Here is a 57230-nt window from a genome sequence, read left to right on the forward strand (position 1 = left end):
GTCAAAAAGGGGTACAACAGCTTGAAAACAAGCTGTCCAACCAAATTTCAAAAACCTATACCGGAGTCATCTTTGATAAGATTGGTGAAATGGGAGACGGGTTTAAGAAGGCTTCGGATGGAGCTGGAAAACTGGCAAAAGGCTCTTCAAAAGCCTCCACGGGTTCGCACGATTTGGCGAAAGGCACGGAAACCCTGTCCAATAAAACAAAAGACCTTGAAAGCGGACTTGGAGAATTGGAGGGAGGTTCTTCCCAGCTGTCATCAGGGTTGAAGGCTTCCAAGAACGGCACAGACATGCTGTATGCAGGAATGAAGCAGAAAACCTCCGATATCAACAAGTTGAATAGCGGAGCTGAGAAGCTTACTCAGGGCACTAACAGCCTTGCTGCTGGCTTGGGTGAGTTAAACGAAAAAGGAAGTCAAATCACATCAGGCCAGAAGCAATCCTTCCAAGGGGCAAATGAGCTGAAATCTGGTGCAGATGCGGCTTACGCTGGTTCCGCGACGCTTGATGAAAAAGGAGAAGATTTGCTAGCTGGTGCAGAACGTTTAAAAAAAGGTGCCGGTGAACTTTCAGCAGGTGCGTCTTCACTTAAAGACGGTGCCGATCAAACAGCCGCAGGAGCAGCAAAAGTCAGCGATGGCCTTTCTGCGTTAAAGGCCGATTTGGAAAAGAACCCGGATATGCCAAAAGCAGAAATCCTGGCAAGGGTTGCGGCTCTTGAAGCAGGCAGCCAGCAGGTGAGCCAGGGAACCCAAAAAGTTGCCGAAGGGGCTCTTCCACTTAAAGAAGGAGCAAATGAGCTGTCTACAGGCGCAAGTCAGCTTCAACAAGGACAGTCATTGTTTCAGCAAGGTGTAAGAACCCTTCATACCGGTCAGAAAAAATTGGTGGAGGGCATTGATCAGCTCGCAGCAGGCCAGCAAAAACTGTTGGATGGCACAAAAACCTTCATGTCCAAAATTGGTGAAGCAAAGAATGGAGCCGATCAATTAGCGGCCGGTTCTGCACAAGTAAGTGAAGGAACAGGCAGCCTGGCCAAAAGTTGGCCATCACTTGTTGAGAATGTAGGCAAACTGAATGAAGGCCAATCCAAATTGGCCCAAGGAAGCATCGATTTAACCCAAGGTATTCAAAGTGCCAAGGACGGTTCAGGGAAACTAAGTGCAGGAGCCCAGGAGTTGAATAAAGGCGCCGGAGACTTGGCTTCCGGAGTGGATTCCATCCATTCGGGCAATAAGGAGCTTGCCGGAGAACTTCACAAGGCAGCGGACAAAGCCGGAAAAGCGAAAGCCACTGACGATGAGATTAAAATGATATCCAATCCGGTCAAAGCCCTTAATGCAAGTACTGTAAAGGATATGACCTATGGTACAGGGCTTGCCCCTTACTTCCTTTCCCTTGGTCTTTTTGTGGGTGCACTCATGCTTACCATTGTCTTTCCGCTGGTCGAACCTGCGGTTAAGCCTAAAAACGCCTTCAGTTGGTTCTTCAGCAAATATGCTTTTATGGCGGTAACAGGAATTATTCAAGCATTAATTGCAGATTTCATCCTGCTCAAGGGACTGGATTTGGAAGTACAGAGCACAGGAAGGTTTATCGTTTTCAGTATCATCATCAGTTTAACGTTCATGGCGATCATACAGTTTCTGGTATCATCCATGGGAAATCCGGGAAGATTTATCGTTATCCTGATGCTGATTTTCCAATTGACGTCGAGCGGAGGTACATTCCCGACTGAAATGATTCCTTCTTCTTTACAGACGGTTCATTCCTTTATGCCGATGTCCTATTCCATCGCAGGGTTAAGAGCAGTCATCACCACCGGAGATTACAGCCTGATGTGGCAAAATGCCATTATACTGGGCTACTTTATGGTGCCGATGCTTGCAGCTTCTCTTCTATTCTTTGCCTTTAAAATGAAAAAGTTCAAAAATGACGAGAACACAGCGAATACTAATTAATAGTAAAGCGGTCCTTTCGGAAGCGAAAGGGCTGCTTTTTTTATTGCTGATGGTTTGCTTGCTAACTTGGTTTCTAGCTTGATCAATTAGGGAAACATACATAGGACAAAAGATATATAAAGAAAGAAGGGGTGGAATATGATTACGTTTAAAAATGTGGAAAAAACATATCCGGATGGATTTCAAGCTCTAAAAAACATAGAGTTCCATATTGAAAAGGGTGAACTCGTTGCTCTGATCGGGCCCAGTGGGTGCGGGAAAACCACGACGATGAAAATGATCAACCGTCTGATTGAACCAACCGGCGGATCCATCATGATCAACGGAGAAGATATATCTGAAAAGGACCCGGTACAGCTTCGAAGGAACATAGGCTATGTTATCCAGCAAATCGGTTTGCTGCCGCATATGACCATCGGTGAAAATATATCGCTCGTACCCAGGTTGAAGGGATGGAAAAAAGAAGAGTACGAGGGGAAGGTGGATGAGCTTTTGAACCTGGTGGGGCTCGACCCCGAGACGTTCCGAGACAGATTTCCCGCAGAGTTAAGCGGCGGACAGCAACAAAGGATCGGGGTCATCAGGGCGCTTGCGGCCGAACCACCGGTCATTTTAATGGACGAACCATTCAGTGCACTTGATCCCATCAGTAGAGAGCAGCTTCAGGATGAATTGATAAAGCTGCAGGATACCATTCAAAAGACCATTGTGTTTGTAACCCATGATATGGATGAGGCACTGAAGATTGCTGACCGGATTGCAATCATGAGAGAAGGAAGAATCATTCAGTTTGACACCCCTGAAAAAATCCTGCGTCATCCTGCCGATGATTTTGTGAAAGGATTTATTGGCGAGCAAAGACTTGAGGAAGCGTCCAACGAGCAACCCACAGCCACGGACCTGATGATCGAAAAAGTAGTAACAGCCAAACCCACGAGGGGACTGGCCGAAGCATTAAAAATGATGAAACGATACAGAGTCGACAGCCTGCTGGTCACCAATTCAGCCAACCATTTACTCGGAATTGCGACGGTTGATGCGGTTGAGCGCCATTACAACGAAGAAGACAAAACGCTGGCAGACATTATGGAAGCAGACTTTGATTCGGTTTCTGTAGAAACACCGTATATGGATGTGGCAGAGATCTTTGCCACAAAAAAATCCCCATTTATACCTGTGCTGGACGGAAAAATACTGGCTGGCCTGATCACTCGTTCTACGATGATGCGCGGCCTTGCGGGCTTGAAGATCACCGGTAGACAGGAAGGAGCAACGGCCGATGAACAATAAAAATTTCCTTTCAACACTTGCTGATACGTTCCAGACACGCTGGCCGGATATATGGGAAGGCCTTCAGCAGCATTTGTTTTTATCACTGGTTTCCATTATCATCGCTGCTGTTATCGCCATTCCCCTTGGCATCTTTATTTCAAGAAGAGCAAGAGTAGCCGAACCGGTGATCGGAGTCACAGCGATTTTTCAGACCATTCCGAGTCTCGCGCTGTTCGGTTTCTTATTGCCTTTGTTTGGCATCGGAAGCACAACCGCGATTATCGCCCTGACGGTTTATGCCTTGCTGCCCATCTTAAGAAATACATATGCTGGTATTACAGGAGTCGATCAATCCGCCGTGGAAGCCGGACGGGGGATGGGAATGACCAAAAACCAGATCTTGAGAATGATCGAACTTCCACTGGCAATGCCGATTATTATGGCCGGCCTTCGTACAGCGACGGTATTGACTATAGGTGTGGCTACACTTGCCGCCTTTATCGGAGCAGGAGGGCTCGGTGACCTCATATACAGGGGTCTTTCCACCACAAGAAACGAATTGGTGCTTGCTGGAGCGATTCCCGCAGCGCTTCTTGCTCTTGTCATCGATTATTTGCTGAAACGAATTGAGATTGCTTCCAACCCGGTAGGACGCAAAAAGTTTTCATGGAAGAAGGCCGGGATCATCCTTATTCCGGTGGCCGCGTTGCTTTTGTTCTTTGCCCTCAGAGGTGGAACGTCTGACGATGCGATCAAAATTTCAGGAAAAAAATGGACAGAACAATATATCCTTCCATATATCATCGCAGAATACGTTGAAGATAAAACCGACTATAAAGTGGATGTTGGAGAAGGACTGGGAGAGACCCCGATTTTGACGCAGGCAATTAAAAAGGGAGATATCGACATGTACGTTGAATACACAGGTACAGCCCTTTTGACCATTTTAAAAGAGAAATATTCTCCAAGTACGTCTGCGAACGAAACCTATGAGCGTGTAAAAGAAGGCTACAATAAGAAATACAAGCTGGACTGGCTGGAGCCGCTTGGTTTCCAGAATACCTATGCTCTTGCTGTAAGACCAAAAAAGTATAAGGAACTTGGGATAAAGACAATATCAGAGCTTGCAGAAGGATCTTCTGAGGTTACATTTGGAGCCCCGACGGAATTTTATGAGCGGGAGGATGGATACCCAGGTTTTCAAAAAGTCTATAAATTCAACTTTAAAGATAAAAAAAGCCTGGATCCAAACTTAATGTACGCGGCGGTAAAGAATGGAAAAGTGGATACGATCGCTGCATTTACAACCGACGGACGTATTCCACGCTATAATCTGAAGCTGTTAAAGGATGACAAAAAGTTCTTTCCTCCTTATTATGCAGCGCCTATTGTCCGTGAAGAGGCACTGAAGAAGTATCCGAAACTCAAAAGCACTGTCAATGAGCTGGCAGGAAAAATTAGTGAAGAAGACATGGCAGAGATGAATGCCAAGGTGGATATCGATAAAAAAGAGCCCAGAGATGTGGCAAGAGACTTTTTGAAAAAGAAAAAGTTAATCAAGTAATCGAACAAAAAAACAGCCCGGCATGGTATGTGCCGGGCTGTTTTGGGTTGTCTTAAAGAACCTTGCTCAAGAACGATTTTGTACGTTCGTGCTGCGGATTGCCAAATAGCTCCGAAGGAATATTTTCTTCCACAATGTAGCCGCCATCCATAAAAATGACACGGTCACCAACTTCACGGGCAAAGCCCATTTCGTGTGTGACAACGACCATGGTCATTCCTTCTTTTGCAAGCTGTTTCATGACTTCAAGCACTTCACCAACCATCTCGGGGTCCAGAGCGGATGTGGGCTCATCAAAAAGCATGATTTTCGGATCCATTGCAAGTGCGCGCGCAATTGCGACACGCTGCTTTTGTCCGCCTGAAAGCTGGCCGGGATAGCTGGATGCTTTATCTTTCAATCCAACCTTGGCCAGAAGCTCAAGTGCTTTTTCCTTCGCTTGGGCAGGAGCCATTCCCCGCACTTTAATCGGTCCAAGAGTTACATTTTCGAGTACCGATTTATGCGGAAAAAGATTAAACTGCTGGAACACCATGCCGACATCCTGTCTGACAAGATTGATATTTACTTTTGGATCAACCAGGTTGTAGCCATTGACGATGACTTCCCCGCCGGTGATATCTTCAAGCTTATTCAAACAACGGAGGAACGTGCTTTTTCCCGATCCTGATGGACCGATCACACAGACCACTTCCTGTTCCTTGATTTCGGAATTAATATCTTTTAGCACTTCGAGATCGCCAAACGATTTTTTTAAATTGCGTACGTTTATCATAAAGAGTGCGTTCCCCCTTTTTTCTCTTTTCTTATCCTCTCTATAACCTTTGTCAGATGATAGTTTGATTATACCTGTTAGAAGGCAAGAATGCGATGAATTAACAACAGCAGCAAAAACATTATAATAATTTTCTGAAAAGTCGTTGACCTAATAGGTGATATCACCTATACTCTATCTATGAAAACGGTTTCATGATTTCGATTTCATAGTTAAATTGAAGGAGAAACGCAATGGCAACTATCCAAGATGTAGCAAAGCTGGCCGGACTGTCGAGAACGACCGTCTCCAGAGTAATCAATCGCCATCCGTATGTGACGGATGAAAAAAAGAGATTGGTTATGAACGCGATGGAAGAGTTAAATTATGTTCCAAATTCTTCTGCCCGGAGGCTCAGAAAGCAGCAGACAGAAACCATTGCTGTATATGTTCCCAGAATTACAAATCCGTTCTTCAGCCAAATGGTCGAAGTGATGGGAAACTATGCTTCAGACAGAGGCTATCAGCTTATACTCTGCCAAACGAGCTACAGCCGCAATCAGGAGATCAATTATCTGGAATTGTTAAAAACAAAGCAGGTAGACGGTTTGATTCTCACATCGATTGAAAACGAATGGAGCAGTATTGAGCCTTATATGAACTACGGGCCCATCATGTTATGCAACGAGTACAACGACCAGGCACAGGTACCGACTGTTTATCTTGATCAAATTGAGGGGGCATACATCGGGACCCGCCATCTTATTGAGCAGGGCCATACCCGGATCGCTTATTGTTCAGGAGACAACCATGCGTCACGGGTTGCTTCCGACCGGTACACGGGATATAAAAAGGCTTTGGAAGAGGCGGGCATTGTTCCGAGGGAGGATTGGTTTCTCACAAATGCTTACAGTATTGACGATGGGAAGCGGGTCTTTAACGACATCGCGAAAATGAATGACCGGCCGACAGCGGTTTTTACCGGAAGTGATGAAGTAGCGGCAGGGATCTGGAAGGAAGCTCTTAATCACAAATGGGATGTACCAAACCATCTGGCCATCATCGGCTTTGATGATCAGCCGGTTGCAGATTTGATTGGTTTAACCACGATCAGGCAGCCGATTGAGAACATGGGACAGCAGGCAATGGAGCTAATGATTGATAGCATTCAACATAAACTGCCAAGCAAAAAAAAGGAAATTAAGCTGGATTTTGAGCTCGTTAAACGGCGGTCTACCTGATCTGTAAAAGTCAGCAGCCCGCATACCATATTAAAGGAGGAGTATCTACATGAACATCAAAAAAATCTCAAAGGTCATTACCACTTCGCTTGCTCTTTCACTCGTTTTGTCTGCGTGCAGTGACAATAAGGCAAGCACGGACGAGAAGAAGGATTCCGCAGACAAAGGAAAAAAGGTTGAGCTGATTTATGCACGTGGTAAGGATGATACAAATGCCACTCAAAAAATGGTAGCTGCATTTGAGAAGAAATATCCAAATATCGATGTGAAATTCCGTGAAATGCCAGCTGATACAGGGAAACAGCATAATGCATATGTGACTGCTTTTAACGCGAAGTCTGACGAGATTGATGTTTTTGATATGGATGTGGTTTGGCCGGCAGAGTTCGCTCAAGCAGGCTATGTTATGCCGTTGGACCGCTTCATCCAAAAGGATGGAATTGACCTCGATGAATACAACCAAGGGGCATTGAGCGCTTCAAAGTTCAAAGGAAAACAGTGGGCCCTTCCAAAGTTTATTGATGCCGGGATGCTGTTCTACCGTACAGATCTCGTGAAAAATCCGCCTAAAACCTGGGATGATCTTTTGAAACAAGCAAAAGAGGACAAAGGAAAAGGCGGAACCAAATTTGGGTACCTGATGCAGGCGAAGCAATATGAAGGCCTTGTCTGTAACACCGTTGAGTTCATCGCTTCCTATGGAGGGGAAATCATCAATGATAAAGGCGAAGTTGTGGTAGATTCTCCAGAAGCCATAAAAGGTCTGAAGAAACTCGTCGAAGTGGCCACTTCTGATGTAGTGCCGAAGAACGTGACCACATTTGCTGAGCCTGAGGGCCATACGGCATTCATTAACGGGCAATCCGCCTTTATCCGAAACTGGCCGTATCAATTTGCACTGGCAAATGACAAATCACAATCCAAAATTGTTGGTAAGGTCGGCGTTGCTCCGCTTCCTGCCGGTGACAAGGGACCTGCTGCTGCACTTGGCGGCTGGCAGGCAGGAATCAACAAAAACACGGACGTACCAAAAGAAGCATGGTTGTTCCTTAAGTTTATGGCCGGAGAAGAAGGACAGAAAATGGATGCAATCAACGGAGGGCATGCACCAACGATCAACAAGCTCTTTGATGATCCGGATGTTCAAAAAGCCAACCCATATTTTAAAGAGGAAGGCTTTGTAAATGCACTTAAATCCGCGGTTTCCCGTCCTGTAGCTCCAAACTATACGGAAATTTCGGACATTATCCAAATCCAGGTGTCCAAAGCAATCGCGAAAGAAATCACGCCGGAACAAGCGGCCAAAAACATGCAAAAAGAGATTTCTTCCAAAATGGAAAAGTAATGGTTTCTTGTTAAACGCATAAGCCTTCATATTTTATGGAGGCTTGTGCATAACAAATATTGGTATCGATTCCAGAATGGAATGGATGGACTGCTGCTTGGCCAGCCCATCGATTGCATCCGTAACACAAGGGAGTGGCAAATGTGGAAGTGAAATTAAATCCAAATCCAAGTCCTAAAAAGGATCCTGGACAGGCAAAAACATCTTCAAATAAAAAAAGAAAAGCGTCTGAAAAAAGGCTGGCCTACCTGCTTGTGGCCCCTTCTCTGCTCTTGATCCTCTTGATTGCCATCTGGCCAGTTCTCCAATCCTTTTATTACAGTTTGTTTGACTTGCGATTGAATAATCCAACAAAGTCGGAAGTTACCTTAAGCTATCATCTTGACCTGGAAAAGTATCTGAACAGCTATCCATTTCTTATCAATGTCCTGGAAGACGAAGCGGGTAAAGCAAAAGGCTCACCTGCAGAAACGTTAAATGGATTGATCTCGGAATTAAAAGAAGTGGATGCTGGAATTAAGGAAGATTCTGCAGTTAAAAAGCAGTATGAGCAAGTCGATGACAAGCTGACGAACATGGAACCGGTAAGTGAAGAATTAAGCTCAGTAAAAGTCGACAAAAGCGATGCACTGAAACTCGATAGAACCCTTCATAAGGTAACGTCTGAAGTCAAAGGATTAAAAGGCCTCAAAAATGAAGAGGATGCCCTTGGGCTTTCTTCCTCCCTTAATGAAGCCGTGATCAAGCCCAACTTTATTGGATTTGATCATTACAAAAACAATCTGACGGACAAGCGGATGTGGATGGCCATCTGGAATACAAGCGCCTTTACGATTGTTTCCGTTTTCCTTGAGCTTGTCATTGGGCTAGCGATTGCCGTACTGATCAATAAAGCCTTTTTTGGACGGGGCCTGGTGAGGGCTACCATTTTGATTCCCTGGGCGATTCCAACAGCGGTTTCCGCAAAAATGTGGCAGTTCCTGTACGACGGACAGAATGGAGTGGTTGCCCACATTTTTGAGAAAGTCGGACTTGTCGGCAGCGCCACCGATCTTTTGACCACCAACCTTGGTGCCATGTTTTCCATTATATTTACCGACGTCTGGAAAACCACACCATATATGGCGCTCCTTTTGCTAGCAGGGCTGCAGACGATTTCCTCTTCACTTTACGAGGCGGCCTCCATTGATGGAGCCTCTAAATGGAGGCAGTTTACAACAATCACTCTTCCATTATTGAAATCAAGTATTCTAGTCGCTTTATTGTTCAGAACCCTTGATGCCTTCCGCGTGTTTGACCTTGTGTTCGTACTTACAGGCGGGGGTCCTGCCAACTCCACGGAGACGATCTCCATCCTGGCTTACAAACGAATGTTTGAACAGACCAATTTTGGGGACGGGTCAGCTCTGTCGGTCATTGTATTTGTATGTGTGGCCGTCATTTCCATGATCTTTATTAGGTTTCTTGGCCGTGACCTGCTGACCGACAGATAAGAATCGTGTATAAAAGGAGTGAGAATTTGTGAATAAAAAAGCAGGGCCGTTGTTTTATCTCTTACTTGCTGTCTTTGTATTCCTTGTTATGTTTCCGTTTTTATGGATGCTTGTGAGTTCCATCAAACCAATCAATGAACTGTTCGGCGACAAAGCATTCACACCGTTTACCAGTCGTCCGACGTTTGATAATTATATTTCGGTCTTCACCAATTATCCATTTCTGAAATATTTATGGAACAGTTTTGTAGTGTCGGGCATCACGACGCTCTATACGGTTCTGATCGCATCCTTTACGTCCTATGCGATTGCACGGCTTAAATTCAAAGGGAAGACTGTCATTCTGGGATTGGTATTATCGGTCTCTATGTTTCCGCAGATTGCGACGATTTCACCCATCTACATCTTATTGAAAAATATCGGCCTGACCAACAGCTATCTCGGACTGATCATCCCTTATACCACCATTACACTGCCACTTTCGATCTGGATTCTGGTTACGTTTTTCAGAAAGATCCCGTTTGATCTTGAAGAGGCAGCCAAGATGGATGGAGCCACTTTGATGCAGACCTACTGGAAGGTAATCCTTCCGCTGGCCGTACCCGGTATCTTCACTACTGCCATACTGGTTTTCATTGCAGCCTGGAATGAATTTCTGTTTGCATTGACGATTAATACGGATGATAAATTCAAAACTGTGCCAGTGGGGATCGCCATGTTTGAAGGACAATTCACTGTACCATGGGGTGATATCACCGCGGCCACCGTTATCGTCACGGTTCCACTTGTCATCATGGTACTGCTTTTCCAGCGCAGAATCGTGTCAGGGCTTACCTCGGGTGCTGTAAAAGAATAAGAGTAAAGACCGGCAGTTCCACTGGCCGGTCTTTTTTTCGGTTAACAGAAGTTTTATTCAAACCCAATTTAAGGGTACACTGTTAGTAACTAAGGACGAAACAGGGAGTGAGAAGATGAAACTAACCGTTATCGGCTATTGGGGCGGCTATCCGGGAAAAGGGGAAGCCACCTCGGGCTATCTGCTGCAGCACCACGGGTTTAATCTATTAATCGATTGCGGAAGCGGAGTTCTCTCCGGGCTGCAATCCTATATTCGGCCAGAAGAATTGGATGCAGTTATCCTTTCTCATTATCATCATGATCATGTGGCTGATGTTGGTGTTCTCCAATACGCCAGGCTTGTCCAATCCTTTCTGCAGTCACGCGTTGAGACACTGCCGATCTACAGCCACCATGAGGACCAGCAAGGCTTTGCGAACCTGACTTATCGTGATGCAACCGAAGGAGTTGCCTATGTTCCAGAAGAAAGCCTGACTGTCGGACCGTTTTCCATCACCTTTCAAAAAACGAAGCATCCGGCTGTTTGTTATGGCATGAGAATAACAGCGGGAGACCAAACCATCGTTTATACAGCGGATTCTGCGTATCTTCCAGAGTTTATTCCGTTCAGTACCGGAGCAGACCTGCTCATATCAGAATGCAACTTTTACAGCGATCAGGATGGCAGCGGCCCGGGACATATGAATTCACATGATGCAGGAAATCTGGCGGAAGCGTCAGGTGTGCCGTTTCTTCTTCTGACTCACCTGCCTCATTTCGGTGACCGGAAGCAGCTGATTTCTCAAGCGAGAGAAAAATATGCAGGACGAATTGAAGCTGCATACGCAGGCTGGACATGGGGAAATTGAAAAGCATCCATAAATTGTTACCTTTACGAAAGTCAGACAGCTTGCTATTCTTTTAAAAGAGTTGTATAACGAAAAAGGAGAATTTTTTTCTAACTGAGCAGTGAAGGAGAATAGGTCTATGCTGTTTATCGATAATCGTAATATTACAGATCCAAGGGTGAATTTGGCTATTGAAGAATTCGCATTAAAGCATCTCGATATTAATCAAACCTACCTTTTATTCTATATTAATGAACCTTCCATTATCATTGGGAAAAACCAGAATACAGTAGAAGAAATCAATGCTAATTATGTGAGAGAGCATAACATTCATGTGGTCCGCCGGCTGTCAGGAGGGGGCGCCGTCTATCATGATACCGGCAATTTGAATTTCAGCTTTATTACCAAGGATGACGGAAATTCCTTTCATGATTTTAAAAAGTTTACTGATCCTGTCGTAAAAGCACTGAACAAATTGGGTGTGCATGCGGAACTGACTGGAAGAAACGATATTCAAGTAGACGGAAAGAAAATTTCCGGAAATGCCATGTTTACGACGAAAGGGCGAATGTTCAGCCATGGAACGCTGATGTTTGACTCGGAAATCGAAAACGTAGTTTCTGCCCTTAATGTAAAAATGGATAAAATCCAGTCCAAAGGCATTAAGTCCATCCGTAGCCGTGTAACCAATATCCGTGATCATCTGGATCAGGATATGACAATGGAAGAGTTCAAGCAAACGCTTCTCGCCTACTTATTTGAAGAGTTTGAAGAAGTGCCTCGTTATGAACTGACGGAAGTAGACTGGGAGAAAATCTATAAAATCTCAGAGCAGCGTTACGATAACTGGGATTGGAACTATGGAAAGTCTCCCAAATCAAACGTGGAACTCTCCAATCGGTTTGCTGGGGGCTCAGTAGAAGTGAAGCTGCAGATCGAAAGAGGCATCATGAGGGAATGCAAAATTTATGGAGACTTTTTCGGAGTCGGCGATGTGCACGATATTGAGGAGCGACTGATCGACAAACGCTATGACCGGGAAGAAATTGAGAAAGCGATAAAAGACATAAACATGCGCCATTACTTTGGCAACGTTACAAAAGAAGAATTTTTAGATTTACTTTATTAATATACAATCATGGAACACAGCGGACGGTGCAGGAATTAGAGCACACCCCCGCTGTGTTTTTTTGATTGTTTTTTAGAGTCAAAATCAACACTTGCAAGAACCTTACATGCTTAACGGAGATTTGACAGAATAATTGTAAAACGGTAAGCTTTAGAAAAACGTATTACATATAAAATGCAACCGAAAATAAAACGTCATATTATTCCGCTCGCTAATGTAAGGGCTTACAAATCTGTTCAAGAGGTGAATAGCTGTGATCTTTAATGTAGAAATGGAATGCATGGACCAGGAGGAAAAGCATAACCTTCAACTCTCAAGGCTGAAAGAAACCGTGGAGAAGGTGTATGAAAGGGTACCGTTTTACAGAAAAGCGTTTGCGGAAAAGGGAATCGCCCCTGAAGATCTTCGCTCTTTGGAAGATATAAAAAAGCTGCCGTTTACGGTAAAAAAAGATCTTAGGGATAATTATCCGTTTGGCCTGTTTGCGGAGGAAACGAAGAGTCTTGTCCGCGTACATGCTTCATCCGGTACAAGCGGCAAACCGACTGTTGTTGGATATACGGCTAAAGATATTGAAAACTGGAGTGAAATGGTGGCCAGGAGCATTGCCATCGGCGGGGGAGAACCCGGGAAGTTTTTGCATAATGCATACGGGTACGGCCTGTTTACCGGGGGACTCGGCCTTCATTATGGATCTGAGCGGCTCGGAATGGTTACGGTTCCTGTCTCAGGAGGGAACACGGAGCGTCAGATTCTGCTCATTGAAGATTTCAAGCCTGAGGTTATCTGCGGAACGCCTTCTTATGTACTGACCATTGCAGAAAAGATGGAGAAAATGGGCAAAGACCCGCGTTCAACGTCTTTAAAATACGGGATTTTCGGAGCGGAGCCATGGTCTGAGGAAATGAGGGCAGCACTTGAAGAGAAGCTTGATATTAAGGCAAATGACATTTATGGGCTGAGTGAAGTAATGGGTCCTGGCGTAGCGATGGAATGCCATGAGGCTCAAAATGGTCTGCATATCATGGATGATCATTTTTTTGTCGAAGTAATTGATCCAAAGACACTTAGGCCTCTTCCTGAAGGAGAGCCGGGAGAACTGGTGTTTACCAGTTTAACGAAGGAAGCCTTTCCGGTGATCCGTTACCGTACTGGGGATATTGCATCGCTTCATAAGGGTAAATGCGCGTGCGGCAGAACATCGGTCCGTATGTCCAGGGTAAAAGGACGCATTGATGATATGCTGATTATCCGCGGGGTAAATGTGTTTCCTTCAGAAATTGAGAACTGTCTTCTTAAGATGGACGAGCTTGTTCCTCATTATCAGCTTCATGTTCATGCCGATGGATTCAAGGAAAAAGTGGAGCTGCATGTTGAAATGACAGAATCGTACTTCACGTTAATCGGGCAAAATGCAGATCATGCCCAAATGGACAGCTTGAAACATCAAATCAAACAAGCGGTCAAAAGCAGTTGTCTTGTGAACCTGGACATTCATGTACTTACGCCTGGATCCATTCCGCGTTCGGAAGGAAAAGCTGTCCGGGTTGTGAGGCATAAAACCGCTCAACTGGGCGTTTAGGTGGTTGTTATTTATATGACGTTATTTTATAATAACGGTAAATAAACGTAATATAATTAGGAGGGACTATTGTGCAGGCAGGTCTCAGGTTTGAGCAGTTGACCAATGAAGAGAAGCACCAGCATTTTATGGAAAGAATCAACCGCGGTGAAAAGATAGAAGCAGATGACTGGATGCCGGATGATTACCGAACCAGCCTGATCCGTCTGATTTCCATGCACGGCATTTCAGAAATTATGGGAGCGCTTCCAGAAAAGGAATGGGTTCCAAAAGCGCCGTCTCTTCACCGTAAACTGGCCATCATGGCGAAGGTGCAGGATGAAATGGGCCACGGACAGCTCCTGTTGCGGGTGGCAGAGGATCTCATGGCGCCGCTTGGTAACACAAGAGAAGACATCATGCAGGATCTTTTTTCCGGAAAATTAAAGTTTCATAACGTGTTTCACATGGAAGCGCCAACCTGGGGAGATGCCGGAATGATTGCCTGGCTGGTGGATGGTGCGGCCATTATTTCACAAAGCATGATGCTTGATTCCTCCTATGGCCCTTACGCAAGGGCGTTAAAACGAATTTGTGCCGAAGAGGTCTTTCATGCGCAGCACGGAGAGAGCATCATTCTCGCTTTGGCGGAAGGAACACCGGAACAACGCGAGCTTCTGCAGGATGCCCTTAACCGCTGGTGGACATCGCTAATCATGTTCTTTGGTCCTAAATCGGCCAAAGAAACCGGCAATTCCAATGCAGACAGAAATATCATGTACAAAATCCGGACCAAGACCAATGAAGAACTGAGACAGGAATTCTTCACAAAATATATCCCAAGAATTTGGGCACTCGGTCTTACAATTCCTGATGAGACCATTCACTTTGATGAAGAAACACAGCTGTGGATTTACCAGGATGTAGATTGGAGCGAGTTTAAGCAAATTGTTTCCGGAAACGGCCCCCGTTCACAGGATCGCCTGGATCTAAGAAGAAGATCCTATGATAACAATGGCTGGGTTCGTGAGGCGCTTGCCGCCCAAAAGGCAATCTGAGGAGAGTGTAAACGGATGAGCGAGCAAGAAAATCAATTTTATAACGTGTATGAAGTGTTTAGCAAAAAGACGGATAAAGCTTCGTTTCAGCATCAGTTCAGCCTGCTGGCTCCGAATGCTGATATGGCCCTTGTAATGGCGAAAGAGAATTTCTTCCGAAGGGAAACGGTCGCAGACATTTGGGTAGTCAAACGGGAAAATATTCGCGGCCTGACACAGGGTGAGCGGGAAATGCTGAAGCGGATGGATAAAAACTACCGGGAAACAAAAGGATACGGCTATTTAAAGAAAAAGTGGCGCGACTACAACCAAGAACAGTTTACAGAGAAGCACATCATGGGCGGAAGGGAAGAGAGCCGGTGAACAAGGCAATGAACGAACAGGAGCAATCAGCGCTAATAGAACTGATCTACCAGCTGGGGGATGATGACTTCATTCTGGCCTACAGAGGTTCTGAGTGGCTCGGGTTGGCACCTCACATCGAAGAAGATGTGGCCTTCTCATCCATCAGCCAGGATATGATGGGCCATGCCACAATGTATTATCACCTTTTGGAGGAATTGGGGGAAGGCGATGCCGATGGCTTGGCGCACCTCAGAAAACCGGGAGCCTTCCGCAATGCCATTTTGCTTGAAAAAGTAAATGGCAGCGGTACCTATCTCGAGAAGCCGGATTATGACTGGGCGTTTACGGTTGTAAGAAACTACTTTTATGCGGTACACAAACAGATTCGTCTGGAATCTCTCAGACTGTCAACCTATGAGCCGCTTGGGGATGCGGCAAGAAAGATTATGACCGAGCAGTACTATCATTTAATGCACTGGGAGCTGTGGTTTAAGCAGCTTGTGACAAGTACCGATGTGGCCAAAAAGCGTATGCTTTCGGCAGTAGGGAAGGTGTGGAAGGATTTCGGCGGGGTGCTTACGCTCGGCCCTTCCTACAGTGAAATGGTAAAAGCCGGATTCATAGAGGATGAGAATCTGTTGAAAAAACGCTGGCTGAACCGAATCGATAGGATATTTGAGGAAACAGGGGTTCCGCCGCAAGGTGAGCCGCTGATCGAAAGCGGAAACGGAAGAAAGGGTGAGCATACGCAGGATCTCGCAGACGCACTTGCCACTCTATCAGAAGTCTATGCAACTAACCCGGCGTCCGGCTGGTAAAAAAGGAGAGAGAACATGGAGGCGGTGTTGCAGTCTATGAATCTCAAAGAAAAAGTCCTCTTGGCGTTAAAGGAAGTCAAGGATCCGGAAATTCCATCCGTTAGCATTCTTGACCTGGGTATGGTGGAGGATGTGCTGGAAACGGATGGCTCAGTTGTAATCAAGGCGCTTCCAACGTTTATCGGATGCCCGGCGCTTCATATCATTGAACGGGACATAAAAAAAGCAGCGAGTGAAGTAGCTGGTGCTAATGAGGTAAAGGTAGACTTCGTGTTCTCACCCTCCTGGACAACAGATCGTATTACGGAGGAAGGGAAAATCAGGCTTAAGGAATTTGGCATTGCCCCGCCTCCGGCAAATCACGTGATGGGTGAACCATGGAGCATTGACTGTCCATATTGCGGATCTTCCTATGTCACGATGGAAAACATCTTCGGACCCGCCGCCTGCCGCAGCATTCTTTATTGCAAGTCTTGCAAAAATCCGTTTGAAGCCATGAAGCCCGTAGCAGATATGAATTAAAAGAAAGACAGAACACCTAAAATCCATAACATGAGAGGAAGATACAAATGGTCAAATTAATCGCCCTTTACAAAACTCCGGAAAACAAGGAAAGCTTTGATGAGCACTATTATGGTACGCATACGGAAGTAACGAAAAAAATTCCGGGTCTTCGCAAGATGGAGGTCACCCGAATTACAGGCTCGCCAATGGGAGACAGCAAGTACTATTTGCTCTGCGAAATGTATTATGATGACCATGAATCCCTGCAGGCAGGCATGAAGTCTGCGGAAGGAAAAGCTTCCGGGAAAGATTTAATGTCATTTGCAGGGGACCTGGTCACATTGATGATCGGTGAGGAAGTAAATGGCTGATTTTCAAAGCATAAAAACAAAAGTGGAGGACGGAATAGCGCTCATTGAATTAAACCGTCCCAATGTGCTGAATGCGATCAGCAGAGGCATGGTCACTGAGATCCGCTCCGCCTTTGAAACGTTTGACAAAGAGGATGCGGTTAAGGTGATCGTTCTCACTGGAAACGAAAAAGCATTTGCCGCAGGTGCGGATATCGATGAGATGGCGGAGGATGATGCGGTCACGCTTGAACTGCTTAATCAGTTTAAGGACTGGGATCAACTGCATACTATCAAAAAGCCAGTGATCGGAGCGGTCAGCGGCTATTGCTTTGGAGGCGGATTTGAGCTCGCCTTATGCTGTGACATCCTGTTTGCCTCTGAAAAGGCTCAGTTTGGCTTTCCAGAAATTAAGCTCGGTGTTATGCCCGGTGCGGGAGGCACAGTCAAACTGACAAAACTGATGGGACCAAAAATTGCTCTCGAATGGCTGTGGCTCGGTGAACCGATGACAGCGAAGGAAGCGCAAAAACACGGGATCATTAACAGAACTGTCGCTCCAGAACTTGTGGTGGAAGAGGCCATGAAGTTTGCCCGTATCCTTGCCTGTAGAGCCCCGCTGTCTCTTCGGCTGATTAAAGAATCTGTTCAGTATGCGGCCGGTCATTCGGTGCATGACAGCATGCAGTTTGAAAGAAAGAACTTCTATCTGCTGTTTTCTTCTGAAGATCAAAAAGAAGGAATGAAAGCTTTTACTGAAAAACGGCACCCCCAATTCAAGGGAAAATAAGGAGGAGCGGTCCATGTTTGAAACGATTAACTATGAATCCAGAGCCGGGGTGGCCTGGATCACCCTGAACCGGCCGGAGAAGCTTAATGCCTTTACGGCAGTGATGCATAAGGAAATGCTGGCTGCTTTAAAGAATACAGGAAAAGACAAGGACATTCGCGCCATTGTCATTACAGGAGCCGGCAGGGCTTTTTGTTCCGGCCAGGATCTTGGCGGCAGCGATAATCCGGATTATGGCGAAGTGCTCCGTAAAGGGTATAACCCAATGATTCAGGAGTTGGTTTCGATCGAGAAGCCTGTCATTGCTGCTGTCAATGGTGTGGCTGCAGGAGCGGGGGTGAGTCTGGCCCTTGCTTGCGATTTCAGAATCGCTTCGGAAAAAGCAAGCTTTATTGAAGCTTTCATCCACGTGGGTCTCGTACCTGATTCGGGCAACCTATATTTTCTTCCACGGCTTGTCGGCCATGCGAAAGCGATGGAGCTTGCAGTGCTGGGTGAAAAGATTTCTGCAGACCAGGCGAAGGAATTGGGGCTCGTGACCAAAGTGGCAGAAGAGGAAGTCTTTATTCAGGAAGTGGAGACCTTTGCTGTCAAGCTTGCCAGCATGCCGACTAAAGCCATCGGGCTGATCAAACGATATATGAATAAAAGCTGGGAAAGTGATCTGAGCGAGGTTCTGGAATATGAAGCTCTTGCCCAGAAAACGGCAGGCAGCACCGAGGATCATAAAGAAGGGGTTTCGGCATTTATGGAAAAACGAAAGCCTGAGTTTACGGGAAGATAATAGACAAAAAAGCGGGCTGAACGGCTCGCTTTTACGATATTCTTAGGAAGTGGAGGAGATGGCGTTGATGGAATCCATCGTTGTTGTGGGGTCAGGTGTAATGGGAAGAGGCATTGCGTATGCCGCGGCGGCAGGAGGTTTTCATGTGCAGCTGGTGGATGTGCAGGAAGAAGCGCTGCAAAAGGCCCAAGGAGAAATAGAAACGATTTTTTCAAAAGGTGTTCAAAGAGGAAAGCTGACCGAGGAGCAGGCAGAAGATGCCAGACAAAGACTTTTTTACTCGAGCTCTCTTTCAGATGCTGTCAGCAGTGCTGATTTGGTCATTGAAGCAGTACCTGAGAATCTTGAGATAAAAAAAGCTGTGTTTACTGAGCTTGATCACGCTGCGCCGCCGCATTGTTATCTGGCCACCAATACATCGACGATGAGCCCGACAGAAATCGGGTCGTTTACCTCACGTCCGGATAAAGTGATTGCCATGCATTTCTTTAATCCGGTACATAAAATGCCTCTGGTTGAAATTGTCCGCGGCCACGAAACAAGTGACGAGACGGCACAGGCTGCCAAAGAAGCAGCTGAGCAGATGGGAAAAGAAACAGTGGTGGTCAATGAATTTCCGGGCTTTGTAACGAGCCGGATTTCGGCGATGGTCGGAAACGAAGCCTTCTATATGCTTCAGGAAGGTGTCGGTACACCGGAAGAAATCGATAAAGCGATCAAGCTCGGTCTGAATTATCCGATGGGACCGTTCGAGCTGGGTGATCTGGTGGGACTGGACACGCGCCTGAATAATTTAAATTATCTTCATCAAACGCTGGGAGAAAAATACCGTCCATGTCCGCTGCTTGTTAAGTATGTGAAAGCAGGACGGCTTGGCCGGAAGACAGGACGCGGGGTTTATGATTATACAGCGGTGAAGGGCGGCGTGACGAAATGAGAGAGGTCGTAATTGTAGATGCCGTCAGAACGCCAATCGGCAGGTATAAAGGCATTCTTAAATCTGTCAGGCCGGATGATCTGGCCTGCATCGCCATCAAGGCGTTGCTCGAACGAAATCCGGCTGTGCCAGTCTCACAGATTGAGGAAGTGATCCTTGGAAACGCCAATGGTGCCGGTGAGGATAACCGGAATGTGGCCCGCATGGCTGCTCTTCTAGCCGGTCTTCCCGTCGAGGTTGGCGGAACAACGATCAACCGTCTGTGCGGTTCGGGGCTGGATGCGGTCATTTATGGAGCCAGGGCGATAATGGCCAATGAGGGAGATATTTTTATTGTTGGCGGAACGGAGAGCATGACAAGAGCTCCTCTTGTGATGGCAAAACCGGATACAGAGTTTCCGCGCGGCGACATGAAAATGTTTGACACGACGATCGGGTGGCGGTTCATCAATCCACTGCTCAATGAACGGTATGGTACCGACTCCATGCCGCAGACGGCGGAGAATGTGGCGCAGCGTTACGGCATTACCCGTGAGGCGCAGGACCAGTTTGCTGCAGATAGCCAGCGCAAAGCCCAAAAAGCGATAGAAGAAGACCGGTTTAAGGACGAAATTATCCCGGTCAGGATTAAAGATAAAAAAGGTAATGTAAGCATTATTTTTGACCAAGACGAGCACCCCCGCCCGGGCACGACCATTGAAAAACTGTCCCAGTTGAAGCCTTTGTTCCCTGGCGGAACCATTACAGCAGGAAACGCCTCAGGAGTAAATGACGGTGCAGCAGCACTGCTTTTGATGAGTGCGGAAAAAGCGAAGGAGCTTGGTCTTACGCCGCTGGTTCGTTATAAGGCGTCGGCAGTTGCGGGACTCGAACCGGCAGTCATGGGTCTCGGACCGATCGAAGCGAGCAGAAAAGCCGTGCAGCGGGCAGGCCTCAACATGCGAGATGTGGAGCTGGTGGAATTGAACGAAGCCTTTGCATCCCAGTCGCTCGAATGCATGAATCAGCTTGAGCTAGATCCCCAAAAGGTGAATGTAAACGGTGGTGCCATCGCATTCGGCCATCCGCTCGGTGCGAGCGGGGCCAGAATCATGACCACCCTTATCCACGAAATGAAAAAACGAAAAGCCAAACACGGGCTGGCAACGATGTGCATTGGTGTTGGCCAGGGCATTGCTGCAGTTGTTGAAAACATAGAATAAAGGAGAGGACCACATGCCAGAAACCATTCTTTATGAAGTGAAAAATCATATTGCCTATGTCACGCTAAACCGTCCGGAGGTTCTTAACTGTTTCAACTTTCCCACTCTCCAGCGCCTCGCCGAAGTAGTTGAAGAAATTCATCACAATCAGGACGTGCGTGTTGTTATTTTTACCGGTGCGGGTGAAAAGGCCTTTAGCGCAGGTGCCGACCTGAAAGAGCGGCGCACCCTTTCTGAAGCAGATGTAAAGCGGAACGTGCGGAAAATTCGCGATGTTTTTTCCAGCATTGAGGCGCTTCCGCAGCCTACCATTGCAGCCATCAACGGCCATGCGTTCGGAGGTGGTTTTGAGCTGGCACTGGCTTGCGATATCAGAGTATCGTCGAAAGCAGCTTCCATGGGACTTACCGAGCTGAGCTGGGCAATTATTCCGGGTGCAGGGGGCACACAGCGGCTTCCGCGCCTGATCGGCCAGGCAAAAGCGCTTGAGCTGATCCTGACGGCAAAAAAACTCAGCGCTGTTGAAGCAGAGCAATGCGGCATTCTAAACCGGACTGCATCCAGAGCAGAGTTGATGGCAGTATGCGAGGAGTATGCAGCGGCTATATTAAAGAATGGCCCGGTTGCTGTACAGCAGGCGAAGTATGCCGTCAAACACGGAATGGAAACCGATCTGCAGACCGGACTGGCCATTGAAGCCAAAGCGTATGAATTGACGATTCCCACAAAAGACAGGGTGGAAGCGCTTGAAGCATTTGGTGAAAAAAGAGCGCCTGTTTTTAAGGGAGAATAGATCAGGGGACGCAGATGTCTTGTTCTGGCCCCCGGGTTTTGGTAGGATAAGAGTCATTAAAAATGGACAGCAAAGCAAATGAGGGAACATGATGCAAAACAGTTTAAATACACGATCAATGATTTTTACACTTTATGGGGATTATATCCGGCACTATGGAAATGAAATCTGGATCGGAAGCCTCATCCGGCTCCTCGAAGAATTCGGCCATAATGAGCAGGCGGTAAGAGCCGCTATTTCACGGATGAACAAACAGGGCTGGATTGTTTCCCGCAAACAGGGGAACAAAAGCTACTATTATTTAACCCCGCGCGGTGTCAGGCGGATGGATGAGGCGGCCAAACGGATCTTCAAGCTTCAGCCGGAAAAATGGGACGGATCCTGGTATATGTTCACGTACACCATTCCCGAGGAAAAGCGGAGCATCAGGGATGAGCTGAGAAAAGAGCTCGTCTGGAGCGGCTTTGGTCTGTTGGCCAACAGCTTTTGGATCTCTCCGAATAACCAGAGGGAACAGATTAAACAGATGATGGAGAAGTATGAAATACAGGATTTTGTCCATTATTTCACGGCAAAATACGAGGGCCCGCACAAGAACGCGGAGCTCGTCAATGAATGCTGGGATCTGGCGGAAACGAATAAAAAGTATGATGAATTCATTAAAACGTATTCCCAGAAATATGTGATTGATAAAAATAAAATTGAAAAAGGCGAAATGAGCGATGGAGAATGCTTTGTGGAGCGCACGAAGCTTGTCCATGAATACCGGAAATTTCTGTTTGTAGATCCCGGCCTTCCGCAGGAACTGCTGCCCTCCGACTGGCTCGGAGATTATGCGGCCTCACTTTTCGGCGATTACTACAGGACACTCGCAGTTCCTTCAAGCTCCTTTTTTGAAAAGATCTATCAGGAGGGGAATGAGCTGAAGAAGGATAAATCCTATAATGCGCTGAACCATCCGCTCATTCAGGAGCTTTAAGCCTTTTATCTCAAACAAAAAGCACTTCCGGCGCAAGGGAAAGTGCTTTTTTAAAACGTTATTTTAATTCTTGTTTACATTGCTGTCCTTTTTGCCGGTATGTTTCGATGGTTAACGAGATGAGCTCTAAATCCTTGTCAGTGAGCTCTCTGACCACCTTGCCTGGGGAGCCCATCACCATCGTCCGGGGAGGTATTTTCTTGCCGGATGGAACGAGAGTGTTCGCGCCAATAAATGCCTGCTCACCAATCTCGGCTCCATCTAGAATCGTCGCCCCCATTCCGATCAAGGCACCTTTTCGGACAGTACATCCATGCAGGATCACATTGTGTCCGACGGAGACCTCATCTTCAAGGACAAGGGGAAATTGTTCATAAAGGTGCAGCGTGCAATTGTCCTGTATGTTGCAGCGGTCACCGATGGTAATGGGTCCTTCGTCTCCGCGAAGAACGCTGTTGAACCAAATACTGGATTCCTTGCCGATGGTCACATCGCCAATAATATGTACGCCTGGCGCTGTAAAAGCGCTTTCATCAATTTGCGGAGTTTTTCCATTAAATGGATAGTTCATGTGCAACATCCTTCCTTTGTTTTACCTAAGTATAACAGATTCATAGAAAGGTGAGAGAAGATGAACAGAGTTTGCAAGCAATTGGGAATCAGCTATCCGGTTATTCAGGGAGGGATGGGAAATGCCAGCAATGCCCCTTTGACAGCCGCGATTTCAAATGCAGGAGCTCTCGGCACCATTGGAGTTGGCACCCGCTCTCCTTCAGAGGTGGAAACGCTTATTGCGGAGACCGCTTCAAAAACAGAAAAACCATTTGCGGTGAACGTCCCTCTCACCGTGGCATCCAACCTAAAAGAAATTTTTGAACACATTATTAAATACCGGGTACCGGTGGTTTCCCTATCAGCGGGAAATCCGGCCCCCTACATTTCCCGGCTGCGGGCGCACGGCACAAAAGTCATATGTGTCGTGGGATCGGTCTATCATGCCAAAAAAGCAGAAGATGCAGGAGCGGACGTAATTGTGGCGGAGGGATATGAAGCAGCCGGATTAAACTCTCCGTTTGAGACGACAACCATGACCCTGATCCCGCAAGTGGCAGATGCGATAAACATACCGCTGGTGGCTGCCGGCGGAATAGGGGACGAAAGAGGTATGGCGGCCGCCATGGTACTGGGAGCGGAAGGTGTCCAGCTCGGAACGCGGTTTATATCGGTAAAGGAAGCGCCGTTTCACCTTCGGTACAAAGAAGCTCTCATTAAAGCAGGAGACAGGGATACCCTGGTCGTGGGCCGGTCGGTCGGCCGAATAAGAAGAGTGATGCGTACGCCTTATTCGGAGAAATTGCTGTCTCGGGAAGAAAAGGGAATTACGCTTGCGGAATTTAATGAGGAGACAGCTGAAGACCGCCATTTGGCCGGTGCCATGGATGGCGATTTCGAAAAAGGGTATATCAACAGCGGCCAGGTCGCCGGCCTGATTAAAAACGTGCCCTCTGCAAGTGAACTGATCCAATCGATCATGGAAGGAGCATCTCTAACCCTCCAAGACCAGTCAGAGAAAACCGCCCAGTGGCAAAACGTGAAATAGCCTTTTAAAGGACTGGGATTTATAATATAATAAATTTTGTAAATAGTTCGACAAATTACAGGGACATGGCCGTTCAACAAGGACTGCAGCACGATAGGGAGATGTCTGACGGAGTAAAAAGGGGGAAAAAGAGAATGAAAAGGTGGAAAAGCTTGCTTGGCGTTTCTCTGGCAGGAGTGTTGCTGCTTGGCGGCTGCGGCACAAAGGATGGAAAAGAAGTGAATGGTGAAGCCAAGAATAAAGAGATCAAAATTGGAGTCACCCAGATTGTGGAGCATCCATCACTTGACGCTGCTTACAAGGGGTTCAAAAAGGCGATTTCAGCCAATGGACTGAAAAATGTGAAGTATGATGTTCAGCTTGCCCAGGGCGATCCGAACAATTCACAGACCATCGCAAAAAATCTGGTTGGGGACAATGTGGATTTGATTTTTGCCAACTCCACCCCGAGTGCGCAGCATGCTCTTAATGCGACAAAAGATATTCCTATTGTGTTTACATCCGTTACCGACCCGGTGGGAGCAAAGCTCGTGAAAAGCTTTGACGAGCCGGGAGACAACATTACGGGAACGACGGACACGCATCCTGATGCCATCCCAAAAACCATTGAATTTATTGATAAAGAAACCGACGCCAAAACCGTTGGCCTTATCTATAACAAAGGGGAACAAAATTCTGTCGCTCAGGTGGATCTTGTAAAAGATGCGATGAAAAAATCAGATCTCAAGCCGGTTGAAGTCAGTGTATCCACTTCAGCGGATGTGAAACAGGCAGCGGAGTCCCTTGTGGGTCGTGCGGATGTTTTCTACATTATCACCGATAACACGGTCGTTTCTGCTCTGGAGTCCGTCATCAGTGTAGCAGAGGATAAAGATATTCCAATGTTTGCCGGTGAACTGGATTCAGTAAAGCGAGGAGCCTTTGCCGCTTATGGATTTGATTATTATGACATTGGTTATGAAGCAGGAGAGATGGCGGCTAAAATCCTGAAGGGTGATAAAAAACCAAGCGAACTAAAAGTGCAATATCCTCAAAAGCTTAAACTTGTGATTAATAAAAAAGCAGCAGAATCGATGGGTGTCAAACTGAAGCCGGAATGGAAATCCAGAGCTGAATATACCGAGTAATTATAAAATAATTACCGAGTAATGCATATGTGTTGGGTTTGGCACAGAATGTCTTTGGGTCAAATCCGGCACGTTTTTTATGAGATTTTTGTAATTTTAAAGCTTTTGAGAATATATTAAATGCATTTTACAGGAGGTATAACATAATGTTTGCACTCTTTAGCGCCTTGGAGTCCGGGGTCATCTACGCCATTATGGCTCTCGGGGTATACCTGTCCTTCCGGATTCTGGACTTTCCCGATCTGACGGTAGATGGCAGCTTTGTTACAGGAGCAGCCATTTCAGCCACGCTGATTGTGCACGGTCAGAATCCATTTTTGGCCACCATAGCAGGCATGCTGGCGGGCTTTATAGCGGGCTGTATCACAGGGATTCTGCATACAAAAGGAAAGATCAATCCGCTTTTGTCAGGTATTCTTATGATGATTGCTCTTTATTCCATCAACCTTCGGATCATGGACCAGCGGTCGAATGTTCCGCTTCTCGGTGAAGATACTTCGTTTACACTCATCACGGGTTTTTGGCAGAAACTCGGAATTGACGGCACGGTCAATAACCTGCTTACAGCCATCGGATTGGGAGAAAGCCTGCCAAAAACGTGGGGGATATTTTTTGTCATGGCTATTGTTACGTTATTGATCAAGTTTGTCACCGACTGGTTTTTGAGAACGGAGGTCGGCCTGGCAATACGTGCAACAGGCGACAATAAGCGTATGATTCGGAGCTTTTCCGCAAACACGGACAGCCTGACCGTTTTAGGATTGGGTCTTTCCAACGCATTGGTCGCGTTTGCTGGAGCACTGATTGCTCAATATGGAGGATTTGCTGATGTAGGAATGGGAATCGGGATGATCATTATAGGACTGGCTTCCGTTATTATTGGTGAAGCACTGTTTGGTACAAAATCGATTGGCCGGGCAACACTTGCTGTCATCCTGGGAGCGGTTGTCTACCGCATTATCATTGCTTTCGCCCTGCAGATTGAATTTTTTGAAACCGGTGATCTGAAGCTGATTACAGCCCTCATTGTAGTTTGTTCACTTGTTCTGCCTAAATTGCTTGATGCACGAAAAGAGCAGGCAAGAAAAGCGAAGAGAAGACAGCTTCACCGTCAGGCTCTGGAAGGAAAGGGTGAAGAAATTGCTGCAACTAAAATCGGTTCATAAAATCTTCAACGAGGGTACACCAGATGAAAAAATTGGCCTGTCCAACATCCGGCTGGAACTTGAACCCGGTGACTTTGTTACCGTCATCGGCAGCAACGGAGCAGGAAAATCCACTCTCATGAACGTGATTTCGGGCGTTCTTTATCCGGATATGGGCGAACTGCTAATCAAAGGCAAAAGCGTCCTCAACCTTCCTGAGCATAAACGGTCAAGGTTTATTGGCCGAGTCTTTCAGGACCCCATGGCAGGTACAGCTCCGACCATGACCATCGAGGAAAACCTCGCCATGGCTTATGCGAGAAACAAGCGAAGATCGCTGAAGCGGGGCATTACAAAGAAATCAAAGGAGTTTTTCCAGGAAGCTGTAAAATCATTGCATTTGGGACTGGAAAACCGTTTTACGGCCAAAGTAGGCCTGTTATCCGGTGGTGAGCGCCAGGCGCTTTCCTTGCTGATGGCAACATTCACCGAACCGGATATCCTGTTGCTGGATGAGCACACAGCAGCACTGGATCCTTCCCGTGCCGCCCTGATCACGGATTTAACAAAAGAGATCGTTTCAAAGCACGGCTTAACCACGTTGATGGTCACTCACAATATGCAGCAGGCCATCGATCTTGGAAACCGCTTGATCATGATGGATAAAGGTCAGATCATTTTGGATGTGGATGAGGAAAGCAAGAAGCAGCTTACTGTGGAACGGCTGCTGGAAGAGTTTCAAAGAATCCGCGGAGAAAAAATGGCTAGCGACAGGGCGTTGCTTTCATAAACGCTCCTGTAACTCTTTATCAGAGGGGAGAACGCTGAGACGCCTTGATTTTTCTATCCAAAACAGGTAGACTTTGAGCTTGTATATACGGTAGGAATCAAAATCAAGTGGGAGGAAATTTTTATTGAAGCAGCATGAGCAATGGACGTCAAAATTGGCCTTTATCCTGGCAGCAGCAGGTTCTGCGATCGGGCTGGGGGCGATATGGAAATTTCCTTACGTTGTAGGAACAAGCGGTGGAGGTGCATTCTTTTTACTCTTTTTGCTCTTTACCTTTATTATTGGTTTTCCTCTCCTGATGGCCGAGTTTGTCATTGGCAGGGGAGCACAAAAGGAAGCCATTACAGCGTACCGGATTCTTGCACCAGGCTCCAAGTGGCCCTGGCTTGGAAGAATGGGAGTGGCTACAGCCTTCATTCTTTTATCATTTTATAGTGTAATCGGCGGATGGGTGACGCTTTATTTATATAAAAGTGTGACAGGTCAGGTGTTTGGCCAGGATTACAGCGCTTTGTTCGGAAGCTCCATTTCAAATTCAGCCGCTGTAGTGCTTGCACAGTTTGTATTTATGGCCATCACGATTTTTGTTGTGTCCAGAGGTGTAAAAAGTGGGATTGAAGTGGCGAACAACATCATGATGCCGGCTCTTTTCGTCATGTTTGTCGTTCTGATCCTCCGCTCTCTGACCCTGGATGGGGCAATGAAAGGCGTTGAATTTTTTCTGAAACCGGATTTTTCATCCATCACCGGGGAATCGGTTCTGTTTGCTCTCGGCCAGTCCTTCTTTTCACTGAGTGTAGGGATTTCCGTGATGGCCACCTACAGCTCTTATCTGTCAAAAGAGGAGAGTCTGCCGAAATCCGCTACGACAATTGTCAGCCTTAACGTTGTGATTTCATTACTTGCGGGATTGGCGATTTTTCCTGGTGTCTTCTCGCTTGGCTTAAAACCAACCGAAGGGCCGGGACTGCTGTTTGTCGTTCTGCCGGCGGTGTTTGAAAAAATCGTTTTTGGCCAGGTTTTCTTTGTGATTTTTCTCGCTTTGTTTTTATTTGCGACACTCACTTCGGCATTTTCCATGCTGGAAATTATAGTAGCTTCCATCATTAAGGACGACGTTTCAGAGCGGGCAAAGTGGTCCTGGATTATGGGAATCCTTATTTTCCTTGCAGGAGTTCCTTCAGCACTTTCAATGGGCGTATTGGGTGACATTACACTGTTTGGCAAGAATATATTCGATTCACTTGATTATCTTGTCAGCAACATTCTTCTTCCGCTCGGGGCGCTCTTTATTGCATTGTTTGTTGGTTTCCGCTATCCCAAAAACAAGCTGTACGATGAGTTTACAAGCGGGGCAACAGTGGGAAGAAAAAGTTTTGCGCTTTGGTTGTTATTGATCCGTTATGTTACGCCAATCGTTATCTTAATTGTTTTCTTAAATCAGATCGGGCTGTTTTAATACACTTCGATAACTTTTCAAGGAAAAGCCGGGCTTGCACATGGTCCGGCTTTTTTGCGCATTTGAGCATGACATAACTTGAAATCAAAGGGTACTCATTGACTGATCATTTAACAAAATGATATTATAACGTTAAGAAAACGTCATATAATTATTGAGTTGAATAGTATGGAGCAGTAGAGGGCATGGACCGGGAATTGGAAAATGTCCTTATTCTTTGCGGTTTAACAATTTCATAATGAGGTGAAAAGATGAAACCAGGGATGAAGATTGGGAATACGGCAACGATAACAGCCACAGTTACACCCGAAATGTTTGCACAGTTTGAGGGAAAGCTGGTTCATCCGGCCTATTCTACCGTTTCTATGGTTTACCATATGGAATGGGCGGCAAGGCAAATTATTCTTCCCTTTCTAGAAGAGGAAGAGGAAGGAATAGGCGGTGGCATAAAAGCAACTCATCTGGCTCCCACACCTGAAGGTATGACCCTATCCATCACCGCAACGCTGACGAAATTGAAAGGAAAGGCTGTGATTTGCGAGGTAGAGGTACGTAATGAAAAAGCGGTGGTGGGCCAGGGAGAAGTCACGCAATATATTTTGCCCAGGGAACATATCTCGAAAAAGCTGGAAGAGATGAAAGTTTTATAGATTGAAATGTAAGCGCTTACTTTAAAGCGACAAAGAGTCAAAGGATCATCAGGGGGGAGAAAGCATGTTTGAAAAAATATCGCAGCATGAACAAGTTGTATTCTGCAATGATCCGGCTAGCGGGTTAAAAGCAATCATCGCCATACATAATACCACGCTTGGGCCGGCTCTGGGGGGGTGCAGAATGCGGCCGTATAAATCCACAGATGAAGCACTTGAGGATGTACTCCGGCTGTCCCGTGGCATGACCTATAAATGCGCAGGAGCCGACGTCGATTTCGGCGGAGGAAAGTCGGTCATCATCGGAGATCCTACAACCGATAAATCTCCCGCCCTGTTCCGGGCGTTTGGCCAGTTCGTAGATTCATTGAATGGAAGGTTTTATACCGGCACAGATATGGGGACAACGCCGTCGGATTTTGTGCATGCATTAAAGGAAACCGAATGTATTGTCGGAGTGCCGGATGAATACGGGGGAAGCGGTGATTCTTCTGTTCCGACAGCCCAGGGTGTTATTTACGGATTAAGAGCCACCTTGCAGAGCCTTCTTGGAACCGAGGATCTCTCCGAAATGTCCTACAGTATCCAGGGACTGGGAAAGGTTGGATATAAAGTGGCTGAGCAGCTGATAGCGGCAGGCGCCCGGGTCTATGTAACCGACATTAATCCGCAGGCAGAAAAAAGCATTGTGGAGCGGGCCGAACTTCTTCCCGGAAGCGTGGTAGTGGTTGAGGGGAACGAAATCTACGGAGTGGATGCGGATATTTTTGTTCCCTGTGCGCTCGGGGGTGTCGTGAATGACGAGACCATTGACAGGCTGAAGGTTAAAGCGGTAGTGGGGAGTGCGAACAACCAGCTGCTTGAAGATAAACACGGAATCTACCTCCAGCAAAAAGGGATTCTGTACGGACCGGATTATATCGTGAACGCAGGAGGGCTGATCCAGGTAGCCGATGAACTGTACGGGCCGAACAAAGCGCGCGTGCTGAATCAGACAAAGGCCATCTATGACTCTCTTCTTGAAATCTATAAACAAAGCAGGGAGCTGAATCTTTCAACCATGGAAGCAGCAAATCGTTTTTGCGAAGACCGGATCGAGCAGAGAAAGAAGCGAAACAGTTTCTTTTCCCATCATAAGCGGCCAAAGTGGAGTGTCAGGCATTAGAAGATCCTAAAACCGAGGAGGAGCTAACATGGAGAACCAATTTCCAAAAAAACAAATTCTGAATGAAGATGGCGTAGTGGTGGACGATGTCTATAAAAGCATGCTGGACGAGAGCCTTGTAAAAACACTGTATACGAAAATGCTGAGAGCACGGCTGTTCGATCGAAAGGGTGTCAATCTTCAGCGTCAGGGGCGCATCGGCACCTATGTTCCTTTTGAGGGCCAGGAAGCGGCGCAGATCGGCAGTTCGATGGCAATGGAGGAAGGAGACTGGATGTTTCCGACCTATCGTGATCATGGGGCTACCTTAACGTTTGGCCATTCGTTAAAGAATGTGCTTTTGTATTGGAAAGGACGCCAGGAAGGCTGTATCCCTCCAGAGGGAAAAAAGATTTTTCCTCCTGCTGTGCCCATCGCTTCCCAGTTGCTCCACGCTGCAGGAGCGGCATGGGCTGAAAAAATGAAAGGAACGGACCGTGCCTCCATCGTTTATTTTGGGGATGGCGCTACATCTGAGGGCGACTTTCATGAAGGTTTGAATTTTGCCAGTGTGTTTAACATTCCGGTGGTCTTTTTTAACCAGAATAACGGGTATGCCATATCAATTCCGGTTGAAAAACAAATGAAATCCAAAACAATCGCTCAAAAGGCAGTCGGGTATGATATCGAAGGCATCAGGCTGGATGGAAATGATGTGTTTGCGGTTTATTTCCATACGAAAGCAGCGGTGGAGAAGGCCCGTTCAGGCGGTGGTCCGACGCTGATTGAAGCGGTTACCTGGAGATATGGAGCTCATACAACAGCAGACGATCCGTCCAAATACAGAGACCAGGATGAAAGTATGATCCGTCGTGAAACCACGGATCCTCTTGCTCGTCTTGAGAAGTATATGCAGCAGGAAGGCATCTGGGATTCTTCATGGCAGAAACAGCTGGAACAAGACATTACTCTGGAAATTGAAGCCTCGGTACATGAAATGGAGAACGAACAGCCACCGCATGTGAATGATATGTTTGACCATGTGTTTGCCGAAAATCCATGGCCCATTGAGGACCAAAAAGAAGCATATGCACTTGTGAGGGGGGAATAGCATGGCGACAGCAGCAGTTGGCACAAAGAAACTGACACTTGTTCAAGCAGTTACCGATGGACTGAGAACCATGTTGAGAGAAAGTGAAAATGTGATTGTTCTCGGTGAGGATGTCGGACGAAATGGAGGAGTATTCCGGGCAACCGACGGTTTGATGGAAGAGTTTGGGGATCAGCGCATTATCGATACGCCGCTCGCCGAGTCTGGCATTATTGGAACCTCGATCGGCCTTGCCATGAACGGATTCCGGCCGGTTGCCGAAATGCAGTTTCTTGGATTCGTCTATCCGGCATTTAACCAGATTATGACGCATGCATCCAGAATACGCTCCAGAACGCTCGGAGCATTTACCGTTCCCCTGGTCATCCGTGCGCCATTTGGTGCCGGAGTACGTGCGCCGGAAATTCATTCAGATTCGGTTGAAGCCCTGTTTACGCACATGCCGGGCATCAAGGTTGTGGTGCCGTCCAATCCATATGACGCGAAAGGGCTGCTCATTGCGAGCATCGAAGACCCTGACCCGGTTCTTTTTCTGGAGCCGATGAGATGTTACAGAAGTTCAAAGATGGACGTACCCGAAAGCAAATATACCGTTGAAATCGGAAAAGGCCGCGTGATGAAGGAGGGGGAACACGTCACCCTTTTGACCTATGGCGCCATGGTTGACGCTTCTTTAAAAGCGGCGAACGAAGCTGAAAGCAAAGGGATCAGCGTGGAGGTTATCGATCTGCGGACACTGTATCCGCTGGACAAAGAATTGATTGCCCGGAGTGTTCAGAAGACGGGGAGAACGGTCATTGTCCATGAAGCCCCATCCACCGGCGGTCTGGGGGACACTCTCATTTCGCTCATCAATGACACGTCTTTCTTATACATGAAGGCGCCTGTCGAGAGGGTTACCGGGTTCGACACACCTGTGCCGATGTTTGCACTGGAAGATCATTACCTTCCCAATGCAGCAAGAATTACATCTGCAATTCATAAAGTGATCAACTTTTAGGAGGGCTTGTTTATGGTGGAAGTAAAGCTGCACGATATAGGTGAAGGTATGCATGAGGGTGAAATTCTGCACTTTTTTGTCAAAACGGGGGACGTGGTTTCCATTGACCAGCCTCTGGTTGAAGTCCAGACCGACAAGGTAACCGCAGAGCTTCCATCCCCTGTGGCAGGAAAAGTAACCGACATTTTTGTAAAGGAAGGAGAAACCGTTACTGTTGGAACGGTTCTGCTCTGTCTTGAAAGTGAAGGAGGATCCGCTGTTCCCCACACGCTGAAATCACAGGAACCTTTAATGGAAGCTGAAGCGGACAGCAGCCCTGCCAATCGGCAAGCATCTCTGACCATGCTTACCAAACGGGTGCTTGCCGCTCCCTATACCCGAAAAGTGGCAAGGGACCACGGCGTGGACATTGAGCAGATTACCGGAACAGGACCAGCAGGGCGGATCACGGAGGAAGATGTTCTCCGTTACGTCAAGGGAACCGGGACTTCCATAAGAAAAGAACAGCCGGTTGCCCAAGCTATAAAGAAAGAAGGCTCTGCGGGCCAGACGGAAGAGATCCCATTCAGGGGACGCAGGAAGCAAATTGCCAAAAAGATGACGCAGTCCCTGTTTACGATCCCCCATGTGACGCACTTTGAAGAAGTGGATATGACGAAGGTGCTGGATCTGAAAAAGCAGCTTAAAATGCTGGATCCTGCCAACAGCAAAGGTTTTACGGTTTCTGTTGCCTCTTTTTTCATAAAGGCAATTCAGCTGGCACTTGCCGACTTCCCAATCTTTAACAGTAAATTGGATGAAGAAAAGGAAGTCATCCGGCTTGAAAAGCAGGTGAACATCGGAATTGCGACCGATGCAGAAGATGGGCTGATTGTCCCGGTCATTAAAAATGTCGAACGCCGTTCCATAAAGGACATCAACCGTGACATGAAAGAGAAAATCACAAAAGCAAAAGAAGGAACGCTAACGAGGGAAGACCTCACAGGCGGGACGTTTACCATTTCCAACGTAGGACCGCTTGGCAGCATGGGGGCAACACCGATCATTAACGCTCCGGAGGTCGCTTTAATGGCTTTTCATAAAACAAAGAAAATGCCGGTCGTTATCCAAGATGAAATCCAAATCCGTTCAGTCATGAATGTGTCCATGTCCTTTGACCACCGTGTGGCCGACGGGGCAACAGCAGTACAATTTACAAACCGGTTCAAGGAACTGATAGAAAATCCTTCGGTTATGGTATTGGAGCTGATATAAGATGGTGGTAGGTGAATTTGTCCAAAAAAGGCAGCTGATTATCGTGGGCGGAGGGCCGGGTGGCTACAACGCGGCCATCCGTGCTGCACAGTTAGGGCTGGAAGTGACCCTTATTGAAAAAGATGACCTTGGCGGTGTCTGCCTCAATACAGGATGCATTCCTTCCAAGGCTCTGACTCACGCGGCTGCGCAATATGCCGCCATGCCCCATCTAAAGGAAATGGGGATACAGACAGAGGCAACACGGTTTGAATGGCCGCTGTTTATCAAGTATCAAAAGAAAACAGTTGCCGGTCTGCAAAAAGGTGTTGAAGCTCTTTTTAAGGCAAACAAAATCGAAGTGATCAAAGGAACCGCAACGTTTATGTCCGAGAATCGGATTGGAGTGGATTCCGGCCATCATTATGAAATGTATCAGTATGAAAATGCCCTTGTTGCAACAGGGGCCAAGCCGGTAATGCCTCCTGGAATCAGCCGGGCTGAAGGGAAAATCATATACGCGGAGGAACTTAGAAACCTAAACCGGGTTCCAGGGCATCTCGTAGTATGCGGTTCGGATTATATCGCCATAGAGACGGCTATGGCTTTCCGTAATTTAGGGGCACACGTATCCCTGATCTGCAGTGATGATACGTTTGGGCTTGATGAATCTATTGCCAGGGAGCTTCAAAGGATATACAAAAAAGCGAAAATTAAACTTTTTAAAAATGCTGAGGTGCTTGAGGCTGAGGCAGGCATGGATGCGGTCGCCATCACGCTTCAAAGCGATAAGGAAAAGGTAACCGTGGATGCCGATGTATTGGTTTTTACCGATCAATATCGGCCGAACACAAATGAACTGGGTCTTGAATTTATCAAGGTTCATATGGATGATGAGGGATATATCTTAGTCAATGAATATGGAGAAACCAGTGTCCCCGAAGTTTATGCTGCTGGAGACTGCACCATCGGTATGAGGCTTGCCAGTAAGGCGATTAAGCAGGGGAAGGTGGCTGCCGAACATATTGCCGGGTTGAGCTCTGCATACAGCCTGGCCCTTGTCCCGCATGTTATTCACAGCACACCTCCCATCGCAACTGTTGGATTGACGGAAAAGGAAGCGAGAGAGCAGGGATTTGAGATCAAGACGGGCCAGTTCGCCATGGGTGGCAACGGGTTTGCCAGTCTTAGCGGGCAAAAGGAGGGACTGGCTAAAATGGTTATAGATGCCAAAACAGACCTATTGCTTGGAGTGCACATGATGGGTGCGGGAGCGGCTGAAATGATCAGCACGGGTACACTGGCATTGGAAATGGCGGCCCGGGAAGAAGATCTTTCGTATCCCGTCTATGCTCATCCATCATTGAGCGAAACTTGGCTTGAAGCGGTTGAACAGGCAACGGGGAGAGCCATCCATTTGCCTCCATCACGCAAAAAAGAAACCGCAACGTCTTAAAATTTGCAACGGCACCCCGAAAGTTAGCATTGCTAACTTCCGGGGTGCCGTTCCTTTTTAGAATGCTTCCTGGCGAAAAGACCGCAGGGCTCTGTACCATTATGCCCTTGGATACGGATAATAGATCATCATGATCAATTTGGCAGGGGTGTCGCCATGGTTTTGATAACAGTGCGAGAAGTTGGCGGCGAATCGCAAATTTTCACCGGCTGATAATGTGAAGGTATTTTCGTGAACAGTCAGTGCAAAGCTGCCTTCTTCGACTAACAGGTATTCTTCCACACCATCTGGGTGAGCTTCAGAAGAATAACTGCAGCCGGGAAGTAGCTCCAATGAGTAAATTTCAAACGATTTCCCCCGCTCAACAGGGAAAAGTGGACGGACGAGAAAGGTGCCGCTGGCATCGGCAATCGGATCGATTTCGTTCGTAATGACCTTTTTTATGGAAGGCTGCTCTTCTTCAACAAAGGAGCTGAAAGATACTCCAAACCCATTCGCAATTTTCCATAACGTACTTACTGTCGGGTTGGATTCTCCACGTTCGATCTGGCTCAGCATAGGCTTAGATACGCCGGTTGCCTGGGCGGCCTGGTCCAGGCTCCAGCTTCGCTGCCCTCGCATAACTTTTAATCTTTTACCTATAATTTCAGTTAAATTCATATGAAAAATTGCTCCTTGTGTAATTGTTTTACATAACATACAATGTGTATAATATAACATATTATTCTGAATAAAGTGAACAAAAGGAGTGTTCTTCATCATGATCCCGATTCCTGCTATTTCAGCTGCAAATCATGATTTTAAGAGAGGAATCCAAGCGGGACTGTCCATTGCCATCGGTTATTTGCCTATTGCTTTTACATATGGTCTGCTGGCAAAGTCAAGTGGATTGTCACTGCTTGAAACGGTTGGGATGAGCATAATCGTTTTTGCAGGAGCATCCCAATATATTGCTCTTTCCATGATTGCAGCGGGTACAGGTGCTTTTGAAATCATTATCACTGCTTTTATCATGAACATCCGCCACTTGCTGATGAGTGCTTCGCTGAACGAGAAAATGGAAGAGGATGCGAAGTGGAGAAAAGCCATTTACGGCTTCCTCATTACAGATGAGACCTTTTCTGTCGCAGCAACACGGACTGAAAGGAAACTTGCTTCTTCCTTTATGCTGGGTCTCGGATTAACAGCCTATGGAAGCTGGGTAATCAATTCAGGCATCGGATACCTGATCGGAGCAGGACTGCCGGAAACCATTCAGGCCGGAATGGCGGTTGCATTATATGCCATGTTTATCGGCCTTCTTGTTCCATCTGCCAAAAAATCCAGCAAGGTCATACTGCTGGCAGGTACAGCTGCTCTGTTGAATTCGCTGTTTTCACTGTATGAGCCGCTGTCAGGAGGATGGGGAATTATTCTATCCACCATTATTTCGGCAGCCGGCATTGAGTTTTTGATGAAGGAGGAAGCCCATGGAAACTAATTTGCTCTGGATGATTGCCGGAATGGGGGTGGTCACCTATCTTCCGCGTGTGCTCCCGCTTATTTCCCTGGATACGGCCGTTATCCCCCGGAAATGGCAAAGCATCCTGAAGAATGTTCCATTTGCCATTCTTGGGGCCTTGATTTTTCCCGGAATCCTGCACATCAATGAAGGAAGCGTGTGGTATGGCATTGTAGGAGCCGGTGTAGCGTTGCTTTCTTCATGGCTGAACTGGAACATCATTCTCGTGGTCCTAAGCTCGGTGTTGGCCGTAAGCCTCTTCTCTTTTTTGGGATTATAACATAAATTTACAGATGGTTAAGGTTTTCTTTCCTCAATCATTATGATAATATTAATGCCCAAACGATAGAGGGGATTCAAATGTATCTTCATATGATTCGCTTTGCTTTAATCGGTTTGTTTTCAATGACAGCAGCTTCCCTCATGTTGTTTCAGTCTCTGGAAGTTTTTCACGCCTTCTTGGACATTTTTACAGGTTTTTTTCATAGAGATTAAAGGGTAAAGAGCTATACTTAGCTCTTTTTTTATGAAAAAGGGCACACTGAAAAGGAAAGACGGAGATAAAGGATGATTTTTAAATGAAACTTATAGCAATAGATATGGATGGAACACTTGTCAGCAAACAACTGAAGGTTACTAAAGCAAACAAGGAAGCTATTCAAAAGGCCCGTGAAAAAGGGCATATGGTGGTTATTGCAACGGGGAGATCCTTTGATGAAGCACGTTACACACTGGGTGAAGCAGAGTTGCATCTTCCGCTGATTTGTGTGAACGGAGCGGAAATTCGTAATGAGAAATGGGAGAAAGTCACCAGTATTCCTATTCCGTTCAGGCAATATTTTAATGTGGAAAAAGCGCTGCGCGCAAACAATATTTATTATGAGGTCTATACCAGTGAGGGAACCTATACCGACAACCGTGAGAAGGCCTTTAAAGTGATGAAGGATATCGTGCTCACCTCCAATCCGGATGCGACAGAAGACGATGTGCATAAAGCAGCATTGCGCCGTTTTAAGCTTGGGACGGTCAAGTATATCCGTGATTACGATCTCTTGATGGAAAAAGAAGGCCTTGAAATTTATAAAGTTCTCGCGTTTTCCAGCGAACCGGAAAAAGTGGCCAATTCGGTTGAAAGATTGAAACAGATTGATCATCTTGCCGTTAGTTCTTCCGCCAACAACAACCTTGAAATTACCAACGCAGATGCGCAAAAAGGAGTTGCACTCGAAAAATTCGCGAAGCTGAATAACATCAGCCTGGAAGACACAATGGCCATCGGCGATAATTATAATGATGTTTCCATGCTTGAAAAGGTGGGCATCAGCGTTGCCATGGGTAATGCCTATGATGAAATCAAGAATATCGCCAAATTCGTGACCAAGACAAATGACGAAAGCGGCGTCGCCTATGCCATTGAAAATTATCTCGAAGAACGGAAAACGAGCCTGGCTTAACATGCCGGGTTTTTTTGTGTTGTAATCCGAACGTTACACACTTTTACAGTTTATTTACTTCGTCTTCAATCAGGCTTAATACTCCCTTGATACGCTTTTCTCAGTTGGAAAAGCGGAAGGGGAGAGAAAATTGAACAAAAAAATGAAAACTTTGCTGAGTGCAGCTGTTCTTGGGGCAAGCTTATTTGCGGGGACAACGACGGAAGCGGCAAACAATCCGCATGATGACGTGCTCGATATCGCCCACCGGGGAGCGTCAGGCTATGCGCCGGAGCATACGCTCACTTCTTATAAAATGGGTGACCGCATGCATGGAGATTACATAGAAATCGATCTTCAAATGACAAAAGATGGCAAGCTGATTGCGATGCATGATGAAACGGTAGACCGTACGACAGATGGGACAGGAAAGGTCAAAGATTTTACGCTGAAGCAGATTAAACAGCTGGATGCGGGCTCTTGGTTTAACGAGAAATACCCGCAATATGCCAATCCACGCTATGAAGGGTTAAAGGTTCCAACGCTTGAAGAAATTTTCAAGACGTTCACAAAAAACAAAAAATATTACATTGAGACCAAATCACCTGATGTTTACCCTGGCATGGAAGAGGAGCTTTTGCGGCTGGTAAGAAAGTATCACATCAACAAAGACACACTTCTAGTGCAGTCATTCAGCAAAGAAAGCCTGATGAAAGTGCATGAGCTTGATCCATCCGTGAAACTGATCCAGTTATTGTCTTACAAGAAGCATGCTGTTCTAACAGATCAGGAAGCAGCAGACATGAAGAAATATGCTGTCGGAATCGGTCCGAACTTCAATTACCTGGACCAAGCCTATGTGCAAACCGCGCGTCAAGCCGGCTTGGATGTGCATCCTTATACAGTAAATGAGATAACGGATATGCAAAGGCTGATGGATTGGGGAGTAACCGGAATGTTTACGAACTTCCCGGATAAGCTTCACCGGCTTATAAAAGAAAACCAATATCCTCATCATAAAGCAGAAGCTAAATAAAACGCGAGGCCGTTCAGATAATGAGCGGCTTTGTATTGTCTTTGGGAGCAATATAAAGTGTTCCATCTTCTTGAAGCTGTGCGAGAAACACGGATTCGCTGGAGGCAATGCCGGCTTTATGAAGCTTGCTCTGTACCCATTTTTCATTTAGTCCGTATTCCTTCAAATTTCCTCTCATCAGTTTCCCGTCCACAATGAGTTCTGAAGGAAGAAAATAAGTGCCCACCGGAGCGGAATCAGCTGCTTTTTTCATTACGCTGAGCTGACCGTTAGGCTCAAAAATGGCGTAGTCCACCTCTGCTATGGTAAAAATCTCCTTATTTCGCAGCAACATGCACAAATCATCAATACCAAGATTCAGCTGATTTAACGTGTCCTGCATGATCAGTCCTTTTTTTATCACAATCGCAGGCTCGCTTTCCAATGCCAGTTTAGCTTTGGGTGAGCGCTTAACTAGAAATTCAATGCCCAGGATTAATAGTGCCCAAATGACTACAGCAACAATCCCGTTGGGAAGGGAAACATCCTGATAATGAATGATCATCTCTCCGACGATGTTTCCAAAGGCAATGCTTGTTGCATAATTGAAGTATGTAAGTTCACCCAGCTGTTTTTTGCCAAGAACTTTTGTAAACAATAATAAGAAAGCCAGTCCCAACAGGGTCCTGTATGCCGTTTCCACCATTCCGTCCATGTGCTCACCTCCTTTTCACTAGTCTTATTTTGGCCGGAAAACAGCGATCACAAACAAAGAAAAAGGATCAAGCATGTTTTACTTCACCTTTTATTGCGAATACAATAGATGGGGAAAGGAGTGGGGAAGAATTGAGAGATATAGTAGAAAACAGTGAGCTTTTAATCTTTGATCTGGACGGAACTTTATACGAGGACACGGACCATTTTGACTATTACTGCCGTCTGCTCCAGCAACGGGCAGACCACGGGATTCAGGAGGAATTTTACCGTTCGTACGAGAAAATGAAGAAGGGGCTGCATCCGGTGGCCGTTGGAAAAGTGTATGACCTGAAATTAGACATGGCAATCACGGTCGATCCTTTAACCCTGCAGGTAACCGCTGCTCATCACTGGGATGGCTCCTCCATGGAAGAGGATACGTTGAAAAAAGAATATCCCGGTGAGTTAGTCTATGATTTTGAACGGTTTATCGCCATTGGTGACGGATGGTGGCTGCCTTATGTCACTGCCATGCATTTCGGCCTTACCCAGCAGGATACATGGGATGCCTATAACGCGACAAAGCTTTATATGGTCAGTGATGAATTTTCACTGTCTAAAACACCTGGTTTAAAAGAAAGCATGAAACGCCTGAAGAAGGACAAGTACCTTGTCTTAATGACAAACAGTGAAGAAGATGATGTGCTCAGACTCCTCAAAGAACTGGATCTGGACGGACTTTTCCATGCTATTTATCCATCCTCCCAAAAGCCGGTCAAAACAAAAGAAGTCTTGTCTGAGATCCTGGCGAAATGGAAGATTGCTCCGGAGAAAGCTGTTTCCATAGGTGATAACTTTATCAATGAGATTGCTCCTGCCCTATTAATGGGCCTAAACACAGTGTACATACAGCCCCACGGCTACCACTTGCAGCATGATAATTTAAGAGTGGTTCCCACGCTGGCCGATGCTTTTTAAAGAATGGGCCACCTTAGCTCTTTTTTGTTCTATTTCGGACAAAGTTACCTAAACTAGGTAATAGGATGTCCGTAAGGAGGAGAGCGTGTGAAAAAGGCACTTTTGTTTGCCGTAGGCTTTATTTTATATGGTGTGCTGATGTGGTTTTACTTGTTGCATGGAGCTCATACTGAACTGCCGATTCAATACCGTGGTTCGGCCGCTGATCCGACCATGTTTATGAACGACCGCCAGTTGAAACTGAGCTATGATTTTTCCCGGCTGAAAGACTTGATTTACTTCCTATCCGTTCCATTGGAATGGTTGATTTACCTGCTTGTTTTGGGATTTGGCCTTTCGAAAAAGATGGGCGGCGCAGTGAAGGGCATCACCCGGTTTTCACTCGTTCATACCGGGCTTTATGTTCTGTTGCTTTCCTTTGTAAGCTGGCTCTTGACGTTCCCCCTGCGATATTACAGCTATACCGTCTCCAGGGATTATCACATTTCGGTTCAGCTGTTTCAAGGCTGGATGAAGGACAGCCTCATCGATTTTTGGGTGGGATGGTTATTTACCTTTCTCACCGTTGTTGTGATCTATTTTTTTATCAGGAAAGCCAAAAAGAAATGGTGGTTGTATGCCTGGCTGATTTCCATTCCATTTACCATTTTCATGTACTTTATCCAGCCAGTTGTGATTGATCCGCTGTACAACAAATTTTATCCATTGAAGGACCAGGCGTTAAAAGAGAAGATTTTGACGCTTGCCGACCGGGCAGAGATACCGGCTTCGAATGTTTATGAAGTGAATATGTCAGAAAAGACAAACTCCCTGAATGCTTATGTGAATGGAATCGGCTCCAATTTGCGGATTGTGCTGTGGGATACCACACTTGATCGTTTGAATGATAAACAGGTTTTATTCGTCATGGCGCATGAAATGGGACATTATGTGATGAACCACTTGTACCAGAATTTGATCGGAGCGATTATTCTCACGCTGTTCGGGTTATTTCTGGGAAGCAAAATCTATATGTGGGCCCTGGCAAAATGGGGGAAACGATGGGGAATTAAAGGACCAGGGGATATTGCTGGACTCCCTGTTCTGCTCTTGATTTTCAGTCTTCTCTCTTTTCTGGCCGGGCCGGTGGAAAACGCGGTTTCCCGTAAAGCTGAAAAAGATGCAGACCGGTACGCCATTGAAATGACCAAAGAACCGGAAGCAGCTGTAGGAGCTTTCCAGAAACTGACGATTTCCGGACTCAGTGAGGTGAATCCGCCAAAGCTGGTGAAATTCTTTTTATACGGGCATCCCACTATGCTCGAGAGAATCACCTTCCTGGATTCCTACAAGGACAAATATAAGCCAGAAGAACTTCAAAAAGCAAAGAAACAAAAGCAGCAGTAAAAAAGCGGGGCATATAGCCCCGCTTTTATTTGTCTTTTTCAAGACTGTAGTTTGGAAGGACAAGAACCTCCACCCGCCGGTTTTTCGCTCTATCTTCTGCTGTTTTGTTGCTCGCTCTAGGACGGTATTCGCCATATCCGCTGGCACTGAGCGTTTTAGGGGAGAGGTTCGGGTTGGTGCGCAAAATCTGCATAAAATTAATGGCGCGCATGGCGCTCAGTTCCCAATTGGACGTATACTGTGAATTCTGGATCGGTATGTTATCGGTATGCCCTGCAATAATAATGTTTCGCGGCGGATTCGTTACGAGCAGTTTGGATAAATCTTTACCTATGCCCACAGATTCCGGTTTGACTTTCGCGCTTCCCGAATCAAACAGTGCATTGTCCAAAATGGTAATTAACAGCCCGTTTTCCGTCAGATTGGTCTGCAGGCTTTTTGACAGATCTTTGTCTTCGATAAAATTGTCAATGTGTTTTTTTACCTCTTGAAGAGATTCCAGCTCCTTCTTCGCCTTTTCCATGCGTTCTTTTTCCTGAAGGGACAGTTGAACAAGCTTCTCTTTGTCCGGCAAAGGATCGGTTTCTGGAGAAGAAATGGGTGCCTGTTCCTCCAGCATTCCGGTTCCTCCTGTAAATTCGTCATTGAACGCACTGGCCATCTGCTTGAATTTGGAGGCATCGACCTCACTCATGGCGAAAAGAACGATGAACAACGCCAGAAGAAGGGTCAGCATGTCTGAATAGGGAACCAGCCAGGATTCATCCACATGATCATCGTGCTTCTTCTTCTTTCTTCTAGCCATTATTTACACCTTCCTTAACTTTCTCTCGTTCACTGGACGGTACATACGTTAATAATTTTTCTTCCAGGATCTTTGGAGAGGTTCCATCTTGTATGGAAAGGATGCCTTCAATCATGATTTCCTTGATGAAGATCTCGTGCTGTGATTTTCGCTTCAGTTTATTTGCAAAAGGATGCCATAAAACATATCCCGTAAAAATACCAAACAGGGTGGCAATGAATGCGGCGGATATCGCATGGCCAAGCGCTTCAATATCGTCCATGTGGCTCAGGGCGGCGACAAGACCCACCACAGCTCCCAGCACTCCCAGTGTCGGCGCGTACGTTCCTGCTTGGGTAAAAATCGCCGCGTTGCTTAAATGCCTGTCCTCCATGGTCTCGAGATCTTTCAATAAGACATCTTTTATAAATTCGGGGGATTGCCCATCCACGATCATTTTAACTCCCTGCTTTAAGAAAGAATCATCAATTTCTTCCGACATCGGCTCAAGAGCAAGCAGGCCTTCTTTTCTTGCAATCGTCGCCCACTCGATGAAAAGGCGGATCAGGTCTTCTATGGAAACGATCTTTTGGTCTGTAAACAATAGTTTAAAAAGGCCGGGAAGTTTTTTTACTTCATGCAGCGGAAAGGCAATCAGTATAGCTGCTGCCGTCCCTGCAAAAATAATCAGTAATGCCGCAGGGTTAAATAGTGAAGAAAGTGCAACCCCTTTTAGAACCATCCCGGCTCCTATGGCGATGATGCCCATGATGATGCCGATAACTGATGTTTTGTCCATTTTTGTTTCATCCTCGTTTTTTGCTATTTTCGTATGCTATATATATCGGCTTGTCCAAACGGATATTTATAGGTCCATAGTGGGAGACAGGTGAAAGAATTTATGAAAAAAGGTCATCCAATTCGAAATTTCGTACGTTAGCTTTATAACTACTTTCCGATAGGATAAGACAAAGCAAAACTCAATCGGTATAATAGCAGTAAAACCTGCAAACAATGAACAGCCAAAAGGATCCATTGTGCTTCTTTTTCAAGCTGTAAACAATTCAAAGACAAAAAGAGGCTTTCTCATGAAAACAAAACCATTATTGATAATTTTAGTACTGATTGCACTGATTGGGATTGGTGTCTGGACGTCCCAAAAGGAATCCAACAGTTCCCGAGAAAATCCAAAGCCGTCAGAAAGCTTTCAACCGGTTAAGGGAAACGGTCAAACAGGCCTGAAGCCCGGCAATACCCTTCCTGATGCGACTTTGACCTCGTTGGAAGGAAAAACGGTTTCGTTAAAAGAGTTTCGGGGGAAAAAAGTCATTTTGAACTTCTGGGCTACATGGTGTCCTCCATGCCGTAAAGAAATGCCGGATATGCAGAAGATGTACAGCCGTCATAAAGATGATCAGCTGGAAATTGTGGCAATCAATCTCTGGTATACGGAAAAAAGTACGGAGGCAGTCTCCGATTATGTAGAGAATCGAAAAGCCTCCTTCCCGATTCTGCTTGACCGGGAAGGGAAGATCAGTAAAAAATTTCAGGCTGTTTCCCTTCCTACCAGTTATTTGATTGATTCCAATGGAGTGGTCCAAAAAAAAATTATTGGTGCGTTATCTCCAAGTCTTATGTCAGAGTTTATTAAACGTTCCAAATAACCCCCTATTCAATGAGTGTTTTAGTCTTTTTATCCTAAAATTTTACAATGAAAAATTAGGCAATTCGATTACTAGGAGTTTTTGACTTTTTAGCGAAATAGTAAAGGGGGAATGGGAGGCTATATCGATCCAACTATGGAGGAAAAGGGGTTATAACCATGGTTGAACCATCTTTGGTAAAGATGATGAAACTGCAGAGGCCGCAAGAACAACCTCTTAGGGAGGATATGCAGATTACTACCTTGGAAATGGATTCCGTCCACTATTTTCGACTAAAACGAACAGCTGCCGGAAACTATACAATTACCTTCTCGGAAGGCGTGATAGCCGATGAATTGGGTTTTCACTTTATGGGTTCGGGGGAAATGGCCACCGGTCAGCCGGCAGAACAATTGAAGCCCTATTTTGAAAAAGCTTTTAATGGGATGCCGTGTTTTTACAAGACTGGTAATGGCAAAAGAATCCTGTATACCTCGCTTACCCCTGTCTTTTCCAATGGAAAAGTAATCGAAGTAGCAGGGGCTACTGCAGATTATTCCGGGCATATTCATCACGTTGCAGAGCGAAGGCAATCGTCGGAAAAATATAAAGAAATATTTAATCATAGTATCCATCCTACCCTGCTGTTGGATGATAACCGTGTCATTCTTGATGCCAATCCCGCCGCCCGCCGGTTGCTCGGTATCAGTCCTTATGATGTCGAACGGAGCAAAATAGATGCATTTATTGATGGGGAGGCTGGATTTGACGTATCCCTGAATTGGGATCTTTTCTTACTTGACCCGGCGTACAGGTGGGAGTTTAACCGTGGAAGTGCACATAATAAAAGGCTGATTGAGTTTATGGGGAAAAAGGACATTCTTCCCGGGGTCCATTTGGGCATTTTACAGGATGTTACTGAACGGAGACAAACCCAGGAGCGGCTCCGCAAAGCAGAAACATTAAATGTAGTTGGGGAAATGGCTGCTGGTGTTGCCCATGAAATCCGCAATCCCTTAACAAGCCTGAAGGGTTTTGTACAGCTCATGCAGAACGAGGGACAGGCTCATGAGGCGTATTATTCCATTATTCTGAACGAGGTGGACAGAATTGACCATATTATTAAAGAATTTCTGCTCCTGGCCAAAACGGACCGCCAAGAGGTACAGAAAATCAGCCTGGTCAATACGCTGAAGGAAACGGTTTCTCTCCTTGAAACACAGGCGATCTTAAAAAACATCACGCTTGACCTTGTATGTGAAGAAGATCTTCCGGATAGCCATTGTGATCCGTTTCAGATGAAACAAGTGTTTATCAACCTGATAAAAAATGCGATTGAAGCAAGTAATACTGGCGGCAAGATTACAATTACAGCCAAACGCAAAGACAGCAAGTATATTCACTTTACCTTCACGGATAACGGAACAGGGATGCCTAACAAAGTGTTAAATCGAATTGGAAAACCTTTTTATACCACAAAAGAAGACGGGACCGGTCTCGGACTGATGGTCAGTTATAAAATTATTGAAAACCATAAAGGTACCGTGGATGTGTCAAGTGAAGTGGGAAAAGGGACGACCTTTGAAATATCTTTGCCTCTATCCCCCTAAATGAGCTCGATGGAAAGCTGACTTTAACCATACTGCTTCAGCAGGTGTTTTCGTTGGCTTTTTTTGATTTGGTTGTCATCAAAAAAGAGGCAGCCTTTAAGGCCTGCCCCTTTCAAATCTATTATCATCCGGTAAATTCTTGTACAAACATTTTACCGTATTTTCCACCGTCCACAATTCCGATGCCGACTTTAGTGTAGTCAGATTTAAGGATGTTTTCACGATGTCCTTGAGAGTTCATAAGTGAAGTATGAGCTCCATCTACTGAAGAGTTTCCAGCAATGTTCTCACCTGCTGTTTGGTATTGGATGCCAAATTGCTTCATCATATCAAATGGAGAACCGTATTTAGGTGAATTGTGATCGAAATAGTTATTATCGATCATGTCCTGTGCCTTTACACGGGCCATTTTAGTTAGCTCCATGTCCACTTGAAGTGGTTTTACTCCTGCTTTTTCACGCTCTTGGTTTACTTTATCCACCATTTGTTTTTCATCAGCTGTAAGCTGTCCTGCTGCAGCATCAGATTTTGGAGCTTCACTTGTTTTTTGCTGCTCTTGTTTAGGAGCTGCCTGTGTTTTTTCTTTAGCTGGAGCTTGCTGTTGTTTTTGCTCAACGTTTTGAGCTTGCACATCGAATCCTTGTTTCTTAAGAGATTCGATTAATTTATTGATATCAGCATTGGATTGATCCTGCTGTACCTGTACGTTTTGTGATTGTGGGCAATCTGCCGCATGTGAAATCCCTGTGTTCACACCAAAAAGAGATGCACCTAGAATTGAAGCTACTACTACCTTTTTCATGGATGAATTCCTCCCGTTTTGTATAGTGATGTTAACTACAACACAGGTTTCGGGTGTAGGTGACCCTGGCTGGGGGTCTGGAAACAACTACCAGTTTAACGGCCAGATTTTTTGGATACGGCCCTCATCCAGAAAGATTTCATACACATCCGGGTTAGAAAGCTGCTTCCATTCGGAAAAACCGATGCGCTCATCAAACGTTCTTAACAACAGCGCCAATAAATTTCCATGGGTCACTACAACGGTACATTGATGCGGGGAGGTTTGGATGTCTTGAATTAACTCACTTACACGGTCGGTTGCACGCTGGCTGGACTCGCCACCTTCAAGTACTGCTTCAAAGTTGGTAAACGAATACTCAAGGTGATCGAGCCAGTCTGGCAGATCCTTTGAAGACAATATCCGTTCACCCAGGCGCTCATCCGTTTCGATGGGCAGGTTTTTGAAGTGTGCCAGCGGCTCGATAGTATCCACAGCACGGACAAAGGGGCTTGAAATGATCCGTTCAATTGGTTTCATCATTAAAAAGGTCTTCAATTTTTGTGATTGGGATATTCCTTCTTTTGTAAGTACAGCATTTCTTTCCTGACCAGATGCCTTACAATGCCGAACGGCGATAACTCGTTTCATGACTGATCCTCTTTCTACTATGTATTGTTCATAACTCTGTATGCTTCGAGGCCGCTAAATCAAAATCCTTTAACGAATACTGTAACAGGAGAATTTTTCCGTTATCGTCGATCCAGATGAAAGGAGCAAAGCGTGTGTATCCCGAACTTAAGCAATTCAATCAAATGAGCAAGGATTATGAGCAACGTATAAAAGAGGCGCATGAGCGTTGGAAAGTGATTAACAGACAAAAGGAGACAGCGTCAAGAGAATATGAACATCTACTTGGGCAATACGGCCGAAGAAATTCAAGAGTGGATATGGAAGCTCTCCATGAGAGCAAGGATGAGTATCTTCGTCTACTGGCAAAAGAAAGAGGAGCAATGGAACATCTCGATGATCTGAAAGAAAGCAAAAATGACAGGATGAAGGAATTTGTTGATACGCTGCTGCAGGCAAGAGACCGGGAAGTTGATGCGGCAACAAGGACCATGAAAAAGAAAATTGACGAAATGCAGCGATTAAAAGCTGAATATTTAATGATTGTGCAGCAAATTCATCAGATTCACCAATACGTGAATGGCGTTGAAGAATCCACACTTCAGGCGTTTCAAACCATGGGAACCCGTTATAATCAGAAATCGGATTTCTCCATTTACCCCGCTTTGTCGAGAATGGAGATAACACACCGGGAAATTCAGCAGGTGTTTGCAAAAGGAGATTTGCCGGCTGAACTGTCCAAATTTACAGACGCATACTCATCGTTTCATCTCCCCAAAAAATAAAAAAAGCCATAATCGTTTTGATTATGGCAAAATGGCACGCATGATGAAGAATTGGGGTGGGGAAGTGCTGTTTTGCCGGTGAGACATCTGGCCGGCAGAGAGAGTGATATTCTCTACATGATTACATTATGCTCGTTTGCCGGCTGATGTCTGGACAAGTGCCATGATGAAACGGCCCATTTTTCTGCTTCGCATTCCACTTTCCTTTAACTGCCTCCTTTTAGCAAACTTTTCAATCCTCTTCGCCATAAACTTTCCAGTAATCATCATCATTTTGCCTTTGTAATGGGTCATTCAGCCTAGAAAAACCAAATTTTCAAAAAAATAAATTTCCAATGTTTAGATTTTTTAGTATAATGTTATTAGATCATAAAGTTGGGGGACTCTATTCAATGAAAATAGAAGGACTAAAGGCATATGTAGAAAAGCTGGAAGTGGCTCATTATATCCTGTCAAAAAGTTTGCATCCGGAAACAACAGGTGAAGGAGATTTGACACGGACCCAATACATCCTTATGAAAATGCTTTCGGAAAGGGACCGCTGGACAGTTACAGAGTTGGCGGAGGTGCTTGAAGTAAAGCCAAGTGCTGTGACTGTTGCCGTAGACCGACTGTATAAAAAAAATTATGTACAGCGCTATCGCAGTGAAGCAGACCGCAGGATTGTATACCTTGAATTATCTGAAACCGGCAGTGTGATATTAAAGGAAGCGGAAGAGCGCCGGCTTGAAAGCATGGAGAATCTGCTGAGCAGAATTTCCAGGGACGACCTTGAAACACTGATTACGATTTATGATAAATTCGGAAATGACACTAAACAGCATGAAGCCTTGACCTTGGCCCCTTAAAGCGACGGGAATTTTTCCCGTTGTTTTTTTTGTGTAAAAACCTTCTTTGTGTATCATACTCCCCGTAAAGTTGAAAATACTAAAGTTATTCCATCTAAAGGAGGTAGTGCTGCTATGCTGAGAAGAGAAGGGATGATCCCAACTGTACTGGGAACCATTGTGAGTTTGGCCTCTTTTTCGTTTGGAGCATCCACCAGAAAATATTCCGGTCTTTCAAAGGTTCTGCTTGGCTTTGGATTGGCGCACATTTTACTTGGAGTCATTGATTTATTTGAACATGATCGAGACGAATGGTAAGAGGGAGAGTTCTTTCTCCCTCTTTCTGTTTAAAGAGAGGTTTTATAGGGAATTTTTCATATAAATTCATTAGCAGTAGGAGAATGTGCCATGAAACGGATTATTGAATTTATTTTTGTACTCATAATGATCGCTGCACTATATGTCATTATTTTTTCTGACTTGAGCCTTTATTGGAAATGGGGCTTCGCTGCCGTGTATGCTTCCATCGTCCTGATTACATTGTATTCCCTGGTATTGGAAAACAGGACAGCCCAGCATACTTTGGTTTGGATTTATGCCCTTATTTTCCTGCCGCTTTTAGGCTATATCTTTTATCTGTATTCAGGTCAGCTTTACTTAAAAGGACACCTGTTCCGGACTAAGCGCAAACATGACCGGGAAGAACTTCAACTGTTGGCGAAAAGGGAGCAAAAGCCCGACTTCTCTGATTTTAATGATCATCAGGCATGCTTTGCCCGTTTCTCCCACAACGTCACAATGACCTTTCAAAATACAGCAACCCAAACAAACATTTTGAAAAATGGAGACGAAACATTTCCTGAAATAAAAAAACGTCTTTCAGAAGCGAAGCGCTACATACATATTGAGTATTACATTTTTAGATCGGACCGCCTGGGAAAGGAAATCATTGATATTCTGATTGAAAAAGCAAAAGAAGGTGTTGAGGTCCGTTTTCTGTATGATGCTGTTGGAAGCTTGTCCCTGTCTGCAACCGAAGTGGACAGGATGGAGAAGGCAGGGATTCATGTGTATTCCTTTCTTCCTATTAAGTACGGATTTTTCAACCAAAAATTTAATTTTCGAAATCACCGCAAAATCATAGTCATTGATGGTGCGGTAGGCTTTGTTGGAGGCCTGAATGTAGGGATTGAGTATCTGGGTGAAGATGAACGGATGGGCTTCTGGAGGGATACCCACATGGTAATGGAAGGCGAAGCGGTGCAAACGCTGCACGCCATATTTTTGCTCGACTGGGATTATGTAAGTGACGAATACCTTTTGGAAACCGAAGAATATTTAACCCCGAAACCAGTGAAGGGGGATGGTGCCGTTCAGGTGGTGCCAAGCGGTCCGGATACCCAGGAAGGCATCATGAGCGATTTATACTATTCCATGATCTCTTGTGCCACCAAATCGATATGGATTGCCACACCCTATTTTGTACCGACAGAGTCTATTCGGACTGCGCTCAGGATCGCATCGAGAAAAGGGATTCAGGTAAGGATTATGGTACCGGAAATTAATGACGGGTTTCTTACCCAATATGCGACCAGGTCCTACTTTCCGGAATTGCTGCGCAGCGGGATCGAAATATATTCCTATAAAAAAGGATTTTTGCACCAGAAAGTAATCATTGTGGATGGAGATCTTGCCTCCATCGGCACGGCAAACATGGATATGAGGAGCTTTCATCTGAATTTTGAAGTTAACGTGTTCCTCACGGGGACCTCCTCCATCAAAGAGCTTGTGGAACATTATGAAGAAGATATAAAAGAAAGTGAAAAAATCAGGCCCGTAGGTTTTTATAAAAGGAGCGTATGGGAAAGGACGAAGGAATCCACCGCCAGGCTGTTTTCCGGAGTCCTGTAAAAAGATGTCCCTCAAGGTTCTCGGAAACTGTACTATCCTTGTCCTCATGCGAATAACCTTTATCATGCTGAGTGATAAGAGGTGATCGCATGGATTGGCTTGAAGCAGTGGTGTTGGGGATCATACAAGGATTAACTGAATTTTTGCCGATCAGCTCCACCGGCCACTTGCTGCTGGGAAGGCATTTCTTTCGGCTGGATGAAGCAGGCTTGTTTTTGGACAGCATGCTTCACATTGGAACACTGATTGCGGTAATGACTGTTTATTGGAAAGAAATAAAGGAACTGATTCGTCAGCCTTTTAGCCGGCTGTCACTTCTTCTTGTTGCGGGAACTATTCCCACCGTGATTATCGGGCTTTCGTTTAAGGATTACTTTGAGGAAATCTCAAGAACTGGAATTACAGTAGGCTGGGAGTTTCTTGCCACGGGCTGTATTCTTTGGCTTGCAGATACCATGAAATCCAGGGGATATAAGGAATTGGAAGACATCACAATAATGGATGCCGTTCTGATCGGCAGCTTTCAGGGAGCTGCCATATTGCCCGCGGTTTCGAGATCAGGCCTGACCATCGCCGCAGCGCTTTTCAGGAAAATTGACAGGGGGACAGCAGCCTATTTTTCGTTTCTGTTATCCATTCCTGCCATTGCAGGTGGGTGTCTTTTGCAGATAAAAGATGTACTCGGGGGCCAGGCAGAAAGGCTTTCCTTTTTTTCCTTGTTTCTCGGCACGGTGATGTCCGCGTTTTTTGGTTATTTGGCGGTTAAGTGGATGATTGCCCTCGTAAAAAAGGGCTCGTTAAAAGGATTTGCCATCTATGTCTGGCTGCTTGGATTCGCCATTCTCGGCATGCAGGCGGCAGGTCTTTTTTAACCTTTTATGAAGGAAGGAAAGAAAGGATTGACATTTGATTCCTGCAGGATTACATTATAACTATTCAAAATCGCATAGCCTTTTGATCGCTTAATTTTAAGATTTTGTACGACCTTAAAAGCGGGGGAACCAATCATTTGGGGTGAATCTTTTTAAGAAAGAGGGGATACTTCCGATTCCTAATCCGTCAGCTAACCTCGTAAGCGTTAAACAGGAAGAAAGGGACAGTTTGGATAGTGGCTGACCATTTTTTTTGATGGTCTTTTTTATTTGCCAAAAGGGATATCTGACATACAAGGAGAGAAAAGAATGGACAAGCAGTTTGCGGTCATTGGATTGGGGCGTTTTGGCGGCAGCATATGCAGAGAATTTGCAAAAATGGGCCATGAAGTCATGGCGGTGGATAAAGATATCGAACGGGTCAATGAGTTCGCCAATATTGCCACTCAGGCTGTTCAGGCAAACTCGACGGACGAAAAAGCATTGAAAGCGCTCGGTATCCGTAATTTTAACCATGTCATTGTATCAATCGGTGAAGACATCCAATCCAGTATTATGACGACCCTTCTCTTGAAAGAGGCCGGTGTTAAAAAGGTATGGGTCAAAGCAACGAATGATTATCACCATAAAGTCCTTGATAAGCTTGGGGCAGACCGGATTATTCATCCGGAAAGGGATATGGCCCTCCGCGTGGCCCAGTTGATCACCTCCGAAAAAATTATCGATTTTATTGAACTTTCTCATGAGCACAGCATTATCGAGGTAGGAGTAACAGACAAGCTGGCAGGGAAAACGTTAACCGAGCTTGATATCCGCGCCAAATATGGGTGCAATATTGTGGCCATAAAAAAAGGGGACGATATTCTCGTTTCCCCTATTGCCAATGTGGTGCTGAGACAAGGAGACGTTCTTGTAGTGATTGGGCAAAACAGAGATCTCAATACATTTGAAAATGAGGGGGTGTAACCCTCTGTGGCTCTGAAAGTACAAAAGCGGAGGCGCTTCCTGTATGAACCGATTCAGCTCAATCCGCCTCAAATCCTTGCGCTTCTTTTCTTGGTGCTTGTGCTGGCAGGTGCATTGCTGCTTAAGCTTCCTATAGCATCTGAAAAAGGGGTCAGCTGGATTGATGCATTCTTTACGGCGGTGTCTGCAGCTACAGTGACAGGCCTGGTGACGGTTGATCCCGGCTCTACCTTTACCTTGTTTGGGGAGATTGTCATTCTCTTTCTGATACAGGTGGGAGGGCTCGGAATCATGTCTTTTGCCGTTCTCGTTGTCATTATGCTGGGAAAACGAATTGGTATTAAACAGCGGCTGATCATGCAGGAAGCCTTAAATCAGCCATCCATCGGCGGAGTGATCCGCCTGGTCAGAAATCTTCTCATCTTTTCCCTGTCGATTGAGGCCATTGCAGTGATTCTCCTTTCCTTTCGCTGGGTGCCGGATCTAGGCTGGGGAAAAGGAATCTACTACAGTATTTTTCATACCATAGCCGCCTATAATAATGCAGGCTTTGGGCTGTGGCCCGACAATCTGGTAAGGTATGTGGGTGATCCGATGGTCAACCTAGTTATCACCTTGTTGATCATTACCGGAGGGATTGGTTTTACCGTACTGGTTGACCTATGGTACAGCAAAAAGTGGAAAGAATTATCGCTGCACTCTCGAATCATGATTTGGAGCACACTGATCGTCAACATTATTTCTATTCTCGTGTTTTACACGTTTGAATACAACAACCCGCATACGCTTGGTCCATTATCATCGGGAGAGAAGATATGGGCTGCCTATTTTCAGGGGATTTCACCTCGAACGGCAGGATTCAATACGATAGATATTGGTGGCATGAGACAGGATTCACTTCTCTTTATGATCATGCTGATGTTTATTGGGGCAGGAAGTGCTTCTACGGGTGGAGGAATCAAGCTGACGACGTTTATTGTGATTATTTTTGCAGTGCTTACGTTTTTGCGGGGTAAACAAGAAGTTACCGTTCTGAAGCGGAGCATAAGAACAGGGATCATTCTTCGTGCACTCGCCATTGCCACCATCAGCATGCTGCTTGTATTTACGGGGGTCATGCTGTTGGCCATGACGGAGAAAGCTCCATTTTTAACGATTCTGTTTGAAGTGGTTTCTGCATTTGGTACAGTGGGGCTTACCATGGGACTTACCTTTAAATTGACCTTGTTTGGAAAGATTATTATTATTTGCGTGATGTTCCTGGGGAAAATCGGGCCGCTTACCCTGGCGTTTTCAATTGCCAGACCCGATAAATCAAATATCCGATATCCGGATGGGGATCTGTTTACAGGATAAAAAGCGTGTGCGGGATAGTTCCGCACACGCTTTTTTTTACTTATTCAGGTTGCTTGACCGGCGGGCATAAAGGAAATAGATGATGAACCCGATAGAAATCCAAATCACAAAAGAAATCCATGTAATGGCCGGAAGGCTGATCATCAAGTACACACAGAAGATGACGGTCAGGACCGGCAGAACTGGCACAAACGGGGCCTTAAACGAACGTTTAAGATCCGGGTGGGTTTTCCTTAATACCAAAACAGCAACAGCGATAAGTGCAAAAGCAGACAATGTGCCCATGTTCACGAGGTGGGCAAGGGTGGTCAAATCGATAAATCCGGCAATACCTGCTGCTACAAATCCAGTCAGCCATGTGTTTTTAAACGGTGTTTTAAACCTTTCATGAACTTTTGAAAGGACTGGGGGCAGCAATCCATCCCGGCTCATGGCATAGGAAATACGCACCTGTGCAAAAAGCATGACGAGAAGCACTGTGGTAATCCCTGTGATGGCACCCACCGATACAAGACCGGCAATAGAATCCTGTCCTACAAAATGAAGTGCAAAAGAAACCGGGTCTGCCACATTAAGCTTGGAAAAGGGCACCATCCCCGTTAAAACAAGTGATACGATAATATACAGTGCGGTACAAATTGCAAGTGACCAGATGATTCCCAGCGGCAAATCACGCTGTGGGCGCTTGACCTCTTCTGCAGCGGTCGCAACCGCATCAAAACCTATATAAGCAAAGAATACGGTAGCGGCACCGGCAACGATACCCTGGAATCCAAACGGCATAAATGGAGTCCAGTTGTCCGGTTTAACATAACCGATTCCTGCCACGATAAACAAGATAATAACGGCGAGCTTGATGAAAACCATGATGTTATTTACACGGGCACTTTCGCGAATACCCCTGCTCAGCAGGGTTGTGATGATCAAGATAATTATAACTGCAGGAAGGTTGATTATACCGCCTTTTCCTGTTCCGGGAGCGGAGGCCAGTGCTGCAGGCAGGTGAAGACCGAATCCTGCGATCAGTGACTGGAAATAGGCGGACCAGCCGGTGGCAACTGCAGAAGTCGCCAGCAAGTATTCAAGCATAAGGTCCCAGCCGATTAAAAAGGCAAATACTTCTCCAAGAGTTGCATAGGTGTAAGTGTAAACACTCCCTGCAATGGGGACCGTTGACGCGAATTCGGCATAACAGAAAGCAGCGAAAGCACAGGCCAGTCCAGAAATAATGAACGAAAGAATCAGGGCCGGTCCGGCATGTTCAGCAGCAACCACTCCTGTTAAAACAAAGATCCCGGTGCCGATTATAGCGCCAATACCCAGCAAGGTAAGGTCAAAAGCCCCAAGTGAGCGGCTTAGCCCTTTTTGGTGACTTTGTGCCAACATTTCGGAAATGGACTTTTTTCGAAGTATATTCATAGATGCCTCCATTCAAAATGATAGAAAATATTGAAAATTTATAATTTCAAACTATTTGTAGTATATTGTCGATTTACTTGCTTGTCAACAGATTCAAAAGTGAGAAAAGTTACCATCTTATGTTAACTGCCGAGAAGCTGGGAGAGGAGGTCACTATACTTCTTCTTTTCGTCTTCTGTATTCACGGCTCCATATTTCATTAAGGTTTCCCGAATCATTTCTCCTTGTTTTTTCTCACTCCAGCAGACGTAAGCCTGATATCCGGGCGCCTGAAGGTAAGCATTGAGCATATTATGGTCAGGACCGAAAAAGAAAGCCAGATGATCAATAAACATCCGGATCTTGTTCAGATCAACGGGTGCAATATGCGTATCCAGGTGATATTTGTAAGGATTAAACTCATCACGTTGAAAAGATATACCATAGCATTCATCCTCCAGCAATAACCCAGGTGCCGTTGGTAGAATAAGAAAAGGTGTATCCTGCTCATCATACCCGATAAAAAAATCAGTGCTGTTCTCATTTTTAACAGGCTGCCGTTTCATGGTGGCTCGTACGATCTCTTTTTGTGCAGTTATCAACACTACCACTCTCTTTCATGAATTATTACCTACAGCTTGTCCGCTAGATTGCTAGTTTATACATTGGATTGTGCTGATTCGCTAAAGTGATAAGTTGTTGAAAGGGAATTGACGAACAATTCAGAAACGAATAAACTGGGGATAGTACTCAGCTATTAGTGGAAAGATCGAAAGAAGTGGTAGGATGTCACTGGCAGAACAAAAGCGAATTGGCAAGATTGCCATGCTATATGTGCTGGATGAAGGCCGGCAGGAAAGCGTGGAGGAACTGGGTTGGATTCATTGCAGCGGCAAGGTAGGCTCTATGGAATCCAATAAAATTGTTGCGGCGATTGAAACAGCGGCCAAGAAGAATGAAGTGATCAACGGCAGTGTCTACCGGGAGACCCATGCGCTCTATCATGCGATTATGGAAGCGCTTCATGGTGTAACACGCGGCCAGGTTCAGCTGGGAACTGTTCTTCGCACCGTCGGTCTGCGATTTACAGTGGTCAGAGGCCAACCGTATGAGCAGCCGGAAGAAGGAGAATGGATTGCTGTAGCATTATATGGAACCATTGGCGCCCCCGTTAAGGGACTTGAGCATGAAGCCATTGGACTCGGTATTAACCACATATAACAAAAGCCCATAGTGATTAGTGATCAGGGGGCTGTATTTTAAGAAAACAGGTGTGCCTGTTTCTTTAAATGCAGCCTCTTTTTGTTTGCACTTCATTAAAGGGAAAAAGGAGCAGAATCGCCATGGTTATTTTGACAGGAAATACGCTGAC

At 45.8% G+C, this 57230-nt stretch carries 60 protein-coding genes and 1 riboswitch (2 of these 61 cut by a window edge); of the genes, 49 read left to right on the forward strand and 11 right to left on the reverse strand.

The genetic code is table 11. From position 1 onward, the window contains the following. The 3 genes from BLT53_RS20095 to BLT53_RS20105 all read left to right on the forward strand — a co-directional run. On the forward strand, positions 1-1967 hold the 3' portion of the coding sequence (locus BLT53_RS20095; protein WP_090237773.1) for a YhgE/Pip domain-containing protein. It extends 427 nt beyond the left edge of the window; the window shows 1967 of its 2394 coding nt (coding positions 428-2394); its start codon lies off the left edge, out of view; its stop codon occupies positions 1965-1967. Positions 1968-2105: 138 nt separating this feature from the next. Beyond that, positions 2106-3257: an ABC transporter ATP-binding protein gene (locus BLT53_RS20100; RefSeq protein WP_090237776.1), complete on the forward strand. Its 1152-nt coding sequence runs from the start codon at positions 2106-2108 to the stop codon at positions 3255-3257. After that, positions 3247-4803, forward strand: coding sequence for a glycine betaine ABC transporter substrate-binding protein (locus BLT53_RS20105; RefSeq protein WP_090237779.1), 1557 nt, complete (start codon positions 3247-3249; stop codon positions 4801-4803). The genes BLT53_RS20100 and BLT53_RS20105 overlap by 11 nt, the downstream gene beginning before the upstream one ends. 52 nt (positions 4804-4855) lie before the next feature. Here BLT53_RS20105 and BLT53_RS20110 read toward each other — a convergent pair whose 3' ends face one another. Beyond that, on the reverse strand, positions 4856-5578 hold the full coding sequence (locus BLT53_RS20110; RefSeq protein ID WP_090237782.1) for an amino acid ABC transporter ATP-binding protein: 723 nt from the start codon (positions 5576-5578) through the stop codon (positions 4856-4858). A 233-nt stretch (positions 5579-5811) separates the two neighbouring features. Between BLT53_RS20110 and BLT53_RS20115 the strand changes: the two genes are divergently transcribed. The 18 genes from BLT53_RS20115 (at position 5812) to paaX (ending at position 22571) form a co-directional block, all read left to right on the forward strand. After that, on the forward strand, positions 5812-6798 hold the full coding sequence (locus BLT53_RS20115) for a LacI family DNA-binding transcriptional regulator (RefSeq protein WP_090237785.1): 987 nt from the start codon (positions 5812-5814) through the stop codon (positions 6796-6798). A 49-nt stretch (positions 6799-6847) separates the two neighbouring features. Next, entirely contained in the window at positions 6848-8143 is a 1296-nt protein-coding gene (locus BLT53_RS20120; RefSeq protein WP_090237788.1) for an ABC transporter substrate-binding protein, read from the forward strand. A gap of 239 nt (positions 8144-8382) precedes the next feature. After that, positions 8383-9636 (forward strand): carbohydrate ABC transporter permease, encoded by a 1254-nt coding sequence (locus tag BLT53_RS20125; RefSeq protein ID WP_244520523.1) that lies wholly within the window; start codon positions 8383-8385, stop codon positions 9634-9636. 28 nt (positions 9637-9664) lie between these two features. After that, the gene (locus tag BLT53_RS20130) at positions 9665-10492 is read left to right on the forward strand and encodes a carbohydrate ABC transporter permease (RefSeq protein ID WP_090237791.1); all 828 of its coding nucleotides are present in this window, start codon (positions 9665-9667) and stop codon (positions 10490-10492) included. A gap of 115 nt (positions 10493-10607) precedes the next feature. After that, positions 10608-11342 (forward strand): MBL fold metallo-hydrolase, encoded by a 735-nt coding sequence (locus BLT53_RS20135; RefSeq protein WP_090237794.1) that lies wholly within the window; start codon positions 10608-10610, stop codon positions 11340-11342. 118 nt (positions 11343-11460) lie between these two features. Continuing rightward, positions 11461-12450: a lipoate--protein ligase gene (gene lplA, locus BLT53_RS20140; RefSeq protein WP_090237797.1), complete on the forward strand. Its 990-nt coding sequence runs from the start codon at positions 11461-11463 to the stop codon at positions 12448-12450. A 271-nt stretch (positions 12451-12721) separates the two neighbouring features. Further along, entirely contained in the window at positions 12722-14032 is a 1311-nt protein-coding gene (gene paaK / locus BLT53_RS20145) for a phenylacetate--CoA ligase PaaK (RefSeq protein WP_090238087.1), read from the forward strand. A gap of 128 nt (positions 14033-14160) precedes the next feature. Further along, positions 14161-15069 (forward strand): 1,2-phenylacetyl-CoA epoxidase subunit PaaA, encoded by a 909-nt coding sequence (gene paaA / locus BLT53_RS20150; protein ID WP_425284725.1) that lies wholly within the window; start codon positions 14161-14163, stop codon positions 15067-15069. Positions 15070-15084: 15 nt separating this feature from the next. Beyond that, entirely contained in the window at positions 15085-15432 is a 348-nt protein-coding gene (gene paaB / locus BLT53_RS20155) for a 1,2-phenylacetyl-CoA epoxidase subunit PaaB (RefSeq protein WP_090237803.1), read from the forward strand. Positions 15433-15440: 8 nt separating this feature from the next. After that, positions 15441-16232, forward strand: coding sequence for a 1,2-phenylacetyl-CoA epoxidase subunit PaaC (gene paaC / locus BLT53_RS20160; RefSeq protein ID WP_090238090.1), 792 nt, complete (start codon positions 15441-15443; stop codon positions 16230-16232). 15 nt (positions 16233-16247) lie between these two features. Next, a complete protein-coding gene (paaD, locus tag BLT53_RS20165; protein WP_170834446.1) occupies positions 16248-16754 on the forward strand; it encodes a 1,2-phenylacetyl-CoA epoxidase subunit PaaD in 507 nt (168 codons plus the stop codon). A gap of 47 nt (positions 16755-16801) precedes the next feature. Further along, on the forward strand, positions 16802-17107 hold the full coding sequence (locus BLT53_RS20170) for an EthD family reductase (RefSeq protein WP_090237806.1): 306 nt from the start codon (positions 16802-16804) through the stop codon (positions 17105-17107). Next, positions 17100-17876, forward strand: a complete 777-nt coding sequence (locus BLT53_RS20175) for an enoyl-CoA hydratase/isomerase family protein (RefSeq protein WP_090237809.1) — start codon at positions 17100-17102, stop codon at positions 17874-17876. The genes BLT53_RS20170 and BLT53_RS20175 overlap by 8 nt, the downstream gene beginning before the upstream one ends. A 13-nt stretch (positions 17877-17889) precedes the next feature. After that, positions 17890-18660, forward strand: coding sequence for an enoyl-CoA hydratase-related protein (locus BLT53_RS20180; RefSeq protein WP_090237812.1), 771 nt, complete (start codon positions 17890-17892; stop codon positions 18658-18660). Positions 18661-18724: 64 nt separating this feature from the next. Next, the gene (locus tag BLT53_RS20185; RefSeq protein WP_090238094.1) at positions 18725-19597 is read left to right on the forward strand and encodes a 3-hydroxyacyl-CoA dehydrogenase; all 873 of its coding nucleotides are present in this window, start codon (positions 18725-18727) and stop codon (positions 19595-19597) included. Next, positions 19594-20799, forward strand: coding sequence for a thiolase family protein (locus BLT53_RS20190; protein ID WP_090237815.1), 1206 nt, complete (start codon positions 19594-19596; stop codon positions 20797-20799). Before BLT53_RS20185 ends, BLT53_RS20190 begins: the two co-directional genes overlap by 4 nt. A gap of 13 nt (positions 20800-20812) precedes the next feature. Then, the gene (locus BLT53_RS20195) at positions 20813-21592 is read left to right on the forward strand and encodes an enoyl-CoA hydratase-related protein (protein ID WP_090237818.1); all 780 of its coding nucleotides are present in this window, start codon (positions 20813-20815) and stop codon (positions 21590-21592) included. 91 nt (positions 21593-21683) lie between these two features. Beyond that, entirely contained in the window at positions 21684-22571 is an 888-nt protein-coding gene (paaX, locus tag BLT53_RS20200) for a phenylacetic acid degradation operon negative regulatory protein PaaX (protein ID WP_090237821.1), read from the forward strand. 58 nt (positions 22572-22629) lie between these two features. Here the strand turns inward: paaX and BLT53_RS20205 are convergent, their stop codons facing one another. Continuing rightward, positions 22630-23142 carry a gamma carbonic anhydrase family protein gene (locus tag BLT53_RS20205; RefSeq protein ID WP_090237824.1) on the reverse strand — a complete coding sequence of 171 codons (513 nt, stop codon included), beginning with the start codon at positions 23140-23142 and terminating at the stop codon, positions 22630-22632. Between the two features lie 60 nt (positions 23143-23202). Here BLT53_RS20205 and BLT53_RS20210 point away from each other — a divergent pair, with 60 nt between their 5' ends. From BLT53_RS20210 to lpdA, 11 genes are all read left to right on the forward strand, one after another. Beyond that, positions 23203-24171 carry an NAD(P)H-dependent flavin oxidoreductase gene (locus tag BLT53_RS20210; protein WP_090237828.1) on the forward strand — a complete coding sequence of 323 codons (969 nt, stop codon included), beginning with the start codon at positions 23203-23205 and terminating at the stop codon, positions 24169-24171. Positions 24172-24305: 134 nt separating this feature from the next. After that, positions 24306-25298, forward strand: coding sequence for an ABC transporter substrate-binding protein (locus tag BLT53_RS20215; RefSeq protein WP_090237831.1), 993 nt, complete (start codon positions 24306-24308; stop codon positions 25296-25298). A 146-nt stretch (positions 25299-25444) separates the two neighbouring features. Further along, positions 25445-26464: an ABC transporter permease gene (locus BLT53_RS20220; protein ID WP_090237835.1), complete on the forward strand. Its 1020-nt coding sequence runs from the start codon at positions 25445-25447 to the stop codon at positions 26462-26464. Then, positions 26439-27233 carry an ABC transporter ATP-binding protein gene (locus tag BLT53_RS20225; RefSeq protein WP_090238096.1) on the forward strand — a complete coding sequence of 265 codons (795 nt, stop codon included), beginning with the start codon at positions 26439-26441 and terminating at the stop codon, positions 27231-27233. The genes BLT53_RS20220 and BLT53_RS20225 overlap by 26 nt, the downstream gene beginning before the upstream one ends. Before the next feature lie 124 nt (positions 27234-27357). Further along, positions 27358-28692 (forward strand): sodium-dependent transporter, encoded by a 1335-nt coding sequence (locus BLT53_RS20230; RefSeq protein ID WP_090237838.1) that lies wholly within the window; start codon positions 27358-27360, stop codon positions 28690-28692. 251 nt (positions 28693-28943) lie between these two features. Then, the gene (locus BLT53_RS20235) at positions 28944-29342 is read left to right on the forward strand and encodes a thioesterase family protein (protein ID WP_090237841.1); all 399 of its coding nucleotides are present in this window, start codon (positions 28944-28946) and stop codon (positions 29340-29342) included. A 64-nt stretch (positions 29343-29406) separates the two neighbouring features. Next, positions 29407-30507, forward strand: a complete 1101-nt coding sequence (locus tag BLT53_RS20240; RefSeq protein ID WP_090237844.1) for a Leu/Phe/Val dehydrogenase — start codon at positions 29407-29409, stop codon at positions 30505-30507. Between the two features lie 28 nt (positions 30508-30535). Beyond that, positions 30536-31597 (forward strand): pyruvate dehydrogenase (acetyl-transferring) E1 component subunit alpha, encoded by a 1062-nt coding sequence (pdhA, locus tag BLT53_RS20245; RefSeq protein ID WP_090237847.1) that lies wholly within the window; start codon positions 30536-30538, stop codon positions 31595-31597. Position 31598: 1 nt separating this feature from the next. Then, complete coding sequence (locus tag BLT53_RS20250) at positions 31599-32597, forward strand: alpha-ketoacid dehydrogenase subunit beta (protein ID WP_090237850.1); 999 nt, start codon at positions 31599-31601, stop codon at positions 32595-32597. Positions 32598-32609: 12 nt separating this feature from the next. After that, on the forward strand, positions 32610-33851 hold the full coding sequence (locus tag BLT53_RS20255) for a dihydrolipoamide acetyltransferase family protein (RefSeq protein ID WP_090237853.1): 1242 nt from the start codon (positions 32610-32612) through the stop codon (positions 33849-33851). A 1-nt stretch (position 33852) separates the two neighbouring features. After that, positions 33853-35286: a dihydrolipoyl dehydrogenase gene (lpdA, locus tag BLT53_RS20260; RefSeq protein ID WP_090237856.1), complete on the forward strand. Its 1434-nt coding sequence runs from the start codon at positions 33853-33855 to the stop codon at positions 35284-35286. Between the two features lie 99 nt (positions 35287-35385). On the opposite strand, the gene BLT53_RS20265 is transcribed toward lpdA, so the two are convergent. Then, positions 35386-35946 (reverse strand): helix-turn-helix domain-containing protein, encoded by a 561-nt coding sequence (locus BLT53_RS20265; RefSeq protein WP_090238098.1) that lies wholly within the window; start codon positions 35944-35946, stop codon positions 35386-35388. 100 nt (positions 35947-36046) lie between these two features. Between BLT53_RS20265 and BLT53_RS20270 the strand changes: the two genes are divergently transcribed. The 4 genes from BLT53_RS20270 to BLT53_RS20285 all read left to right on the forward strand — a co-directional run bounded on the left by BLT53_RS20270 (position 36047) and on the right by BLT53_RS20285 (position 39256). Continuing rightward, a complete protein-coding gene (locus BLT53_RS20270) occupies positions 36047-36766 on the forward strand; it encodes an AzlC family ABC transporter permease (protein ID WP_090237859.1) in 720 nt (239 codons plus the stop codon). Next, positions 36756-37067: an AzlD domain-containing protein gene (locus BLT53_RS20275; RefSeq protein WP_090237862.1), complete on the forward strand. Its 312-nt coding sequence runs from the start codon at positions 36756-36758 to the stop codon at positions 37065-37067. The genes BLT53_RS20270 and BLT53_RS20275 overlap by 11 nt, the downstream gene beginning before the upstream one ends. Before the next feature lie 298 nt (positions 37068-37365). After that, positions 37366-38241: a Cof-type HAD-IIB family hydrolase gene (locus BLT53_RS20280; protein WP_090237865.1), complete on the forward strand. Its 876-nt coding sequence runs from the start codon at positions 37366-37368 to the stop codon at positions 38239-38241. Between the two features lie 142 nt (positions 38242-38383). Beyond that, positions 38384-39256, forward strand: a complete 873-nt coding sequence (locus tag BLT53_RS20285; protein WP_170834455.1) for a glycerophosphodiester phosphodiesterase — start codon at positions 38384-38386, stop codon at positions 39254-39256. Positions 39257-39269: 13 nt separating this feature from the next. Here BLT53_RS20285 and BLT53_RS20290 read toward each other — a convergent pair whose 3' ends face one another. Then, a complete protein-coding gene (locus tag BLT53_RS20290; RefSeq protein ID WP_090237870.1) occupies positions 39270-39950 on the reverse strand; it encodes a DUF421 domain-containing protein in 681 nt (226 codons plus the stop codon). 131 nt (positions 39951-40081) lie between these two features. Here BLT53_RS20290 and BLT53_RS20295 point away from each other — a divergent pair, with 131 nt between their 5' ends. Together BLT53_RS20295 and BLT53_RS20300 are read left to right on the forward strand one after the other, a co-directional pair. Continuing rightward, on the forward strand, positions 40082-40909 hold the full coding sequence (locus tag BLT53_RS20295; RefSeq protein WP_090237875.1) for an HAD family hydrolase: 828 nt from the start codon (positions 40082-40084) through the stop codon (positions 40907-40909). 87 nt (positions 40910-40996) lie between these two features. Further along, a complete protein-coding gene (locus BLT53_RS20300) occupies positions 40997-42295 on the forward strand; it encodes a M48 family metallopeptidase (RefSeq protein ID WP_090237878.1) in 1299 nt (432 codons plus the stop codon). A 25-nt stretch (positions 42296-42320) separates the two neighbouring features. Here the strand turns inward: BLT53_RS20300 and motB are convergent, their stop codons facing one another. Both motB and motA read right to left on the reverse strand, forming a co-directional pair. Further along, positions 42321-43100: a flagellar motor protein MotB gene (gene motB / locus BLT53_RS20305; protein ID WP_090237881.1), complete on the reverse strand. Its 780-nt coding sequence runs from the start codon at positions 43098-43100 to the stop codon at positions 42321-42323. Then, positions 43093-43878, reverse strand: coding sequence for a flagellar motor stator protein MotA (motA, locus tag BLT53_RS20310; protein ID WP_090237884.1), 786 nt, complete (start codon positions 43876-43878; stop codon positions 43093-43095). The genes motB and motA overlap by 8 nt, the downstream gene beginning before the upstream one ends. Positions 43879-44167: 289 nt before the next feature. Between motA and BLT53_RS20315 the strand changes: the two genes are divergently transcribed. Then, a complete protein-coding gene (locus BLT53_RS20315; protein WP_090237887.1) occupies positions 44168-44743 on the forward strand; it encodes a TlpA disulfide reductase family protein in 576 nt (191 codons plus the stop codon). A 158-nt stretch (positions 44744-44901) separates the two neighbouring features. After that, positions 44902-46332: an ATP-binding protein gene (locus BLT53_RS20320; protein WP_090237890.1), complete on the forward strand. Its 1431-nt coding sequence runs from the start codon at positions 44902-44904 to the stop codon at positions 46330-46332. Positions 46333-46456: 124 nt separating this feature from the next. On the opposite strand, the gene BLT53_RS20325 is transcribed toward BLT53_RS20320, so the two are convergent. Both BLT53_RS20325 and BLT53_RS20330 read right to left on the reverse strand, forming a co-directional pair. Next, complete coding sequence (locus BLT53_RS20325; RefSeq protein WP_090237893.1) at positions 46457-47134, reverse strand: CAP domain-containing protein; 678 nt, start codon at positions 47132-47134, stop codon at positions 46457-46459. Positions 47135-47221: 87 nt separating this feature from the next. Further along, a complete protein-coding gene (locus BLT53_RS20330) occupies positions 47222-47764 on the reverse strand; it encodes a histidine phosphatase family protein (protein WP_090237896.1) in 543 nt (180 codons plus the stop codon). A 134-nt stretch (positions 47765-47898) separates the two neighbouring features. Here BLT53_RS20330 and BLT53_RS20335 point away from each other — a divergent pair, with 134 nt between their 5' ends. Next, the gene (locus BLT53_RS20335) at positions 47899-48528 is read left to right on the forward strand and encodes a hypothetical protein (RefSeq protein ID WP_170834447.1); all 630 of its coding nucleotides are present in this window, start codon (positions 47899-47901) and stop codon (positions 48526-48528) included. A 126-nt stretch (positions 48529-48654) separates the two neighbouring features. Here the strand turns inward: BLT53_RS20335 and BLT53_RS25205 are convergent, their stop codons facing one another. Further along, positions 48655-48822: a hypothetical protein gene (locus tag BLT53_RS25205; RefSeq protein ID WP_170834448.1), complete on the reverse strand. Its 168-nt coding sequence runs from the start codon at positions 48820-48822 to the stop codon at positions 48655-48657. A gap of 98 nt (positions 48823-48920) precedes the next feature. On the opposite strand from BLT53_RS25205, the gene BLT53_RS20340 reads away from it, so the two are divergent. From BLT53_RS20340 to BLT53_RS20365, 6 genes are all read left to right on the forward strand, one after another. Then, positions 48921-49376 carry a MarR family winged helix-turn-helix transcriptional regulator gene (locus BLT53_RS20340; protein ID WP_170834449.1) on the forward strand — a complete coding sequence of 152 codons (456 nt, stop codon included), beginning with the start codon at positions 48921-48923 and terminating at the stop codon, positions 49374-49376. A 114-nt stretch (positions 49377-49490) separates the two neighbouring features. Next, positions 49491-49673: an asparagine synthase gene (locus BLT53_RS20345; RefSeq protein WP_090237905.1), complete on the forward strand. Its 183-nt coding sequence runs from the start codon at positions 49491-49493 to the stop codon at positions 49671-49673. A gap of 90 nt (positions 49674-49763) precedes the next feature. Further along, positions 49764-51266, forward strand: a complete 1503-nt coding sequence (cls, locus tag BLT53_RS20350; RefSeq protein WP_090237907.1) for a cardiolipin synthase — start codon at positions 49764-49766, stop codon at positions 51264-51266. 89 nt (positions 51267-51355) lie between these two features. Further along, the gene (locus BLT53_RS20355) at positions 51356-52138 is read left to right on the forward strand and encodes an undecaprenyl-diphosphate phosphatase (RefSeq protein WP_090237909.1); all 783 of its coding nucleotides are present in this window, start codon (positions 51356-51358) and stop codon (positions 52136-52138) included. A gap of 77 nt (positions 52139-52215) precedes the next feature. Next, positions 52216-52359, forward strand: a riboswitch (cyclic di-AMP (ydaO/yuaA leader). A gap of 88 nt (positions 52360-52447) precedes the next feature. Next, positions 52448-53104, forward strand: coding sequence for a potassium channel family protein (locus tag BLT53_RS20360; protein WP_090237912.1), 657 nt, complete (start codon positions 52448-52450; stop codon positions 53102-53104). A 12-nt stretch (positions 53105-53116) separates the two neighbouring features. Continuing rightward, positions 53117-54460 carry a TrkH family potassium uptake protein gene (locus BLT53_RS20365; RefSeq protein WP_090238101.1) on the forward strand — a complete coding sequence of 448 codons (1344 nt, stop codon included), beginning with the start codon at positions 53117-53119 and terminating at the stop codon, positions 54458-54460. Between the two features lie 36 nt (positions 54461-54496). On the opposite strand, the gene bcaP is transcribed toward BLT53_RS20365, so the two are convergent. Continuing rightward, positions 54497-55879 (reverse strand): branched-chain amino acid transporter BcaP, encoded by a 1383-nt coding sequence (gene bcaP / locus BLT53_RS20370; RefSeq protein ID WP_090237914.1) that lies wholly within the window; start codon positions 55877-55879, stop codon positions 54497-54499. A gap of 122 nt (positions 55880-56001) precedes the next feature. After that, on the reverse strand, positions 56002-56460 hold the full coding sequence (locus tag BLT53_RS20375) for a hypothetical protein (protein ID WP_139168443.1): 459 nt from the start codon (positions 56458-56460) through the stop codon (positions 56002-56004). A gap of 184 nt (positions 56461-56644) precedes the next feature. Between BLT53_RS20375 and hutP the strand changes: the two genes are divergently transcribed. Both hutP and hutH read left to right on the forward strand, forming a co-directional pair. Next, positions 56645-57079: a histidine utilization transcription antiterminator HutP gene (gene hutP, locus BLT53_RS20380; protein WP_090237919.1), complete on the forward strand. Its 435-nt coding sequence runs from the start codon at positions 56645-56647 to the stop codon at positions 57077-57079. A 122-nt stretch (positions 57080-57201) separates the two neighbouring features. Continuing rightward, positions 57202-57230, forward strand: the 5' end (the start) of a protein-coding gene (gene hutH / locus BLT53_RS20385) for a histidine ammonia-lyase (protein ID WP_170834451.1). The gene runs 1504 nt beyond the window's last position; 29 of the gene's 1533 nt are visible here — the first part of the coding sequence; the start codon lies at positions 57202-57204; the stop codon falls past the right edge of the window.

The sequence above is a fragment of the Fictibacillus solisalsi genome (assembly GCF_900103485.1).
GTDB classification, from domain to species: domain Bacteria; phylum Bacillota; class Bacilli; order Bacillales; family Fictibacillaceae; genus Fictibacillus_C; species Fictibacillus_C solisalsi.

What these genes read in the sequence shown, in the direction of transcription:
- BLT53_RS20100 (WP_090237776.1), top strand. Translation starts at nt 2,106, where the DNA reads ATGATTACGTTTAAAAATGTGGAAAAAACATATCCGGATGGATTTCAA.
- BLT53_RS20105 (WP_090237779.1), top strand. Translation starts at nt 3,247, where the DNA reads ATGAACAATAAAAATTTCCTTTCAACACTTGCTGATACGTTCCAGACA.
- BLT53_RS20110 (WP_090237782.1), bottom strand. Translation starts at nt 5,578, where the DNA reads ATGATAAACGTACGCAATTTAAAAAAATCGTTTGGCGATCTCGAAGTG.
- BLT53_RS20115 (WP_090237785.1), top strand. Translation starts at nt 5,812, where the DNA reads ATGGCAACTATCCAAGATGTAGCAAAGCTGGCCGGACTGTCGAGAACG.
- BLT53_RS20120 (WP_090237788.1), top strand. Translation starts at nt 6,848, where the DNA reads ATGAACATCAAAAAAATCTCAAAGGTCATTACCACTTCGCTTGCTCTT.
- BLT53_RS20135 (WP_090237794.1), top strand. Translation starts at nt 10,608, where the DNA reads ATGAAACTAACCGTTATCGGCTATTGGGGCGGCTATCCGGGAAAAGGG.
- lplA (WP_090237797.1), top strand. Translation starts at nt 11,461, where the DNA reads ATGCTGTTTATCGATAATCGTAATATTACAGATCCAAGGGTGAATTTG.
- paaK (WP_090238087.1), top strand. Translation starts at nt 12,722, where the DNA reads ATGGAATGCATGGACCAGGAGGAAAAGCATAACCTTCAACTCTCAAGG.
- paaA (WP_425284725.1), top strand. Translation starts at nt 14,161, where the DNA reads ATGGAAAGAATCAACCGCGGTGAAAAGATAGAAGCAGATGACTGGATG.
- paaB (WP_090237803.1), top strand. Translation starts at nt 15,085, where the DNA reads ATGAGCGAGCAAGAAAATCAATTTTATAACGTGTATGAAGTGTTTAGC.
- paaC (WP_090238090.1), top strand. Translation starts at nt 15,441, where the DNA reads ATGAACGAACAGGAGCAATCAGCGCTAATAGAACTGATCTACCAGCTG.
- paaD (WP_170834446.1), top strand. Translation starts at nt 16,248, where the DNA reads ATGGAGGCGGTGTTGCAGTCTATGAATCTCAAAGAAAAAGTCCTCTTG.
- BLT53_RS20170 (WP_090237806.1), top strand. Translation starts at nt 16,802, where the DNA reads ATGGTCAAATTAATCGCCCTTTACAAAACTCCGGAAAACAAGGAAAGC.
- BLT53_RS20175 (WP_090237809.1), top strand. Translation starts at nt 17,100, where the DNA reads ATGGCTGATTTTCAAAGCATAAAAACAAAAGTGGAGGACGGAATAGCG.
- BLT53_RS20180 (WP_090237812.1), top strand. Translation starts at nt 17,890, where the DNA reads ATGTTTGAAACGATTAACTATGAATCCAGAGCCGGGGTGGCCTGGATC.
- BLT53_RS20190 (WP_090237815.1), top strand. Translation starts at nt 19,594, where the DNA reads ATGAGAGAGGTCGTAATTGTAGATGCCGTCAGAACGCCAATCGGCAGG.
- BLT53_RS20195 (WP_090237818.1), top strand. Translation starts at nt 20,813, where the DNA reads ATGCCAGAAACCATTCTTTATGAAGTGAAAAATCATATTGCCTATGTC.
- paaX (WP_090237821.1), top strand. Translation starts at nt 21,684, where the DNA reads ATGCAAAACAGTTTAAATACACGATCAATGATTTTTACACTTTATGGG.
- BLT53_RS20205 (WP_090237824.1), bottom strand. Translation starts at nt 23,142, where the DNA reads ATGAACTATCCATTTAATGGAAAAACTCCGCAAATTGATGAAAGCGCT.
- BLT53_RS20210 (WP_090237828.1), top strand. Translation starts at nt 23,203, where the DNA reads ATGAACAGAGTTTGCAAGCAATTGGGAATCAGCTATCCGGTTATTCAG.
- BLT53_RS20215 (WP_090237831.1), top strand. Translation starts at nt 24,306, where the DNA reads ATGAAAAGGTGGAAAAGCTTGCTTGGCGTTTCTCTGGCAGGAGTGTTG.
- BLT53_RS20220 (WP_090237835.1), top strand. Translation starts at nt 25,445, where the DNA reads ATGTTTGCACTCTTTAGCGCCTTGGAGTCCGGGGTCATCTACGCCATT.
- BLT53_RS20235 (WP_090237841.1), top strand. Translation starts at nt 28,944, where the DNA reads ATGAAACCAGGGATGAAGATTGGGAATACGGCAACGATAACAGCCACA.
- BLT53_RS20240 (WP_090237844.1), top strand. Translation starts at nt 29,407, where the DNA reads ATGTTTGAAAAAATATCGCAGCATGAACAAGTTGTATTCTGCAATGAT.
- pdhA (WP_090237847.1), top strand. Translation starts at nt 30,536, where the DNA reads ATGGAGAACCAATTTCCAAAAAAACAAATTCTGAATGAAGATGGCGTA.
- BLT53_RS20250 (WP_090237850.1), top strand. Translation starts at nt 31,599, where the DNA reads ATGGCGACAGCAGCAGTTGGCACAAAGAAACTGACACTTGTTCAAGCA.
- BLT53_RS20255 (WP_090237853.1), top strand. Translation starts at nt 32,610, where the DNA reads ATGGTGGAAGTAAAGCTGCACGATATAGGTGAAGGTATGCATGAGGGT.
- lpdA (WP_090237856.1), top strand. Translation starts at nt 33,853, where the DNA reads ATGGTGGTAGGTGAATTTGTCCAAAAAAGGCAGCTGATTATCGTGGGC.
- BLT53_RS20265 (WP_090238098.1), bottom strand. Translation starts at nt 35,946, where the DNA reads ATGAATTTAACTGAAATTATAGGTAAAAGATTAAAAGTTATGCGAGGG.
- BLT53_RS20270 (WP_090237859.1), top strand. Translation starts at nt 36,047, where the DNA reads ATGATCCCGATTCCTGCTATTTCAGCTGCAAATCATGATTTTAAGAGA.
- BLT53_RS20275 (WP_090237862.1), top strand. Translation starts at nt 36,756, where the DNA reads ATGGAAACTAATTTGCTCTGGATGATTGCCGGAATGGGGGTGGTCACC.
- BLT53_RS20280 (WP_090237865.1), top strand. Translation starts at nt 37,366, where the DNA reads ATGAAACTTATAGCAATAGATATGGATGGAACACTTGTCAGCAAACAA.
- BLT53_RS20285 (WP_170834455.1), top strand. Translation starts at nt 38,384, where the DNA reads ATGAAAACTTTGCTGAGTGCAGCTGTTCTTGGGGCAAGCTTATTTGCG.
- BLT53_RS20290 (WP_090237870.1), bottom strand. Translation starts at nt 39,950, where the DNA reads ATGGACGGAATGGTGGAAACGGCATACAGGACCCTGTTGGGACTGGCT.
- motB (WP_090237881.1), bottom strand. Translation starts at nt 43,100, where the DNA reads ATGGCTAGAAGAAAGAAGAAGAAGCACGATGATCATGTGGATGAATCC.
- motA (WP_090237884.1), bottom strand. Translation starts at nt 43,878, where the DNA reads ATGGACAAAACATCAGTTATCGGCATCATCATGGGCATCATCGCCATA.
- BLT53_RS20315 (WP_090237887.1), top strand. Translation starts at nt 44,168, where the DNA reads ATGAAAACAAAACCATTATTGATAATTTTAGTACTGATTGCACTGATT.
- BLT53_RS20320 (WP_090237890.1), top strand. Translation starts at nt 44,902, where the DNA reads ATGGTTGAACCATCTTTGGTAAAGATGATGAAACTGCAGAGGCCGCAA.
- BLT53_RS20325 (WP_090237893.1), bottom strand. Translation starts at nt 47,134, where the DNA reads ATGAAAAAGGTAGTAGTAGCTTCAATTCTAGGTGCATCTCTTTTTGGT.
- BLT53_RS20330 (WP_090237896.1), bottom strand. Translation starts at nt 47,764, where the DNA reads ATGAAACGAGTTATCGCCGTTCGGCATTGTAAGGCATCTGGTCAGGAA.
- BLT53_RS25205 (WP_170834448.1), bottom strand. Translation starts at nt 48,822, where the DNA reads ATGACCCATTACAAAGGCAAAATGATGATGATTACTGGAAAGTTTATG.
- BLT53_RS20340 (WP_170834449.1), top strand. Translation starts at nt 48,921, where the DNA reads ATGAAAATAGAAGGACTAAAGGCATATGTAGAAAAGCTGGAAGTGGCT.
- BLT53_RS20345 (WP_090237905.1), top strand. Translation starts at nt 49,491, where the DNA reads ATGCTGAGAAGAGAAGGGATGATCCCAACTGTACTGGGAACCATTGTG.
- cls (WP_090237907.1), top strand. Translation starts at nt 49,764, where the DNA reads ATGAAACGGATTATTGAATTTATTTTTGTACTCATAATGATCGCTGCA.
- BLT53_RS20355 (WP_090237909.1), top strand. Translation starts at nt 51,356, where the DNA reads ATGGATTGGCTTGAAGCAGTGGTGTTGGGGATCATACAAGGATTAACT.
- BLT53_RS20360 (WP_090237912.1), top strand. Translation starts at nt 52,448, where the DNA reads ATGGACAAGCAGTTTGCGGTCATTGGATTGGGGCGTTTTGGCGGCAGC.
- bcaP (WP_090237914.1), bottom strand. Translation starts at nt 55,879, where the DNA reads ATGAATATACTTCGAAAAAAGTCCATTTCCGAAATGTTGGCACAAAGT.
- hutP (WP_090237919.1), top strand. Translation starts at nt 56,645, where the DNA reads ATGTCACTGGCAGAACAAAAGCGAATTGGCAAGATTGCCATGCTATAT.